Origin of the sequence: Streptomyces sp. NPDC029674 (genome assembly GCF_044903205.1) — a bacterium.
Classification (GTDB): Bacteria; Actinomycetota; Actinomycetes; order Streptomycetales; family Streptomycetaceae; genus Streptomyces.
Window position 1 is genome coordinate 55,471 of sequence record NZ_JBJDPY010000019.1, and the last position, 57,671, is coordinate 113,141.

The 57,671-nt window shown below is 72.4% G+C and carries 46 protein-coding genes (2 of these 46 only partly in view); 19 read left to right on the forward strand and 27 right to left on the reverse strand.

The features are described from left to right. Positions 1-619, reverse strand: the 5' portion of a protein-coding gene (locus tag ACI2L3_RS33635; protein ID WP_404756196.1) for a hypothetical protein. The gene continues 815 nt to the left of window position 1, outside the view; 619 of the gene's 1,434 nt are visible here — the first part of the coding sequence; its start codon is at positions 617-619; its stop codon lies off the left edge, out of view. Positions 620-667: 48 nt separating this feature from the next. On the opposite strand from ACI2L3_RS33635, the gene ACI2L3_RS33640 reads away from it, so the two are divergent. Further along, positions 668-1,480, forward strand: a complete 813-nt coding sequence (locus tag ACI2L3_RS33640) for a dienelactone hydrolase family protein (protein ID WP_404756197.1) — start codon at positions 668-670, stop codon at positions 1,478-1,480. Between the two features lie 32 nt (positions 1,481-1,512). Here the strand turns inward: ACI2L3_RS33640 and ACI2L3_RS33645 are convergent, their stop codons facing one another. Together ACI2L3_RS33645 and ACI2L3_RS33650 are read right to left on the reverse strand one after the other, a co-directional pair. Next, entirely contained in the window at positions 1,513-4,392 is a 2,880-nt protein-coding gene (locus tag ACI2L3_RS33645; protein ID WP_404756198.1) for a glycoside hydrolase family 2 TIM barrel-domain containing protein, read from the reverse strand. 93 nt (positions 4,393-4,485) lie between these two features. Continuing rightward, entirely contained in the window at positions 4,486-5,088 is a 603-nt protein-coding gene (locus tag ACI2L3_RS33650) for a TetR/AcrR family transcriptional regulator (RefSeq protein ID WP_404756199.1), read from the reverse strand. 87 nt (positions 5,089-5,175) lie between these two features. Between ACI2L3_RS33650 and ACI2L3_RS33655 the strand changes: the two genes are divergently transcribed. The 3 genes from ACI2L3_RS33655 (at position 5,176) to ACI2L3_RS33665 (ending at position 7,118) form a co-directional block, all read left to right on the forward strand. Then, positions 5,176-6,069 (forward strand): NADP-dependent oxidoreductase, encoded by an 894-nt coding sequence (locus ACI2L3_RS33655; RefSeq protein ID WP_404756200.1) that lies wholly within the window; start codon positions 5,176-5,178, stop codon positions 6,067-6,069. A gap of 153 nt (positions 6,070-6,222) precedes the next feature. After that, a complete protein-coding gene (locus ACI2L3_RS33660; RefSeq protein ID WP_404756201.1) occupies positions 6,223-6,405 on the forward strand; it encodes a hypothetical protein in 183 nt (60 codons plus the stop codon). Further along, the gene (locus ACI2L3_RS33665; RefSeq protein WP_404756202.1) at positions 6,402-7,118 is read left to right on the forward strand and encodes a pyridoxamine 5'-phosphate oxidase family protein; all 717 of its coding nucleotides are present in this window, start codon (positions 6,402-6,404) and stop codon (positions 7,116-7,118) included. Before ACI2L3_RS33660 ends, ACI2L3_RS33665 begins: the two co-directional genes overlap by 4 nt. Before the next feature lie 27 nt (positions 7,119-7,145). Here the strand turns inward: ACI2L3_RS33665 and ACI2L3_RS33670 are convergent, their stop codons facing one another. Further along, the gene (locus tag ACI2L3_RS33670; protein WP_404756203.1) at positions 7,146-8,465 is read right to left on the reverse strand and encodes a hypothetical protein; all 1,320 of its coding nucleotides are present in this window, start codon (positions 8,463-8,465) and stop codon (positions 7,146-7,148) included. Continuing rightward, a complete protein-coding gene (locus tag ACI2L3_RS33675; RefSeq protein WP_404756204.1) occupies positions 8,447-9,709 on the reverse strand; it encodes a hypothetical protein in 1,263 nt (420 codons plus the stop codon). The genes ACI2L3_RS33670 and ACI2L3_RS33675 overlap by 19 nt, the downstream gene beginning before the upstream one ends. A gap of 184 nt (positions 9,710-9,893) precedes the next feature. Between ACI2L3_RS33675 and ACI2L3_RS33680 the strand changes: the two genes are divergently transcribed. Next, a complete protein-coding gene (locus tag ACI2L3_RS33680) occupies positions 9,894-12,488 on the forward strand; it encodes a polysaccharide lyase family 8 super-sandwich domain-containing protein (RefSeq protein WP_404756205.1) in 2,595 nt (864 codons plus the stop codon). 33 nt (positions 12,489-12,521) lie between these two features. Here ACI2L3_RS33680 and ACI2L3_RS33685 read toward each other — a convergent pair whose 3' ends face one another. Both ACI2L3_RS33685 and ACI2L3_RS33690 read right to left on the reverse strand, forming a co-directional pair. Next, a complete protein-coding gene (locus ACI2L3_RS33685) occupies positions 12,522-12,737 on the reverse strand; it encodes a ferredoxin (RefSeq protein WP_404756206.1) in 216 nt (71 codons plus the stop codon). Positions 12,738-12,746: 9 nt separating this feature from the next. Then, the gene (locus ACI2L3_RS33690; protein WP_404756207.1) at positions 12,747-14,012 is read right to left on the reverse strand and encodes a cytochrome P450; all 1,266 of its coding nucleotides are present in this window, start codon (positions 14,010-14,012) and stop codon (positions 12,747-12,749) included. A 365-nt stretch (positions 14,013-14,377) separates the two neighbouring features. On the opposite strand from ACI2L3_RS33690, the gene ACI2L3_RS33695 reads away from it, so the two are divergent. Further along, complete coding sequence (locus ACI2L3_RS33695; protein WP_404756208.1) at positions 14,378-14,944, forward strand: GNAT family N-acetyltransferase; 567 nt, start codon at positions 14,378-14,380, stop codon at positions 14,942-14,944. A 145-nt stretch (positions 14,945-15,089) separates the two neighbouring features. Here the strand turns inward: ACI2L3_RS33695 and ACI2L3_RS33700 are convergent, their stop codons facing one another. Beyond that, a complete protein-coding gene (locus ACI2L3_RS33700) occupies positions 15,090-15,551 on the reverse strand; it encodes a winged helix-turn-helix transcriptional regulator (RefSeq protein WP_404756209.1) in 462 nt (153 codons plus the stop codon). Positions 15,552-15,688: 137 nt separating this feature from the next. Between ACI2L3_RS33700 and ACI2L3_RS33705 the strand changes: the two genes are divergently transcribed. From ACI2L3_RS33705 to ACI2L3_RS33720, 4 genes are all read left to right on the forward strand, one after another. Continuing rightward, positions 15,689-16,975, forward strand: a complete 1,287-nt coding sequence (locus ACI2L3_RS33705) for an MFS transporter (RefSeq protein ID WP_404756210.1) — start codon at positions 15,689-15,691, stop codon at positions 16,973-16,975. A 210-nt stretch (positions 16,976-17,185) separates the two neighbouring features. Then, on the forward strand, positions 17,186-18,331 hold the full coding sequence (rsgA, locus tag ACI2L3_RS33710; RefSeq protein ID WP_404756211.1) for a ribosome small subunit-dependent GTPase A: 1,146 nt from the start codon (positions 17,186-17,188) through the stop codon (positions 18,329-18,331). Positions 18,332-18,452: 121 nt separating this feature from the next. After that, positions 18,453-19,904, forward strand: coding sequence for a DNA-3-methyladenine glycosylase 2 family protein (locus ACI2L3_RS33715; RefSeq protein ID WP_404756212.1), 1,452 nt, complete (start codon positions 18,453-18,455; stop codon positions 19,902-19,904). Between the two features lie 85 nt (positions 19,905-19,989). Beyond that, positions 19,990-20,208 (forward strand): hypothetical protein, encoded by a 219-nt coding sequence (locus tag ACI2L3_RS33720; protein ID WP_404756213.1) that lies wholly within the window; start codon positions 19,990-19,992, stop codon positions 20,206-20,208. Between the two features lie 22 nt (positions 20,209-20,230). Here the strand turns inward: ACI2L3_RS33720 and ACI2L3_RS33725 are convergent, their stop codons facing one another. Both ACI2L3_RS33725 and ACI2L3_RS33730 read right to left on the reverse strand, forming a co-directional pair. Further along, positions 20,231-20,713, reverse strand: a complete 483-nt coding sequence (locus ACI2L3_RS33725) for a DUF456 domain-containing protein (protein ID WP_404756214.1) — start codon at positions 20,711-20,713, stop codon at positions 20,231-20,233. 36 nt (positions 20,714-20,749) lie between these two features. Next, positions 20,750-21,772 carry a helix-turn-helix domain-containing protein gene (locus ACI2L3_RS33730; protein ID WP_404756215.1) on the reverse strand — a complete coding sequence of 341 codons (1,023 nt, stop codon included), beginning with the start codon at positions 21,770-21,772 and terminating at the stop codon, positions 20,750-20,752. A gap of 277 nt (positions 21,773-22,049) precedes the next feature. Between ACI2L3_RS33730 and ACI2L3_RS33735 the strand changes: the two genes are divergently transcribed. Together ACI2L3_RS33735 and ACI2L3_RS33740 are read left to right on the forward strand one after the other, a co-directional pair. Continuing rightward, a complete protein-coding gene (locus ACI2L3_RS33735; RefSeq protein WP_404756216.1) occupies positions 22,050-23,288 on the forward strand; it encodes a protein phosphatase 2C domain-containing protein in 1,239 nt (412 codons plus the stop codon). A 64-nt stretch (positions 23,289-23,352) separates the two neighbouring features. Further along, positions 23,353-25,095 carry a pyruvate dehydrogenase gene (locus ACI2L3_RS33740; RefSeq protein WP_404756217.1) on the forward strand — a complete coding sequence of 581 codons (1,743 nt, stop codon included), beginning with the start codon at positions 23,353-23,355 and terminating at the stop codon, positions 25,093-25,095. Between the two features lie 30 nt (positions 25,096-25,125). Here ACI2L3_RS33740 and ACI2L3_RS33745 read toward each other — a convergent pair whose 3' ends face one another. After that, positions 25,126-28,170 (reverse strand): alpha-mannosidase, encoded by a 3,045-nt coding sequence (locus ACI2L3_RS33745; RefSeq protein WP_404756218.1) that lies wholly within the window; start codon positions 28,168-28,170, stop codon positions 25,126-25,128. Between the two features lie 179 nt (positions 28,171-28,349). Between ACI2L3_RS33745 and ACI2L3_RS33750 the strand changes: the two genes are divergently transcribed. Continuing rightward, positions 28,350-28,835, forward strand: a complete 486-nt coding sequence (locus tag ACI2L3_RS33750) for an ATP-binding protein (protein ID WP_404756219.1) — start codon at positions 28,350-28,352, stop codon at positions 28,833-28,835. A gap of 17 nt (positions 28,836-28,852) precedes the next feature. Here ACI2L3_RS33750 and ACI2L3_RS33755 read toward each other — a convergent pair whose 3' ends face one another. Continuing rightward, entirely contained in the window at positions 28,853-29,929 is a 1,077-nt protein-coding gene (locus ACI2L3_RS33755; RefSeq protein WP_404756220.1) for a DUF2637 domain-containing protein, read from the reverse strand. Positions 29,930-30,135: 206 nt separating this feature from the next. Further along, positions 30,136-30,999: a (2Fe-2S)-binding protein gene (locus tag ACI2L3_RS33760; protein ID WP_404756221.1), complete on the reverse strand. Its 864-nt coding sequence runs from the start codon at positions 30,997-30,999 to the stop codon at positions 30,136-30,138. Positions 31,000-31,144: 145 nt separating this feature from the next. On the opposite strand from ACI2L3_RS33760, the gene ACI2L3_RS33765 reads away from it, so the two are divergent. Then, positions 31,145-31,834: a GntR family transcriptional regulator gene (locus ACI2L3_RS33765; RefSeq protein ID WP_404756272.1), complete on the forward strand. Its 690-nt coding sequence runs from the start codon at positions 31,145-31,147 to the stop codon at positions 31,832-31,834. A gap of 6 nt (positions 31,835-31,840) precedes the next feature. Here ACI2L3_RS33765 and ACI2L3_RS33770 read toward each other — a convergent pair whose 3' ends face one another. Next, the gene (locus ACI2L3_RS33770; RefSeq protein WP_404756222.1) at positions 31,841-32,602 is read right to left on the reverse strand and encodes a hypothetical protein; all 762 of its coding nucleotides are present in this window, start codon (positions 32,600-32,602) and stop codon (positions 31,841-31,843) included. Positions 32,603-32,788: 186 nt separating this feature from the next. Continuing rightward, positions 32,789-34,465, reverse strand: coding sequence for a PucR family transcriptional regulator (locus ACI2L3_RS33775; RefSeq protein ID WP_404756223.1), 1,677 nt, complete (start codon positions 34,463-34,465; stop codon positions 32,789-32,791). Positions 34,466-34,803: 338 nt separating this feature from the next. On the opposite strand from ACI2L3_RS33775, the gene ACI2L3_RS33780 reads away from it, so the two are divergent. From ACI2L3_RS33780 to ACI2L3_RS33800, 5 genes are all read left to right on the forward strand, one after another. After that, the gene (locus tag ACI2L3_RS33780; RefSeq protein WP_404756224.1) at positions 34,804-35,694 is read left to right on the forward strand and encodes an FAD binding domain-containing protein; all 891 of its coding nucleotides are present in this window, start codon (positions 34,804-34,806) and stop codon (positions 35,692-35,694) included. Further along, a complete protein-coding gene (locus ACI2L3_RS33785) occupies positions 35,694-36,296 on the forward strand; it encodes a (2Fe-2S)-binding protein (protein ID WP_404756225.1) in 603 nt (200 codons plus the stop codon). Before ACI2L3_RS33780 ends, ACI2L3_RS33785 begins: the two co-directional genes overlap by 1 nt. Position 36,297: 1 nt before the next feature. Then, positions 36,298-38,682, forward strand: coding sequence for a xanthine dehydrogenase family protein molybdopterin-binding subunit (locus ACI2L3_RS33790; RefSeq protein WP_404756226.1), 2,385 nt, complete (start codon positions 36,298-36,300; stop codon positions 38,680-38,682). Positions 38,683-38,914: 232 nt separating this feature from the next. Beyond that, a complete protein-coding gene (locus ACI2L3_RS33795; RefSeq protein ID WP_404756227.1) occupies positions 38,915-40,372 on the forward strand; it encodes an NCS2 family permease in 1,458 nt (485 codons plus the stop codon). Between the two features lie 61 nt (positions 40,373-40,433). Beyond that, positions 40,434-41,585, forward strand: a complete 1,152-nt coding sequence (locus ACI2L3_RS33800; RefSeq protein WP_404756228.1) for an XdhC family protein — start codon at positions 40,434-40,436, stop codon at positions 41,583-41,585. A gap of 23 nt (positions 41,586-41,608) precedes the next feature. Here ACI2L3_RS33800 and ACI2L3_RS33805 read toward each other — a convergent pair whose 3' ends face one another. The 12 genes from ACI2L3_RS33805 to ACI2L3_RS33860 form a co-directional block, all read right to left on the reverse strand. Beyond that, a complete protein-coding gene (locus ACI2L3_RS33805) occupies positions 41,609-42,043 on the reverse strand; it encodes an SRPBCC family protein (protein ID WP_404756229.1) in 435 nt (144 codons plus the stop codon). 21 nt (positions 42,044-42,064) lie between these two features. Beyond that, positions 42,065-42,874: a polysaccharide deacetylase family protein gene (locus ACI2L3_RS33810; protein WP_404756230.1), complete on the reverse strand. Its 810-nt coding sequence runs from the start codon at positions 42,872-42,874 to the stop codon at positions 42,065-42,067. Between the two features lie 76 nt (positions 42,875-42,950). Then, a complete protein-coding gene (locus tag ACI2L3_RS33815) occupies positions 42,951-43,502 on the reverse strand; it encodes a hypothetical protein (protein ID WP_404756231.1) in 552 nt (183 codons plus the stop codon). A 36-nt stretch (positions 43,503-43,538) separates the two neighbouring features. Next, on the reverse strand, positions 43,539-43,970 hold the full coding sequence (locus tag ACI2L3_RS33820; protein WP_404756232.1) for a hypothetical protein: 432 nt from the start codon (positions 43,968-43,970) through the stop codon (positions 43,539-43,541). Between the two features lie 26 nt (positions 43,971-43,996). Continuing rightward, on the reverse strand, positions 43,997-44,806 hold the full coding sequence (locus ACI2L3_RS33825) for a hypothetical protein (protein WP_404756233.1): 810 nt from the start codon (positions 44,804-44,806) through the stop codon (positions 43,997-43,999). 49 nt (positions 44,807-44,855) lie between these two features. Next, positions 44,856-45,545, reverse strand: coding sequence for a hypothetical protein (locus ACI2L3_RS33830; RefSeq protein WP_404756234.1), 690 nt, complete (start codon positions 45,543-45,545; stop codon positions 44,856-44,858). Between the two features lie 33 nt (positions 45,546-45,578). Next, on the reverse strand, positions 45,579-47,156 hold the full coding sequence (locus tag ACI2L3_RS33835; RefSeq protein WP_404756235.1) for a hypothetical protein: 1,578 nt from the start codon (positions 47,154-47,156) through the stop codon (positions 45,579-45,581). A gap of 9 nt (positions 47,157-47,165) precedes the next feature. Beyond that, the gene (locus ACI2L3_RS33840) at positions 47,166-48,713 is read right to left on the reverse strand and encodes a pyridoxal phosphate-dependent decarboxylase family protein (protein WP_404756236.1); all 1,548 of its coding nucleotides are present in this window, start codon (positions 48,711-48,713) and stop codon (positions 47,166-47,168) included. A gap of 738 nt (positions 48,714-49,451) precedes the next feature. Then, positions 49,452-51,623 carry an ArnT family glycosyltransferase gene (locus tag ACI2L3_RS33845; protein ID WP_404756237.1) on the reverse strand — a complete coding sequence of 724 codons (2,172 nt, stop codon included), beginning with the start codon at positions 51,621-51,623 and terminating at the stop codon, positions 49,452-49,454. 126 nt (positions 51,624-51,749) lie between these two features. Then, positions 51,750-55,553: a hypothetical protein gene (locus ACI2L3_RS33850; RefSeq protein WP_404756238.1), complete on the reverse strand. Its 3,804-nt coding sequence runs from the start codon at positions 55,551-55,553 to the stop codon at positions 51,750-51,752. Between the two features lie 91 nt (positions 55,554-55,644). After that, positions 55,645-57,243, reverse strand: coding sequence for a glycoside hydrolase (locus tag ACI2L3_RS33855; protein WP_404756239.1), 1,599 nt, complete (start codon positions 57,241-57,243; stop codon positions 55,645-55,647). A gap of 39 nt (positions 57,244-57,282) precedes the next feature. Then, positions 57,283-57,671, reverse strand: partial view of a beta-galactosidase gene (locus ACI2L3_RS33860; RefSeq protein ID WP_404756240.1) — the end only. The gene runs 1,375 nt beyond the window's last position; only the last 389 of its 1,764 coding nucleotides appear in the window; the start codon falls outside the window, past its right edge; its stop codon occupies positions 57,283-57,285.

The following is a 57,671-nucleotide window of genomic DNA, read 5'->3' on the forward strand; positions in this document are numbered from 1 at the left end:
CGGGCAGCCGCAGCCGCCACAGGGTCTCCACGAGCTCGGAGGCGCGCAACCGCCCGTCGGGCATGCCGAGTTCGAGGACGATGTGCAGTCCGTACGCGGTCCCTGTGGGGGTCGGCCGTACCGGTCCCGGCTGCTCGTCGAGGGCGTGCGGCCAGCCCGCGAGGCGGCCGCGCAGCGGATCGTCGAAGACCGTCAGACGGTCGGCGAGCGTGGCGTACGTGGCGGCGGAGAGCCCCGGCAGCGGCCCCGGGGCCACCGGTTCCGCCGCACCCGGGGCGCTGCCCGTCAGAGGCCGGCGCGGCGCAGGCACCCCGTCCAGGCCGCCGCCGTCCGCCCCGTCGTCCGCCGCGCCCCTGGCCCGCAGCAGCGCGGCGGCCAGCCAGGCGGAGACCCCCGTCCCGACGCCGCTGACGACGGCGAGCGAATAGCGGGCCGTGTCCCCGAAGAGCCCGTCGGGCAGCAGGCTCACCAGGGCCTGGAAGACGGCGTACCCCACGGCGACGGGCCCGAGTCTGCCCAGCCGGTCCACGAGCCGCCCGGGCGGTGGTTCGGGCGGCGGCCCGGGCGGCACGGGGGGCCCGGTGGGGTCTGGGTTTCCGCGCATGGGTGCTGTAGGCATGAACTCCACTTACCCATAGGACACTTGAGATGAAAGGGAGTGAGCACCGTGCCCGGTTCGGAACCGACAGCGGACCTCACCGGCTGGAACGCGGCCCCGTTCACGGGAGCCGGTCTGACGCATGATGTCTATGAGAAGGGGACAGGCCCCGGCGTCGTCCTGGTTCCCGAAATCCCCGGCGTGCATCCCGGCGTCCTGGGCCTCGGCGAGCATCTGGTGAAACAGGGGTTCACCGTCGCGATCCCGTCCCCGTTCGGCGAGCCGGGCCGCCCGATCTCCACGCCGTACATGCTGGGTGTCTTCCGCAAAGTCTGCGTCGCCGCGGAGTTCCGCGCCTTCGCCACCAACGCGCGGCGGCCCTTCGCGGACTACCTCCGCGCCCTCGCCCGCGACCTCGCGTCCCGCACCCCGGGCCCCGGCGTCGGCGTCATCGGCATGTGCTTCACGGGTGGCTTCGCGCTGGCCGCCGCCACGGACGACTCCGTCGTGGCGCCCGTGCTCAGCCAGCCCTCGCTGCCGCTCCCGGTGAGCGCCGGGCGGCGGGTCGACCCGGGGCTGTCCCGCGCCGAGTTCGACACGGTGGTGGCCCGCACCAGGAACGACGGCCTGTGCGCGCTCGGTCTTCGCTTCACCGAGGACAAGCTGGTGCCGCACGACCGCTTCGCCACCCTGCGCCGCCACTTCGGCGACGCGTTCGAGGTCATCGAGCTGGACTCGTCGCCGGGCAACGAGACGGGCTTCGCGAAGTCCGCGCACTCCGTCCTCACCGAGGAGGTCCGCGAGGAGCCCGGCCACCCGGCGTACGCCGCGCGCGAGCGGGTGGTCGAGTTCCTGCGGGAACGGCTGACGGCCGGCAAGTGACCGGGCGGCGCCCGGCCAAGTCCGCCCTGGGCTCAGCCGTCCGTCAGTGAGAAGACGCAGCTGAGGGAGGACGGCCGGGGTGTCGCGCGGAGTTCGTACTGCGGCAGGACACCGGGGCCGCACGACTGTGTGCCGATGCCGTGCCGGGCGATGTCGAGGTTGACCCAGACCGTGTCGCCGGGCGTGAGGTCGGTGCGGTGCCGGGCGGCGTCGAGCTGTTCCGTCGTCCAGCGCCGGACGGTGAACGCGGGGGCGCCGTCGCTCTCGACGCGCACCCCGCCGACCTCGGCCCAGCGGACCGCCGCCCGCGCCCCGTTCTCCTGCGGGCGCACGTACGGCGTCTGCATCGCGTCGACGTCCGACTCCCAAACGCCGATGAGCGAGGCGGCCGCGGTGTCCGGATAGGCCTCGCCGGGCCCGCCGCCGAACCACCGCACCCGCCCCGGCGCGCCGGGCAGCCCGAAGCGGATGCCGAGCCGGGGCAGCGGCACGGGCCAGTCGCCCTCGGGCGTCACGGACATCCGCAGCAGCAGCTTGCGGCCGTTCGACGCCCAGTGGTACTCCGTGCGCAGCGCCAGGTCGCTCGCCGCGGGCGCCACCCGGGTGCGGACGGTCAGCGCTTCGCCGGCCGTCTCGACGGAGTCGACGCGGTGCCGCATCCGGTGCAGGCCCAGCTTGCGCCAGAGGGAGGCCACCGACGGCTCCGGCCGCCACGGCATGCCGTTGTCGTTGTCGGTGGGGGCCCGCCACACGTCCAGGCGCAGGTCCCTGACCTCCCGGCCGCGGAAGGTGAGGAGCGTGCCGGTGCGGGCGTCGAACTCCGCGGCGCCGAGGGTGATCCGCCGGCCGGCCGCGTCGCGCACCGGTGCCGCGCCGCCGGGCACGGGCAGGACCATGCCGTACTCGACGGGCAGCTGCGCCCACGCCACCACGTGCCCCTTCGGCGCCCACGCCGTGTCCTCGGCGAGCGACGCCCGCACCGTCCACTGCGTCTCGGCGTCCGGGTTCCTGGGCGGCGGGGGCGGCAGCTTCACCTCCGTGCGCTCGCCGGGGCCGACGGGCGGCACCGCGAGGACACCGTCCGCGACGGTCGTGCCGTCCTTCTCGTACGACCAGGTGAAGGCGAGGTGGGAGAGGCCGGCGAAGTCGTGGAGGTTGGTGATCACGACCGCTCCGGACGGCCCGTCGCCCTCGATCCTGACCGGCTCGACCACCTTCTTGTACTCGACGAGGCCGGGGGACGGCGTCCGGTCGGGGAACACCAGGCCGTCGCAGACGAAGTTGCCGTCGTGCAGTTCCTCGCCGAAGTCACCGCCGTACGCGTACTCGTACGCCGGGTGCGCGATGCCGTGGTCGATCCACTCCCAGACGAAGCCGCCCTGCAGCCGGTCGTACGTCTCGAACAGCCGCTGGTACTCGCTGAGTCCGCCGGGCCCGTTGCCCATGGCGTGCGCGTACTCGCAGAGGATGAACGGCAGCCGGCGCCGCTCCTCGGGCCCTTCGTCCTCGCCCCGGCCGATGCGCTCGACCTCGGCGTGGTCGGCGTACATCCGCGAGTACACGTCGGTGTCCCGGCACGACGCGTCGCCCTCGTAGTGCAGGAGGCGGCTGCCGTCCCGCGCGCGGATCCACTCGGCCATCGCGGTCAGACCGCGGCCCGTACCGCACTCGTTGCCGAGCGACCAGAGGATCACCGAGGGGTGGTTCTTGTCGCGCTCGACCATGCGGGCCGCGCGGTCCAGGAGGGCGGGCGTCCAGCGGTCGTCGTCGACCGGGTTGCCGCGCCAGTCCACCGCCTGGAACCCGTGGGTCTCCAGATCGCACTCGTCGACGACCCACAGGCCCAGCTCGTCGCAGAGGTCGAGGAAGGCGGGGTGCGGCGGATAGTGGCTGGTGCGCACGGCGTTGATGTTGTGACGCTTCATCAACAGCACGTCGGCGCGCATCGTTTCGAGGTCGAGCGCGCGGCCCGTCTCGGGGTGGAACTCGTGGCGGTTCACGCCACGGAAGAGGACCGGGCGGCCGTTGACCTTGATGAGGCCGTCCTCGACGGCGACCGTGCGGAAGCCGACCCGCAGCGGGATCCGCTCGCCGGGCGTGGCGAGCGTCGCGTCGTACAGCCGCGGCGTCTCGGCCGTCCACGGCTCCACGGCGACGGTGACCTGTTCACCGGTCGGTACGTCGATGCCCAACTCGGCGACGGTGACGCGCCCTTGCACCTCCGAGTCGACCCGCAGAGTGCCCGTCCCCGCGCGGTGGTCGTACCCGGCGTGGACGAAGAAGTCACCGGCGCAGCCCGCGGGCCGGTGCAGCAGTGTCACGTCGCGGAAGATGCCCGGCAGCCACCACTGGTCCTGGTCCTCCAGGTACGAACCGGCGGACCACTGGTGGACGCGGACCGCGAGGACGTTGCCCCCGGGCCGCAGCAGCTCACCGACGGCGAACTCGTGGGGGAGGCGCGAGCCCTTGAAGTCGCCGAGCTCGGTGCCGTTCAGCCAGACGCGGGCGCAGGACTCGACGCCGTCGAAGCGGAGGACGGCGGCGCCGTCGCGCGGCCAGTCGGCGGGCAGGTCGAAGAGGCGCAGGTGGTCGCCGGTCGGGTTCTCGGTCGGGACGCGCGGCGGATCCAGGGGGAACGGGTAGAGCTGGTTGGTGTAGTGCGGCGCGCCGTGGCCCCGCAGCACCCAGTGGCCGGGCACGGCGATCTCGCCCCAGGCGTCCGGGGCGCCGGGGTCGTACCCGTCGGCGGCGAACGCGTCGTCCTCGGCGTCGGCCGTGGGGGAGAGGCGGAAGCGCCAGGTTCCGTTGAGGGAGAGGGTTGCGGCGTCCGACGTCGCGTACCAGGCGCGGGGCGGGAGGGCGCCGGTGCCGGGGGACACGTCCTCGTGGTGGGGAAGCTCCATGGGCTCCATGAGACCGTGCGGGGCCCGGGGGCCGCCATCGTCGCGGGGCGGAAGTCGTTGGATTCTTCGCCCTCGACTTGGACCCGCCACGCCACGGGCTTCTCAGGAAGGGCCGGTGGCCTCCCAGGCCGCTTCGATCATGCGGAAGATCTCGTCCACCGCGGCCTCCGGGTCGTCCGTCTCACGGGCCACCGAGAAGGCGTCGATCGCGAACCTCGCGATCGCCCGGCAGGCCGTCGCGGTCCGCGAAAGACCGGGCTCGGCGGCGATGGCCGCCGCCAGCGACTCCGCGTGGCGCAGCCGCATGGACTCCTCGTACTTCCGCAGGGCGGCCGACTCGTCGATCATGCGCCAGATCGGGGCGGCGCCGTCCGCCGTGCAGTGCCGCACCAGTGCGTGGATCTCGCGGCGCAGCGCGGGGACGAGCGGCTCTTCGGCGGCCCGGTCGGTGACCGCCCGGGTGAGGCGCTGCTCGAAGTCCTCGTCCTGCTCGAACACCAGGGCCTCTTTCGAGGCGAAGTGGGAGAACACCGTGGTCACGGCGACATCGGCCTCGGCGGCGACGTCACGGATGCCCACCGCCTCGTATCCGCGTTCCAGGAAGAGCCGCAGGGCGGTGTCGGCGATCTTCTTGCGGGTCGCGGCTTTCTTTCGCTCACGACGTCCGGTCGGTGCGGGGGTGGCTGCGGGCACGGGCGCGGTCATGCGCTGACGCTACCAAGAGTAAAGGTGTAACCGTTATTGTCATAGAGTCGTTGTTAAAGCCTAACGGTTAGTGTTACGTTCCGCGGCATGAAAAAGGTGAGCTTCGCCGAGTTCGGCGGTCCGGACGTCCTGCACCTCATAGACGCCGAGGAGCCCCACGCGGGCCCCGGCCAGATACGCGTCGCCGTCAGGGCGGCAGGCGTGAACCCCGTCGACTGGCGCATCCGCGAAGGCCAGAAACTGGGGGCCCATCCGGTCGAGCTGCCCGCCGGGGTCGGCCTTGACGCCGCCGGGGTGGTGGACGAGGTGGGCGAGGGCGTCGAAGGGGTCGAGGCCGGCGACCGCGTGTTCGGCGAGGGTGCGGACACCTACGCCGAGTTCGCCGTGCTGTCGGCGTGGGCCCTGATGCCCGAGGGGCTGACGTTCGAAGAGGCGGCCGGGTACCCCTCCGTGGTGGAGACCGCGCTGCGCGTCATCCGCGAGTCCGGTGTGCGGCCCGGGCAGACGCTGCTGGTCAGCGGTGCGTCCGGGGGAGTCGGGTCGGCGGTGCTGCAGATCGCCCGCGAGCGCGGCATCACGGTCATCGGCACGGCCGGGGCCGCGAACCAGGACTACCTGCGCGACCTCGGCGCCCTCGCCACGACGTACGGGGAGGGCTGGGTGGAACGGGTGCGGCAGCTGGGCCGGGTCGACGCGGCCCTGGATCTCGCAGGCTCGGGCGTGCTCCGCGAGCTCGTCGAACTGACCGGGGACCCACGGAAGGTGATCTCCATCGCCGACCTCTCGGCGCCGGAGCACGGGGTCAGGTTCTCCGGCGTGGCCGGGAGCGTGCCGGACGCGCTCGCCGAGGCGGCCCGGCTCATCTCGCGAGGGAAGCTGCACATCCCGGTCGAGAAGTCGTACACGCTCGCCGACGCCGCCGTGGCGCACGCGGACAGCCGGGCCGGACACGCGCGCGGACGTCGGGTGATCGTCGTCTGAGCGGAGAAGGCCCGACGGCGTCCCGGCCTCCCCCGTGGGGCGGAGGGGGCCGCTACCTGCGGACGACGCGGAGGCTCCGGCCGGGCGGCGAAGCTCAAGGCGCAAGCACTTGACCTGCTGTGACATGCCGTCACGCGCCGAGATCGGAGCACCATGCTGAAGTGGACCCTGCGCGCCGTCGCCGTCCTCGCCATCGCCGCCGCGATCGCGGCCCCGGTGGCCGTACCCGCACCGGACGCGGTGGCCGCAGCCCCGGTGGCCGCCACGTCCGTGTCAGCCCCGGTGGCCACCGCGTCCGTGTCGGCCCCGGACACTCGGTACGTTGGCGCGTCATGAACGACCACCATGCGCAGCCACAGCCCGCCGCCGAGGGCGCCGCCACGCTCCCCGACGCCCTGCCCGTCACCGACCGCACCCGCCACCGCCGCCTGCGCGAGCAGGGGAGTTTGGCCCGCGCCGACCTGGAGGCGATCCTCGACGCGGGCTTCGTCTGCCACCTCGGGGTCGTCGTCGACGGCCACCCCATGGTCGTGCCCACGGTCTACGGGCGCGACGACACCCACCTCTTCCTGCACGGATCGGTCGCCAGCCGGAGCCTGGCGGCCGACCCGGAGACACCGGTCTGTGTCACCGTCACGCACGTCGACGGGCTGATACTCGCCCGCTCGGTGTTCGAACACGGCGTCAGCTACCGCAGCGCGATGATCCACGGGGTTCCGCGCCGGGTCACCGACCCCGACGAGAAGCTGCGCGGCCTGCGCCTGCTCACCGAGCACGCGGCACCCGGCCAGTGGGACTACGCCCGCCGCCCCAACCGCAAGGAACTCGCCGCGACCACCCTGCTCGCCCTCTCCCTGGCGGAGGCCTCGGTCAAGACGGCGTCCGGCCCACCGGACGACGGCACCGGCCCGGACGCCGAACTCGGCCTCTGGGCGGGAAACCTGCCGCTGACGGCGGTTTGGGGCGAGCCGGTGCCGGACCCGCTGCTGCCCGCGGGACTCGCGCCGCCGCCGCATGTGGCGGAACGGGCGGGGAACCGGCAGGAGTAAGAAGGCCCCGCCCGGCGAGCCGGCAGGTCAGGGCAGTCGCGGGGCCTCGCAGCCGTGGGTGCGGGCCGAGTGGCGGGCGAACTTCGCCAGCGCCGCGCGCTCGTACGCCAGATCGGCCGCGGACGGCTTGCTGCGGCGCCCCCCGGCCCCGCCGGACCGGTCCTCCCGCCACGCCGTCCCGTCCCGGACCGTGAACAGCGCGGGGCCGCTCCCGTCCCGGCACACCGCGCTCGCCCAGTGGCCCCCGCCCGGCAGCCGGCCCGCCGGGGAGCCGCCGAGGCCCGGCCTGTCGTTGTACCTGCCGTGGTGGAGCCGGTCGTACTCCGCGTACGGGCCGTAGGAGGCGACGAGGTGATAGCGGCGTACCGGGTCCGTACGTCCGGTGTCCGGCAGGTCGGGCCGCTCGCCCGCCACGACGCACACCTCGCCGGGAGCGCCGGAGCTCGCGCTCTCCCACGCCCGGGGCAGCCGCCCGCCCCGGTCGGGGACGCCCCGGCAGGTCCCGGACGCGTCGGCGAGCGGCACGCTGTCGTCGGCGTTCACGGGGAGCGCCACCGTACGCGGCGGCTTGCCCAACTCGGCGTCGCAGCCCCACTTCGCCGACGCCTTCGCGGCCGTCGCGGTGGCGATCCGCGCGATGGCGGTGCGGCGTCGCGGGTCGTCCAGCGTGACGTCCTCGTCCTCCGCGGTGACGGTGACGAGGAGCGTGCCGCGGTCCCGGGCGCAGTCGAGGAGCGTCGCCGCGGTCGCCCCGCTGTCGGTGGAGTCGCCCGAGAAGCTCTCCCCGGTCGTGAACAGGCCCCGCCAGCCACCGCCGAGGCCCGCGGGCGGCAGCTCGGTGCTCGGCCGCGGGTACAACGGTCCTGCGGAGTAGCCGCGTGCGGCGTCGCGGTAGGCGGCCCCGTCCGCCGCGGTGTCGTCGCCGCGCCGCTCCGGCACGCGCTGCACGGTGACCTCGACCTCGGCCTCGTTTCCGTTGCCGCCCGCCACCTGCGCACCGTCGCCGCTCACGCTGCACGTGACGCCGCGTACATCGCCTCCGTCACCCCGGTCGGCTCGGTCACTTCCGTCACCCCCGCCGCTGTCCGAGTCCCGGTCCGCCGGCCACACGTCGATCCGGCCGGGTCCCGTCCCGAACGGCCCGTCCCCGAGCACGTCCCGCATCTCGCGCGAGGGCAGCACGCCGTCGCACGCCTCGTCGAGCACCCGCTGTGCCGCACGGCGTTCGTGCGGGCCGCCCCACCAGTAGTAGCCGCCCGCGACGAGGGCCAGGGCGACGAGCGCCCCGCAGGACGACAGGACCACGCGCCCCGTCCTCGTCCGCCAGGTCAGTCCCGCTCGCGCCACTCCGCCACCTCTCCCACGATCTCCGTCCTGCCGCACCGCGAACGGCGGGGCCACCCGTCGGTCGCCGCCAGATAGCGGTCGAGCACCGCTCGCGCCTGACGGGAGAGCCGCCGCTGGTCCTTCGGTTCGAGGACGGCCTCGTCCTCCCCCGGCGCCTGGTCGAAGTCGAACTCGGGCGTCACCGTCACCCGGTGGTACGTCGGCCCGGCCACGCACTCGGAGCGGGCCCACAGGGCGAGCAACGGGTCGTCGCCCGACCTCTCGACCGTCACGGGCTCGTCGTGCGAGACCGGCTTTTCGGGGTCGGGCACCTGCAGATCGCCCGCGTGGTCGTCGTAGGCGCCGCGGGCGAGGACACCCGACCAGCTCTCCGCGCCCGCCGCCACGACCGCGAGGTGGCCGGGGGACGAGCCCGTCGTGTCGTCCCACCGGCCGCCGCACGTGCCGGTGCGCCGGCTGTACGCCGAGTCGTTCCCGTCGAGGATCCACTGACCCGGTGCCAGCCGCAGCGCCTTCGGGGAGAGCCAGGCGCAGAGCTTCGGAGCCTTCCGCGGGGCGCCGCCGGGCGTGGTGCGCAGCGGCTCGCCGCCGCAACCCTGCTTGCGGGACACCCAGTTGGTGATTCTCGCCGCCATCCCGGCGGCGGCGAGCCGCTCCGCCTCCGGGGCGTCGCCCTCGTCCGCCTCGGACGGCAGCTCCACCGACACGAGCAGGTCCCGCGTCGTCCGGCCCCGCCCCCGCAGCCCCTGCGGGCAGTCGACGAGCAGGGAGGCCGTCGTCGTCGAGCCGCCGTCCCAGCGGTCCGCGGAGCCCATGCCGCCCACCGCGCCCGGCGGCAGGGGCAGGCCGAAGCCGCCCGTCAGCGCGGCCGGTGACGTACGGTCCGGGGCCGCCTCGGCCCGCACCCGCGCCCGCACGTCCCCGTCCGAGACGCTGCCGTCACCGCTCCAGGCCAGCGTGCAGTCGAGCAGCGCGCGGCTCTGCTGCCGGGGCCGCAGGATCGTCCCGAACTCGTCGAGCACCGCCCGCGCGTCGTCCGGCACGGACGCGTACGCCTCCTCCCGGAGCAGGCCCGCGCAGCCGCGCGCGACCAGTTCCCGGTTGGCGTCGAGCCGGTCCTCGCGCTCCTCGGCCCGCGACACGGCGACCCAGGTCACCGAGGACGCGGCCAGCACGGTCACCACCAGTGCGGCCGTCAGCCAGGTGCGCCGCCGCGCCGTACGCGACGCGCCTCCTCCGGGCATGGCGCTCCCCTTCCCCCGTGAACGGCACCATGATCGGAGTGGACGCTATCAATCCGCCCGGACCGCCCCGGCCGGGGACCCTTGTCGCCGCCCGGGCCGTCTGCTTGACTCCGCTCGCCGCACGCCCCCACATCGCTCCCCCGATCGCCCCGGAACGCCACGTACGTCGTCGTTGGAGGCCGTCATGGACGCCATGGACCCCTTGGAGACCTCGGACCCCTCGGACCCCTCGGAGATCACCCGCAGACGCCTGCTTTCCGCCCTGTCGGCCGCCGGCCTCCTGGCGGTGATTCCCGTGGCGGGCCCCGGGGGCCCGTCGGCCGCCGCCGCGAGCGAGGCGGGCCGCGCCCGGCTCCTCGCCAACACCGTGGCGGTCTTCGCCGGCACCGCCGCGACCAACGCGCGCCCCGAGACGGCCGCGAAGCTCGCCGCCGTCGAGCGGACCGCGCGGGCCAACCTGAAGGCGATGGACGACGCGGGCGCGGGCGAGCTCTTCGCGGGCCTGGTCCTCGGCACCGACGAGGCCAACCTGAACACCGCCTTCCGCAGGCTGTACGAGATCGCCCTCGCCACCCGTACGCCGGGCCTGCCCGCGGACCTGTACGGCAGCACGGCCGTGCGGCGCCGCGTGATCGACGGCCTGGCCTGGCTGCACGAGCGCTACTACGGGGACCAGTCCAGGGGCTACTACGGCAACTGGTTCCACTGGGAGATCGGCATCTCGCAGCACGTCAGCAGGACCCTCGTCCTGCTCGCCGACGACGTGGCCGCCCACCGCCCCGGCCTGCTGCCCGCCTACGTCGCCTCGATGGACGCCTACCTGCGCAACGGCACCGACGGCGACGTGGACCTCGACTCGCGCTTTCACACCGGCGCCAACCTCGCCGACATCACCACCAACCGGATACTGCAGGGCGCGCTCCTGGGCGAGCCCGGCGAGGCCCGGATCCGCAAGGCACTCACCGACCAGCTGACGGTCTTCCTCACCATCGACCCCTACCGGCTGCGGCACGGCGTGACGGACGGCCACTACGCCGACGGCTCCTTCATCCAGCACGCCTCCGTCGCGTACACGGGCTCGTACGGCAAGGGCCTCCTCACCCGCGTCGTACAGACCCTCAAGATCCTCGACGGCACCGGCTTCGCGCACGGCGAGGAGCTGGTGCCGACCGTGTACGGCTGGGTGAAGAATGGTTTCGCCCCGCTGATCTTCGAGGGCTGGATGATGGAGATCGTCAAGGGCCGGGCGGTGTCGCGCACCGACTCCGGGTACACCGACGTGGCGGTGGTCGTAGAGGCCGTCGTCGACCTCTCCTCACTCGCGACGGGCGCCGCGGCAACTGCCCTCAAGAGCTACGTCAAACACGTCAGGGCCACCTCGCGCACCGCCCTGGACCCGGCCCGCTTCGTCTCACCGGTCAGCGTCGTCCGCTACGCCGACATCCTCGGCGACACCACCGTCCCGCCCGCCGACCTCAACCCCGCCGCGCGCAGCGTCGCCTTCAACGCCATGGACAAGACCGTGCACCGCAGACCGGGCTACGCCTTCGCGCTCGCGCGGAGCTCCGGCCGGATCAGCAAGTACGAGTACATGAGCGGCGAGAACCTCATGCCGTGGTTCCAGGGCGACGGCGCGTACTACCTCTACCTCTCCGGCCAGGACCAGACCCGGGCGTACGGCGTCGACTACTACACCACCGTCTCGCCGTACGGCCTCGCGGGCGTCACGGCGCCGGCCGAACAGCGGCGCACCGTACCGGAGTTGTACGGCAAGCCGTTCTACGACAACCCCGGCCACCCCCTCCACTTCACCTCGTCCTCCGAGTCGCAGAACAAGTACGTCTACTTCCCGCGCGGCACCCACCGTTACTCGGGCGGCGCCGTCCTCGGCGCGTACGGCGCGGCGGGAATGGTGCAGTCCGACGACGCGGCGTACCGCGACCGCGCGCTGCTGCCCGACGACTTCGTGGTGTACCGGAACGCGACGGCGACGAAGTCGTGGTTCCTGCTCGACGAGGAGATCGTGGTGCTCGCCGCGGACGTCGGCGACAGCGCCGGGCGCGCCGTCACCACGACCGTCGACGCCCGCACCGCGGCCCCCGACGACCGGATCACGCTCACCGGCGTCCTCCGCGACGGCCGCCCCTGGACCGGCCCCGGCACCGCAGGACTGCGCTGGCTGCGCTACGCCAACGCCACGGAGGGCACCGCCGTCGGCTACGTCTTCCTCGACACCCCGCCCGTACGCGTCACCCTGGACCGCGTCACCCGCAGCCGCCGGGTCGTACGCACCGCCAACCCCGATACGAACGCGACGCGTTCGGTGTTCGCCGTCACCGTCGACGGGGCGGCGGGCGCCCGGCCCGCCCGCCTCGCCTACGCGCTGGTGCCGAACGCCGACGACGACCGATTGCGCGCCCACCGCCATGGGCCGCTCAAGGTCCTCGCCAACTCCCGGCGCCTGCAAGCCGTTTCCCACACCGGACTCGGCATCACGGCCGCCAACTCCTTCACCGAGGGGCGGCACGAGGCCGCGGGCCTGCGCGTGCACGGCCCCGCCTCGGTGATCGTGCGCCGCCAGGGGCGCCGCGTCTCCGTCGCGGTGTCCGACCCGACCATGGACCGGGACACCGTGACGGTCCTGCTCCCCGGCCGCCCCCTGCGGAAGCTCACCGCGGACCCGCGGGTCAGGGTGAGCGGGGCTCCCGGCGGCACCCGCATCGAGGTGGACACGCACCACGCGTACGGCAGAAGCTTCACGGCGACGCTGACCGAGTGAAGTCTGATACGCGCGGCGCCTTATGAGGTCCCATCAGTTGCTGTCGACGACGACACTGATGGCCTGCACCGGGCACGCCCGCGCGGCCTCCCGCACCAGGGGGTCGCCACCGCCGTCCTGGCGGCCGGGCAGCACCTCGCTGAGGCCGTCGTCGTCCTGCGTGAAGACGCTCGGCGCGGTGAGCGCGCACATGCCCGCGCCCACGCACCGGTCCCTGTCGACGTGAATCGTCACGTGTTCCAGCTCCACGGCCGCTCCCTACCAGGTGACGGGGAGTTCGAGCATCCCCTGGATCGTGTCGCCCGGCTTGAAGGGGATGTCCTCCGGGGGCGCCGCGAGGCGCAGCCCCGGCAGGCGCTCGAAGAGGGTCCCCAGCGCGATCTCCATCTCGGCCCGGGCGAGGTTCTGGCCGAGGCACTGGTGGATGCCGAAGCCGAAGGCGAGGTGATGGCGGTCGGCGCGGTGCCAGTCCAGATCCTCGGGACCGTCGTAGACCGTGCCGTCGCGGTTGATGAGGGAGGTGGCGAAGATGACGCCGTCGTGCGCGCGGATGGTGCCGGCCGAGGTCTCGATGTCCTCCTTCGCCACCCGCAGCAGCCCGTCCGCGATGGACAGGAAGCGCAGCAGCTCCTCGACCGCGGCCGGCATCAGCGGCGGATCGGCGCGCAGCCCGGCCCGCAGCTCGGCGAGCCGCTCGGGGTGCTGGAGCAGGGTGAACGTACCGAGGGAGATCATGTTCGCCGTCGTCTCGTGCCCGGCGATCAGCAGGATGGTGGCGAGCCTGACGAGTTCGTCCCGGTCCACCGTGCCCGCCGCGTGCTGCTGGTGGATCAGCTCGTCGAGCAGTCCGTCGCCCGGGTTCTCGCGCTTGTGGTCGAGGAGTTCGTGGAAGTACTCGTCCAGTTCCCGCCGCGCCGCCTCCGAGTCCTCGGCGGCGGGGCCGCGCAGCAGCCGCCGCGACTGCTCCTCGAAGAACTCGTGGTCGGCGTAGGGCACCCCCAGCAGGGCGCAGATCACCATCGAAGGTACGGGCAGCGCGAACGCGCTCACCAGCTCGGCGGGTGGCCCCTGTCCGACCATGTCGTCGAGGAGCAGGTCGACCGTCGCCTGGATCTGCGGGCGCAGGGCCGCGATGCGTTTGACGGAGAAGCTGGGGATCAGCATCCGGCGCTGTGCGTTGTGCTCCGGGTCGTCGACGCCGAGCAGGGCGACGCGGCGGTCGCGGAGCCGGGCGAAGCGTTCGGTGGGGCTGGGGAAGGCGGCGTTCTGGCGGTCCGCGGAGAGCCGCGGGTCGACGAGCAGTTCGCGCGCCGCGGCCCGGCCGGTGACCAGCCAGACGGAGCGGCCGTCGAAGAGGCTGACGCGGGAGAATGGCGGGTCGTCGCGCAGTGGGGCGTAGGCGGTGGGCGGGTGGTACGGGCAAGTACGGTCCTGAGGAAAGGCGATGGGCTCGACCGTCTCGGCCCCCACTTTCGGTCGCGGCTTCGGCTTCGGCTTCGGATTCGGCGTCGTGGTCTCCGGCATGGAAGCACCTCGCAAGTGCGGTTCGTCCCTGATCCACCTCCCATTGGATGGCTGGGGCAACTAACTCGTCCACGGCAAGACCGGCCAGATCGGCGCGATGCCACATCTGTCCGGAACGGCCCCCTCCGCTCAACCGGACCGCGTCGGCGGCCGTTTCCGCGGTTCTGAGGGCAGGCCGTGGCGTCGGGGTGCTGAGGCGGGTCCTGCGCAGGGGCGCCGAGACGCGTATCGGCGGCTGCGGATGAGCGGATTCCGGACGATTACGAGGAGTGCCGACTCTCGCCGGAGCCGGGACCGGCCCCGAACCCCCGTGCGAGGATTCTGGGACCATTCTGGGACCCGTGCGGCCACTGTGGAGGAAGAGAATGTTCGCGATACCCCTGGGGGACGGAGCCGAACTGCGGCCGCTGGAGCCCTGGCAGGCCGAGGAGTTCCTCGCGCACATGGACCGCGGCCGCGACTTCATCGGCCGCTACGTCGGACTCCCCGACATCACGGCCGACTTGGCCTCCGCGCGCGCCTGGCTCCAGGCGTACGCCGACAAGGCCGCCGCCGACACCGGCCGCCTGTACGGCATCCGGCTCGACGGGAGACTCGTCGGCGGTGTACTCCTCCGTACGTTCGACGCGGCGGCCGGCACCTGCGAGGCGGGCTGCTGGCTGGAACCGGACGCCACCGGACGCGGCCTGATCACCCGCGCGGTCCGCGTCGTCATCGACTGGGCGGTCGATGTGCGCGGCATCCACCGCGTGGAGTGGCTGGTGGCCCCCGAGAACACCCCGAGCGTCAACGTCGCGAAGCGGCTCGGCATGAGCCGTGAGGGACTCCGGCGCGAGGACGACCCCTACCAGGGCGTACGGCAGGACACCGAGATGTGGTCGGTACTGGCACCCGAGTGGCGCGCCGCGCGCGCCGCTCACGCCACGGACTGAGGCGGCCTCACATGGCCGACGGCGTCACGAACACCAGCTTCCGGCCCGGCCGGTCCGGCGCGTCCCGGACCGGCTCCACCGCATAGCCCTCCGAGGCCAGTTCCGCCTCGACCTCCGCGCGGTCGCGGAAACGCGGGCGCCCCGCTCAACTCCCGTCGCCCGGTGGGACCTTGTGGACGGTCGTGTCGTCGGGGTGCAGCCGTCGCCCGTCCGCGGACAGTACTTCGAGCGCGCGCAGAGGCTTTCCCTGCCGACGGTCGACCAGCTCCGAATGCGGTTCGCCGGGGGAGAAGAAGTTCTCCTCGCCCCACTGGCGCAGTGCCACGATGACGGGGAAGAGCGCCTCGCCCTTCGGGGTCAGTACGTACTCGCGGTAGGCGCTGCCGTCGGAGGCGGGCACGGATTCGAGGACGCCGCCGGCGACCAGTGCGCGCAGGCGCGCGGTGAGGATGTTCTTCGCCACGCCGAGGCTGCGCTGGAACTCCCCGAAGCGCCGGCTTCCGTCGAAGGCGTCCCGCACGATCAGCAGGGACCACCAGTCGCCGATCGCGTCGACCGACCGGGCGACGGGGCATTCGCTGTCGTCGAAGCGGGTCCTGGTCACCATGGTGACTGCCTCACTTCCTTCCTTCTGCTTCCCTCTGGTCCGGGCTTGTGGGCTGGTTGCAACATGCTACCAAGGCCGTTACCGTCGACGCAGTCACCACTGGTGGCAAGATGCAACCGATGTGCGGAGGGGTGCCCATGCCCGGCGACTGTGCGGCCGTGCCGCGACGGACCGGAACTCGGAGCGTGACCGAAAGAGAGAGCGGGGAAGGGCTCCCGCGGGTCCTGTCCCGGCGCCTCGTCGCCCTGTTCGCCGTCGCCTGCGGGGCCGCGGTGGCCAACGTCTACTTCTCCCAGCCGCTCCTGGTGACCATGGGGCACGACCTCGCCATGAGCCCGGCACTCGTCGGCAGCGTCGTCACCCTCACGCACGTCGGTTACGGCCTCGGGCTCTTCTTCCTCGTGCCGCTCGGCGACATGGCCGACCGCAGACGGCTCGTCGTGGCCCAACTCCTGCTCCTGGTGGTGGCGTTGGTCATGGTGGCCGCCGCCCGCTCGGCGGCGATGCTGCTCGCGGGCATGGCCGCCACCGGCCTCCTCGCCGTCGTCACGCAGACACTCGTGGCCTTCGCGGCGTCACTCGCACCCGCCGCTGAGCGCGGCCGGGTGGTCGGACTCGTCACCAGCGGCGTGGTCACCGGCATCCTGCTCGCCCGCACCGCGTCCGGCCTCATGGCCGATCTCGCGGGCTGGCGCTCCGTCTACGTCGCCTCGGCGACCCTCACCGCGCTGCTCGCCCTGGTCCTGTACCGCGTACTGCCGCGCCATGGCGACGCCCCACCGACGGCCCTGCGCTACGGCCAACTCCTGCGCTCCACGGTCACCTTGTTCGCGCGGGAACCGCTGCTACGCGTCCGCGCCCTGTTCGGCCTGCTCGTCTTCGCCGCGTTCAGCACCCTGTGGAGCAGCGTCGCGCTGCCGCTCAGCGAAGCGCCGTACTTCATGTCCCACACCGCAATCGGGGCGCTCGGCCTGATCGGCGTCGCCGGCGCCCTGGCCGCGACCGTGGCGGGCCGGCTGAACGACCGCGGGCTCTCCCGGCACACCACCGGCATCGCCCTGGCGCTGCTCGCCGTCTCCTGGCTGCCGCTGGCCTTCACCCGCGGCTCGCTCTGGGCCCTGGCCGCCGGAGTGATCCTCCTCGACCTCGCCGTGCAGGCGGTCCACGTCACCAACCAGACCCTGATCCACGCACTGCACCCGGACGCGGGCAGCCGGCTGATCGGCGGCTACATGGTCTTCTACTCGATCGGCAGCGCCACCGGCGCCCTCGCCGCGACCTCCCTCTACGCGGTGGCCGGCTGGGGCGCGGTGTGCGCACTGGGTGCCACGTTCAGCTGCCTCGGCCTCCTGCTGTGGGTGTGCACGCGGCACGACACGGCGGAGAGAAAAAAGCAGTGGTGCTCCGGGCCGGCGGCTGGCTAGGCTCCGGGGTGTTGCCAGGGGGCCGGTCGGCCGACTGGTCCGTAGAAGCTGTGCTGGAACTGGAGGTGTAGACCGATGGCTGTCGACGCGACGGGCGCTGCCCGCATCCGGAAGTTCGTCAAGTCCACCTCCGTGGCCTCCGGCTGACCTGAATCCTTCCGCGCCGACAGTGTGCGCGGATGCCGGGGCCACCCCTGTGAAGGGTTCCCCTTGTCTTCCTCGTCTTCTCCGTCCTCCCTGTCTTCCTCTTCTCTTGCTTCGTTCTCCTCGCACACCTCCTCCCACCCCCTCGCCCCGTACGGCTGGGACGCGGACTGGGAGAGCGAGTTCGCGCCGTACGCGGCGCGCGGCCTCGTGGCCGGGCGCGTCGTCCGGGTCGACCGCGGGCAGTGCGACGTCGTCACCGCCGACGGAACCGTGCGGGCCGACACCGAGTTCGTCACCCCGCGCGACCCGCTGAAGGTCGTCTGCACCGGTGACTGGGTCGCCGTGGACGCGGACGGCGCCGACCCCCGTTACGTACAGGCGTATCTGCCGCGGCGTACGTCGTTCGTACGGTCCACCTCGTCCAAGCGGTCCGAGGGGCAGGTCCTCGCGGCCAACGTGGACCACTCGATCATCGCGGTGCCGCTCGCCGCGGAGCTCGACCTCGCGCGGATCGAACGGTTCCTCGCCCTCGGCTGGGAGTCGGGCGGTCAGCCCGTGGTCGTACTCACCAAGGCCGACCTCGTGCCGGACGCCGTCACGCTCGCCCACCTCGTCGAGGACGTGGAGACCGCGGCGCCCGGCGTGCAGGTGCTCACCGTCAGCTCCGCGACCGGGGAAGGCGTCGACGTCCTCGCCGCCGTCGTCTCCGGCGGTACGTCGGTGCTGCTCGGCCAGTCCGGCGCCGGCAAGTCGACGCTCGCCAACGCGCTCGCCGGGGCCGACATCATGGAGGTCCAGGCCATCCGTGACGTCGACGGCAAGGGCCGCCACACCACGACGACCCGCAACCTCATCCTGCTGCCCGGCGGCGGGGTCCTCATCGACACGCCGGGGCTGCGCGGGGTGGGCCTGTGGGACGCCGAGGCCGGCGTCGGGCAGGTCTTCTCCGAGATCGAGGAGCTGGCGGGCGGCTGCCGGTTCCACGACTGCGCCCACGCCGCGGAGCCCGGCTGCGCCGTGCTCGCCGCCGTCGAGGACGGCACGCTGACCGAACGCCGCCTCGACAGCTACCGCAAGCTGATCCGCGAGAACCAGCGCATCGTCGCCAAGACGGACGTGCGGGCCCGCGCGGAGATGCGTCGTCAGTGGCGGCTGCGGGGGGCGGAGGGGCGGGCGGCTCTGGACATCAAGCGGGGGCGCTTGCGCTGAGCTTGCGCGGTGCGCGGTGTGTGTGGGGGGGCGTGGGCCGTGGGGAGCTGCGGGTTCGTCGTGGCTGGGCGCGCAGTTCCCCGCGCCCCTGGGGCTGCGCCTCGGGGCGTCGCCCCCCTCCATGTCCGAATTCCGCCAGCCCGCCCCGGCTCCACCGCCCCACAATGGACCCGTGATCGATGAAGAGACCAGGTACGAGGCCGTGCGGAGTCGGGATGCCCGGTTCGACGGGGAGTTCTTCTTCGCTGTCGAGACGACCGGCATCTACTGCCGGCCGAGCTGCCCCGCCGTAACCCCCAAGCGGCAGAACGTCCGGTACTACACCACCGCGGCCGCCGCCCAGACCTCCGGCTTCCGGGCCTGCCGCCGGTGCAGGCCGGACGCCGTGCCCGGCTCCGCCGACTGGAACGTACGCGCCGACGTCGTCGGCCGTGCCATGCGCATGATCGGTGACGGCGTCGTCGACCGCGAGGGCGTCCCGGGGCTCGCCGTGCGCCTCGGGTACAGCGCCCGGCAGGTGCAGCGCCAGCTCACCGCCGAGCTGGGCGCCGGCCCCGTCGCCCTGGCGCGGGCACAGCGCGCGCACACCGCCCGCGTGCTGCTGCAGACCACCGACCTGCCGGTCACGGAGATCGCGTTCGCCGCCGGATTCGCCAGCGTCCGGCAGTTCAACGACACGATCAGGGCGGTGTACGCGCTGACACCGACCGCCCTGCGCGCCGCCGCGCCCAGACGCGGTGCCGCCCGCGCCACCCCTGCCGCCGGCATCCCGCTGCGCCTCGCCCACCGGGGCCCCTACCGCGCCGACGCCGTCTTCGACCTGCTCGCGGGCGAAGCGGTCGCCGGGATCGAGGAGGTCACCGGCGGACGGGACGCCCGCACCTACCGGCGTACGCTCCGGCTGCCGTACGGCACCGGCATCGTGGCCGTCGAGGAGGCGCGCGCCGACGGGCCGGGCAGCGGCGGGGCCCTGCACCGCGGCGGCTGGCTCGACGCCCGGCTGCACCTGACCGACCTGCGCGACCTCACCACCGCCGTCCAGCGCCTGCGCCGCCTCTTCGACCTGGACGCCGACCCGTACGCCGTGGACGACCGGCTCGGCGCCGACCCCCGGCTCGCCCCGCTCGTCGCCGCCCGGCCCGGCCTCCGGTCGCCGGGCGCCGCCGACCCCGACGAGTTCGCGGTGCGCGCGCTGGTGGGGCGGGAGGGGGCCGAGCGGCTCGTGGCGCGGCACGGCAAGGTGCTCGACGCGGCGTGCGGGCGGCTCACCCACGTCTTCCCCGGACCGGCCGCGCTGGCCGCCGAGCCGGGCCCGCTGGGCGCGCTTGCCACGGCGCTCGCCGACGGCTCCCTGCGCCTGGACGCGGGCGCGGACCGCGACGACGCGGAGGCGGCGCTCCGCGCCCTGCCGGGCCTGGATGCGAGGACGGCCGCGGTCATCCGGATGCGGGCCCTCGGCGACCCCGACGTCGCCCTGCCCGGCGCGCCGGAGCCGCCGAGGGACGCCTGGCGTCCGTGGCGCTCCTACGCCCTGCGCCACCTGTCCCTGCCGCCGGCCCCCGCCGATTCTTAAGAGCGCCTCTCATCCAGGAGAGGGAGACTGCGGCATCGCCACCCGAATGCCCGAATGCCCGAATGCCCGAATGGTGGAGGTGCCCATGGCGCACACGCGTATCCGCCGAGCCGTGATCGCCGCGGCCGCCGCGGCCGTGCTGGCCGGTACGACCGGAGCGGCCTTTCCCACGGATCACCGAAAGCCCGCCGCCGTCGTCCAGGAGGCTCCCGCACCGCACGGTCCCGGAGGCGGCGCCCACAAGCTCATCAGGGACCAGATCGACATCGACCTGACCGAGGAGGAGCGGCACCGGCCGGAGTGACGACGGCCTGGGTGACGGCGGCTCAGCCCCAGATGAGCACCCCCAGCCACGCCCCCAGGATCAGCAGGCACGCGAACAGTTCGGCCAGGACGCTGCTGCCGCCCGCCCGCATGGCCGTCCGCGTCGCGGTCACCGCCTCGCCGTGGCCGCCGAGCCGCAGCCGTTCGCCGGCGTAGATGCCGCCGATGAAGCCGGGGATCGCCCCGATCACCGGCAGCACGCAGAAGCCGATGAGCGCGCCGGCGCCGGCGAAGACGCCCATGCGGCGGGTGGCGCCGGACTCGCGGAGCCGTCGGGGCGGCAGCTGCCAGCGCACGGCCTGTGACGCGAGCAGTACGGCCGTGGCGCCGACGAGGACGCCCCAGGCGAGACCGTTCGGGTCGTACAGCGTCCACCAGAGGACGGCGGCCCACACGAGCCACGACCCCGGTACGCCGGGCACCAGCACTCCGCACAGGCCGAGCAGCATCACCACACCGACCAGCAGGAGTTCCCATGCTCCCATCTGTCCAGAGTGCAGGAGGCGCGGTGAAACCGCAGGTCAGGTTTGCCGCGGAGGGCCACTCGCGGGCGGCCTGGGGCGCCGCGCCACCCAGTCGCGCTCGTACGCGTGCCAGCCCAGCTGCAGCCGCGTCGTCACGCCCGTCAGCTCCATCAGGCGCTTCACCCGGCGCTGGACCGTGCGCAGCCCCAGCTCCAGCTGTTTGGCGACGCTCGCGTCCGTCAGTCCGGCGAGGAGCAGCGACAGGATTTCCAGGTCGGTGCCGTCCGGGCCGTCGGGGCCGTCCTCGGTGAGCGTGCCCCCGTCCTCGCCGAGGCGCAGCGGCAGCGCTTCCCGCCACACCGCCTCGAAGAGGCCCGTCAGCGATTCGAGCAGGCCGCTGGCGTGCACGACGAGCGCGGCGGGCTCCGCCGTGCGCGAGGTCAGCGGCACCATCGCGAGGGAGCCGTCGGCGATCACCAGCTTGGTCGGGACGCGGTCCACCACCCGCACCCGCTCGTCGCGGCCGATCGCCGTCGTCAGCTCGACCAGGCCCGTCGGCAGGTCGAGGACGGTGCGCTCGATCACCACGCGGTAGCGCACCCCGCGCCCGGCGGCCTGCTCCTCGGCGCTGTTCTCCATGCCGGTGACGGCGACGGGGCTGCCGGTCACCAGCGCGCACACCTCGTCGCTCGCGCCCAGCTGCAGTTGGAGGAAGCGCTGCGATACGGCGGCCGCGCCGGTGACCACCTCGACCAGGTCGTGGACGGCCGGTTCGGCGGCCTGCGCGCGGTACTCCTCGGCGAGCAGGGTCGCCGCGAGCTCGGCCTTCTCCAGTTCGTGCCGCCGCTGGGTGAGGAGCGCGCCGAGCGCGACGCCGGGCGGCGCCGCCACCCAGCGGCCCGCCCTGCCGGACGCCTGCGCGGCGAGACCGTGCCGCTCCAGGCGGCGCAGCGTCCGCTCGGTCTCCGGTTCGCCGAGGGAGAGCCTGCGCGCGAGGTCCGCCACGTCGGCGGCGCCCACCGAAACCAGCGCCCGGTACGCCGACTCGTGCGTCTCGTCCAGACCGATCGCTGCCAGCATGCGGCGACCTCCCTCCCCGGGACATCATCCCCGCACCACCCGTGACTCCGGAACGCCGAGGTCGTCGACGAGGACGATTGAACCCACCTCGACTGGGAACGCGGGTCACGAGCACGATGATTCGCTCACAGAAGCGAATCAACTCCAGCCCCGCCGGGCGGTCCTCCTGTGGGGGGTGGGTCCGCCCGGCGGTCCTCACCGTCCCCACCGTCCCCGGAATGGCCGGAATTTCCGGATGCACCGTTTTCGTACGGCCTCCGCGGTGGAAAATAAGGGCATGAGCCAGCAGGGGGACACACCCACCGGGCGCGACGACGACTGGTGGGGACAGCTGTACGACGACTCAGCGCCGGACACGGGTCCGGCGCCCGCGCCGGACACTCTGGACGACAGGTTCGCCTCGGCGGCAGACACCCTGAAGACGGACTTCCCCGCCCCACGCGCCCCGGAGCCCGCTCCCCGCATCCCGGAGCCCGCCTCGCCCACTCCGGCGAGCGAGGTCTTTGCGGATGCGGACGGTGATGCGGACGGCATCGAAAGACCCGGCGACACGGGCGTCGGGTACGTGGGCGACGGACCTCCCACCTATGAGGCCGAGCCCACCGTCCTGCCCGCCGCCGACCCGGACGACCTCGCTGATCTCGTCCCCGACACCGTGCTCGAAGGCGCGCGGTACGGGGGCAGCACGCTGCGCGCCGCCTCCGTGCGCGGGGACTCCGCCCGCTACCGGGGAGAGCCGCGCCGCGACGCCCTGCTCACCGCCCGCTTCGGCACCGGCGACGACGCCCTCGTGCTCGTCGCCCTGGCCACCGGCGCCCGCGCGGCCCCGGGAGCGCACCGCGCCGCCGCGGAGGCCTGCGCGTGGATCGGCCGCGCCGTGGGCCGCAGCCACCGGCGGCTCGCCGAGGACATCAGGGCCGCCCGGCGCGGCGACCTCAAGTCGGGTCTGCACCGCCTCACCGACCGCAGCCTCGGCAAGCTCCGCGCACACGCCGCCGACCTGGGCCTGGAGCCGGAGGAGTACGCGGCGTCCCTGCGCTGCCTGCTCCTGCCGGCCGATCCCCGGTGCCGTACGCGCGTCTTCTTCGGCGTCGGCACGGGCGGCCTCTTCCGGTTGCGGAGCGGCGAGTGGCAGGACATCGAGCCGCGCGTCGCCGACACCACCGGCGACCCCGTGGTCGGCTTCGGCTCGCTGCCGCCGCAGCCCCCGGACGCGGACCGGCTGACCATGGACCTCGGCATCACCACACCCCCCAGCCCCTACGAGCCCGCTCCCGAACCGCCGCGCGACCCCTTCCGTTTCCGCGCCTCGGTCGCCCGCCCGGGTGACACGCTCGTCCTGTGCAGCGGCGGCCTCGCCGAGCCGTTGCGCGGCGAGCCCGAGCTGGCCGAACACCTCACCCGCAGATGGGAGAAGACCGGTCCGCCGGGCCTCGCCGCCTTCCTGGCCGACATCCAGGTCAGGGCCAAGGGGTACGCCGACGACCGGACGGCCGCCGCGGTCTGGGAGGCATGACCGCCGCACCTGTGAATTCATGGACCCGGGGGACCGGTTCACCGTGTCGAGAGGTGCGTACAGCATGGCCAAGCAGAACGTCGCCGAGCAGTTCGTCGACATCCTCGTCCGCGCGGGCGTGCGGCGGCTCTACGGAGTCGTCGGCGACAGCCTCAACCCGGTCGTGGACGCCATCCGCCGCACCAAGGAGATCGACTGGGTCCAGGTGCGGCACGAGGAGACCGCCGCCTTCGCGGCCGGCGCCGAGGCCCAGATCACCGGCAGGCTGGCCGCCTGCGCGGGCTCCTGCGGCCCGGGCAACCTGCACCTCATCAACGGCCTGTACGACGCGCACCGCTCCATGGCCCCGGTCCTCGCCCTCGCCTCGCAGATCCCCTCCAGCGAGATCGGCCTGAACTTCTTCCAGGAGACCCACCCCGACCGGCTCTTCCAGGAGTGCAGCCATTACTGCGAGCTGATCTCCAGCCCGAAGCAGATGCCCCGGCTGCTCCAGACCGCCATTCAGCACGCCGTCGGCCAGAGCGGTGTCAGCGTCGTGTCGCTGCCCGGCGACATCGCCTCCGAGCCCGCCCCCGAGAAGGCCGCCGAGACCGCGCTGGTCACCTCCCGTCCCACCGTGCGCCCCGGTGACGAGGAGATCGACAAGCTCGCCAGGATGATCGACAAGGCGGGCAAGGTCACCCTCTTCTGCGGCAGCGGCACGGCGGGCGCGCACGCCGAGGTGATGGAGTTCGCCGAGAAGATCAAGTCGCCGGTGGGCCACGCCCTGCGCGGCAAGGAGTTCATCCAGTACGACAACCCGTACGACGTGGGCATGAGCGGTCTGCTCGGCTACGGCGCCGCGTACGAGGCCACCCACGAGTGCGACCTGCTCATCCTGCTTGGCACGGACTTCCCGTACAACGCCTTCCTGCCGGACGACGTGCAGATCGCCCAGGTCGACGTGCGCCCCGAGCACCTCGGCCGCCGCTCGAAGCTGGACCTCGCCGTCTGGGGCGACGTGCGCGAGACGCTCCGCTGCCTGATCCCGCGCGTCTCCCCGAAAACGAACCGCAAGTTCCTCGACAAGATGCTCAAGAAACATGCGGACGCTCTCGAAGGCGTAGTGAAGGCCTACACCCGCAAGGTCGACAAGCACGTCCCGATCCACCCCGAGTACGTCGCCTCGGTCCTCGACGAGATCGCCGCCGACGACGCCGTGTTCACCGTCGACACCGGCATGTGCAACGTCTGGGCGGCCCGCTACCTCACCCCCAACGGCAGGCGCCGCATCATCGGCTCGTTCAGCCACGGCTCCATGGCGAACGCGCTGCCGCAGGCGATCGGCGCCCAGTTCGTCGACCGGAGGCGTCAGGTCGTCTCGGTGTCGGGCGACGGCGGCTTCTCGATGCTGATGGGCGACTTCCTCAGCCTCGTCCAGCACGACCTGCCGGTGAAGGTCGTGCTGTTCAACAACTCCTCCCTGGGCATGGTGGAGCTGGAGATGATGGTGGCGGGGCTGCCCAACTACGGCACGGCCAACCACAACCCCGACTTCGCCGCCGTCGCCCGCGCCGCCGGGGCCTACGGCGTCCGCGTGGAGAAGCCCAAACAGCTCGCGGGCGCCCTCAAGGACGCCTTCTCGCACAGGGGCCCGGCCCTCGTCGACATCGTCACCGACCCGAACGCCCTCTCCATCCCGCCCAAGATCAGCTCGGACATGGTGACGGGCTTCGCCCTCTCCGCCAGCAAGATCGTCCTGGACGGCGGCGTGGGCCGGATGCTCCAGATGGCCCGCTCCAATCTTCGGAACGTGCCGAGGCCGTGACGCCGGCCCCGGCACCCGCTCCGGCCCGGGTCAGGCGGGCCGCAGCCGCAGCGTGACGATCTGGAACGGCCGCAGCGCCAGCGCGAGCCCGGCCTCGCCCGTCCCCGCCTCGTGCAGCGGCCGCTCAAGCAGGTCCGTCACCTCGGCCCGCGCCACCGGGAACGACGTGCTGAGCGTGGCCGCCGCCCGCCCGCCGCGCGACTCGTAGAGCCGCACGACGACGTCGCCGCTGCGGTCGTCGGCGAGCTTCACCGACTCGACGGTCACCGCCGGGTGGTCGACGCTCACCAGCGAGGGCAGGACCGGCGCGTCGGCGACCCGCAGCGGCAGGTTGAGCGCGAGCCCCTCCGCGACCGCGTCGCCGGTCGTCGCGCCGGGCAGCAGCGCGTACGTGAACCGGTGCGCGCCCTGGTCCGTCTCCGGGTCCGGGCTGTGCGGGGCCCGCAGCAGCGTCAGACGCACGGTGGTGCCGAGCGTGCCCTCGTGCTCGGTGCGCGTCACGTCGTGGCCGTACGTCGAGTCGTTGAGCACCGCGACGCCGTACCCCTCCTCGGCGACCCGCAGCCAGCGGTGCGCGCAGATCTCGTAACGCGCCGCGTCCCAGCCGGTGTTGGCGTGCGTGGGGCGGTGCACATGGCCGAACTGGATCTCCGCGGCGGACCGTTCGGCGTGCACGTCCAGCGGGAAGGCGGCCTTGAGCACCTTCTCCGACTCCCGCCAGTCGACGTCCGTGACGATGTCGACGCGGCGGCTGCCCGCCGCGAGCCGGATCTCCTGCGTGATCCGCGAGTCCCCGAAGGCCCGCACCACCCGCACGGCGACCCGCAGCGGCCCGTCCTCCACCAGCTCCACGGACTCCGCGTCCGTCAGGTCCGTGTGCCGGCGCCGGTAGTGCTTGTCGAGGTCCCAGGCGTCGTAGTGCGTGGGGTGGTCGGGGTGCAGCTGGAGGAGGTTGCCGGGGGCCGCGAGGACCTCGCGGCCCGCGTCCAGGTCCGTCACGGAGACCAGCAGACCGGCGGCGTCGACGGTGACGCTCAGGTGCTCGTTGGTGAGCAGGATCGTGTCGCCGGTGGTGTGCGCGACCGCGCCCGGTTCGGCGCCCCGTGCCGCGTCGAGGCTCCGCGTGCCGAGCGCGGGAACGTCCACGTGCACCAGCGTGCCGTCCCCGGGGTCGACGACCTCGCCGCGGGCGTACGGCGACGCGTTCAGCACCGCGGGCCCGCCCGCGCCCAGCGCGCGCACGGCCGACGCCGTGATCTCGTCGAGCTCCGCAAGGACCCGCTCGTAGGTGTCGCGCGCCTCCCGGTGCACCCAGGCGATCGACGAGCCCGGCAGGATGTCGTGGAACTGGTGCAGCAGGACCGTCTTCCACAGCCGGTCGAGCGTGTCGTACGGATAGACGTACGCCGGATCGCGCACCGCGGCCGCCGTGCACCACAACTCCGCCTCGCGCAGCGCGTGTTCGCTGCGGCGGTTGCCGCGCTTGGTGGCCGCCTGGGTGGTGTACGTGGCGCGGTGCAGCTCCAGATACAGCTCACCGGACCAGACCGGGGCCTGCGCGCCGTACTCCTCCTCGGCCGCCGCGAAGAACGCCGACGGCTTCTCGATCTCGACGCGCGGCGACCCCTCCAGGGAGCGGAGGCGCCGCGCCCGCTCCATCATCTCGCGGGTGGGCCCGCCCCCGCCGTCGCCCCAGCCGAACGGCACCAGGGAACGGGACGCCCGCCCCTTGTCGGCGAAGTTCCGCTCCGCGTGCGCGAGTTCGGCGCCGTGGAACTGCGAGTTGTAGGTGTCCACGGGCGGGAAGTGGGTGAAGACGCGGGTGCCGTCGATGCCCTCCCACCAGAAGGTGTGGTGCGGCATCTTGTTGGACTGGTTCCAGCTCAGCTTCTGGGTGAGGAACCAGCGGACGCCCGCCAGCTTCGCCAGCTGCGGGAAGGCGGCGGTGTAGCCGAAGGAGTCCGGCAGCCAGATCTCCTCCGTCTCGACGCCGAGCTCCTCGCGGAAGAACCGCATGCCGTGCGTGATCTGCCGCGCCAGCGCCTCGCCGCCCGGCATGTTGGCGTCCGACTCCACCCACATCGAGCCCACCGGCGCCCAGTTGCCATCGGCCACCGCTTTCTTGATCCGCTCCCAGATGTGCGGCTGGTGCTCCTTCACCCAGGCGTACTGCTGGGCCTGCGAGCACGCGAAGACCAGCTCCGGATACTCCCCGGCCAGGGCCGTCACATTGGCAAAGGTGCGCGAAGCCTTGCGCACCGTCTCGCGCAGCGGCCACAGCCACGCCGAGTCGATATGCGCGTGTCCGGCTGCCGATACGCGGTGTGCGCTCGCGTGTGCGGGCCGGGCGAGGACCTCGGCGAGCTCGGCGCGGGCCGCCGCGGCCGTGCCGGACACGTCGTGCAGATCGAGGGCGTCGAGCATGTCCTCAAGAGCCCGCAGAATCTCGTGGCGACGCGGACGTTCGGCGTCCAGTTCGCGCATCAGCTCGGAAAGGACCTCGATGTCCAGCGTCAACTGCCATACGTCCTCGTCCAGTACGGCGAGATCGGCAGACGCGAATCGGTAGATCGGGCTATTGCCTGCGGTCAGTACGTCGCCGAGCGGCGTCGGCACGAAGTCGTGCAGAACGGCCGGATTGGCCGCCGCTTCGAGAAGTAGGTGCACCGGTTCGCCGCCCCGGGCGGGGGAGGCCACCGGAATATGCCGATTGCGCGGGTGAACACCCTTGAGGGGAACGCCCGCCGCGTCGTACACCAGACCCTCCGCCTGGAAACCGGGCCCCTCCCCGGTGAAGCCGGGATCGATCACCACTTCGACCCGGCTGCCCCGCCACTCCTCGGGCACCTGCCCCTGAAGCCGGAACCAACTGGTCGACCAGGGGTTTCCCCACTCCGTGCCGGTCTCGAAGGGCGCGTACTCCGCTTCGAGCGCGGCCGCGACGGGCACCGGCTCGCCCGGCGCGTGCCAGACGGAGAGGGTCAGCGGGGTGCGTCGCGCGTACTGGGCGGGGCGGATGAACTGGCGCAGCGCCCGCTCCAGGCGGCCTTCCACCAGCAGTCTGTCGTCGTGCACTCGGGGGCTCCTCGGAAGGCTCGGCGGTGGGGTCCACCGCTTCACTTCCCCCCAACCCTGCGACGCACCCCCCGTCATTGGTTGACGATTCGACAGGCGTGCCGCCACGGGCCCGGGGCATGCATCCCGTGAAGCTGTTCGAGCAGGGAGGCTGACACATCGCTTTGTGGGCGGGGGTCATGAGGAGGCAATCACGAGGGGGCGGCTCCGGGGCGATCGGGGCCTCTTCATCGAACGTACGCGACGAGAGGACCGGTGAAGCGCCGGGCGGGTCCCACAGGGGTCAGTTCACGCGCAGGCTGGGGAGAGCGGACCTGCGCGCGGTGTCCGAGGTGAGGAAGGCGCTGAGGGAGTTCCTGCGGCACTGGGGAAAACCGGGCAGGTCCGACGTGGCCGAACTCCTCACCAGTGAACTGGTCACGAACGCACTGGTGCACACCGATCACGACGCCGTCGTCACGGCGACCGTGGGCCCGCGCGGCCTGCGCGTCGAGGTGCGGGACTTCGTGGGGCGCCGCCCCGAGCCGCGGGTACCGAACGCCGACGACGGTACGAGCGGCCGGGGCCTGATTCTCGTGCAGTCCCTCGCGGACGCGTGGGGCGTGCGGACGCACGGGGTCGGAAAGGCGGTGTGGTTCGAGCTGGACGGCGGCGGCACGGCCTGAGCCCGCCGCCGCCGCGGTCAGCCGAATTGCTGCTCGAGGTCCTTCAGCTTCTGCTCCAGCGAGTCGAGCCGGGGCAGGGTCTGCGTGTCGTCCTCCGCCGTCAGGTCGACGGTGACGGGGGCGACGGGGTCGGAGCCGTCATGGCCGTCGTTCCTGACGGCCTGGAGGGAGGGACGGGAACGTACCGGCAGCTCTTCCTGCGCCGCTATGGCAGGGTCCGCGCCGACCTGCGCGGACCCCGCGGCCGGTGCGACGGCCTGCACGTCGACCTGCCGGCCGCCGCCGCGGGCGTACCCGCGGTGGCCCCGGCTGATCGCCTTGAGCCGGGCGCGCTCCAGCTTCTCCCGGTCCCGCCGGTGCAGCCGGGTGCGCTCCTTCTCGCGGCGGTCCTCGCGGACCTCCTCGACGGCCTCGTCCAGGGTGCGGACGCCTTCCAGGAGCATCAGCGACCAGGCGCCGAACGTCTCGCGGGGCGCGCGCAGCCAGCGCACGATGCGGATCTGCGGCAGGGGCCGCGGCACCAGGCCCTGCTCGCGCAGTGCCGCCCGGCGGGTCTGCTTCAGCGCGCGGTCGAAGAGCACCGCCGCGGACAGCGACATCCCGGCGAAGAACTGGGGAGCGCCCGCGTGCCCGAGGCCCCTGGGCGCGTGCACCCAGTTGAACCAGGCGGCCGCGCCGGCGAACGTCCATACGAGGAGGCGCGAGCCGAGCGCCGCGTCGCCGTGGCTGGCCTCGCGTACGGCGAGGACGGAACAGAACATGGCCGCGCCGTCCAGGCCGAACGGGACCAGGTACTCCCAGCCGCCGGTCAGGCTGAGGTTCTGCCGGCCGAAGCCGACCAGGCCGTGGAAGGAGAGCGCGGCGGCGACGGCGGCGCAGCAGAACAGCAGCACGTAGGAGGCGGTGCCATAGATGGCTTCCTTGCGTCTGCGGCGTTCCTCGCTGCGCTCCCACGAGTCGTCGCTCGCGGTTCCCTTCGCGGCTTTGTCGTGGCCTCGCTTGCCGCGCGCCAGCACCGCCACCGCCACCAGCATGCCCAGGAGCAGGACGCCGCCGGGGAGCAGCCAGTCCAGCGATATGTCGGTCAGTCTCATCTGGGGGTCCCTTGCATCGCGGTAGGGCGTATCGGGCGCCATATTGACCCAACCCGGATGGCCCTCAAGGGGTTTCGCGGCAAGAGGACGCCTTGGGGGTGCGAGGGAGCGCGGACAGCGCACTTTTGCTCGAACTCCCGGCTGGCAGCCTGGTGTTGGGTTCGATTAACCGTGCACGAAAGGGTGGTTCGGGCGGCCGCGGGGGGTCAGCTCGCCGCGGCGGCCTCGCTCAGCCGCACGATGCGCTCGGCGTCGCAGGTGCGCGGGCAGGTGACGCAGGCGTCGTCGGGGCGCAGCGTGTAGAACATGCAGCAGCTCGCCCGGTCGCGGGTCGGCAGCTTCTCGCCGTTGGGCCCCGTCAGCTCCCGGAAGCCGGCCGTGCCGACGTACGGCTTGGTGGCGCCGGGCAGCAGCCGCTCCAGCTCCGTCATCGCGCGCTCCTCCTCGCCGAGGAGGTGGGCGACGTACCAGAGGCCCTCGACGATCTCGTCCGTGGCGAGGCTCCACAGGGCGCGGGAGCGGCGCCGCATCCGGGGGCCGAAGCCGTCCAGGAGCGGCCCGAGGTGCTCGGCGACCGAGGCCCGCACCTCCGCGCGGAGCGCCTCCTCGTCCGGTACGACGCGGGCGCCGGGGAGCGTCGCGGCGGGGTCGTCGGGGAGGCAGGCGAAACCTTCCGCGCGTACGGCCAGGTGGCCCAGCGTGCGCTGGAAGGAGACGTTGGCGACCGGGAAGCGGGGGACGCGGCGGTGCAGGAACCACGGGACCGTGATGAGCAGGGTGGCCGGCCAGGCGTAGCGGTGCAGGCCGAAGCTGGCGATCACGTCGGGGCGGGCCTGCGTGCCGTAGTCCTTCAGGATCTGCGCGTCGTCCCAGGCGAGGAACGCGTCGAGGTCGGCCCCGCCCTCCGCGAGCCGGGCGGCGGTGACCCAGCCGTCGCCCTGCGGGGCCTGTTCCCCGGGGGCGAGCTCGGTGACGCGCAGTCCGGAGTACACCTCGTTGAGGCGGGCGTACGAGCCCGCTACGGCACTGGGGGCGCCCTGGAGGGGTGCGGCCAAGGTGGGTACGGACATGCGGGGGACCACCGAATCGCGATCGATAGCAGGTAAGCCTTACCTTACCCGACGTGATCGAGGTTTCAACTCCGGTCCTGTCCGCCTATGGTGCCTCTCGTACCTTTCAGAGCAGTCGCAAGCGGAGCGGACGGACGTCGTGGAGCTGGAGCAGACCGGAACGCGCGCGGTCCGGGTGCCGGAGCAGGCGGGCGCAGGGGCGCGCCGCGCCGTGCGCCGCAGTTCCGTGCGCGGACAGGTCCTGGCCGCGCTGCGGGCCGCCCTCGTCGGCGGTGAGCTCGCGCCCGGCGAGGTGTACTCGGCGCCGGTGCTCGGCGAGCGCTTCGGCGTCTCCGCGACCCCGGTCCGCGAGGCGATGCAGCAGCTGGCCACCGAGGGCGCCGTGGAGGTCGTGCCCAACCGCGGCTTCCGGGTCACCGAGCGCAGCACCCGCGAGCTGGCGGAGCTGGCCGAGGTGCGGGCGCTGATCGAGGTGCCGGTGATGCTGCGACTCGCCCGCACGGTGCCCGCGGCGCGCTGGGCCGAGCTGCGGCCGCTGGCCGAGGCCACCGTGACGGCCGCGGCCGTCGGCGACCTCGCGCGCTACGCCGAGTCCGACCGCTCCTTCCACGGCGCCGTGCTCGCCCTCTCCGGCAATCAGCAGCTCGTGCAGGTCGCGGACGACCTGCACCGCCGCTCCCAGTGGCCGCTGGCGACCGGCCCCGTGGCGGGCCGCCGCGCCGACCTGATCGCCGACGCGGCCGAACACATGGCCCTCCTCGACGCACTGGCCGCCCAGGACTTCTGCGTGGTCTCGTCCCTGGTGCAGGAGCACTTCACGGGCTCTGGCGGGTAGGGCCCGCTATACGGCGGCCGCCGGCGGCTGCAGGTGCTGGGCCAGCCAGGACGGTACGCCGCCCAGGAGGCGGAAGAGGCGGGCGGCCTCGGCGCGCAGGCGGGTGGCTTCCGGCTCCGGTTCCGCCTCCGCCAGCGCGGCGAGCGCGGGAGCCGTGCCGACCAGATAGCCGAGCTCCTCACGGATGCGCAGGGACTCCGTGAAGCCGTGCCGCGCCTCCGCCAACTCCCCGTCGCGCAGGGCGAGTCCGGCCAGGTGGCGCCAGGTGAAGGAGAGCAGCAGCGGGTCGGAGTGCGCGGTGGCGCCCGCGTGGGCCCTGCGGTAGGCGGCCTTCGCGGACTGCGGCGAGTCCGCGATGTGTTCGGCGATCAGGCCGCGGCGGAAGTCGAGCAAGGGCCGGCCGGGAGCGTTCGGGGCGAGCAGTGCGGCCGCCCTGCCGAGCGCCGTACGGGCCTCGTCGGCCCGGTCGCGTACTCCCAACACCGTCGAGGCGTAAGCCAGTTGGCCCCGCTCGCAGGCCGCGGCGCCCCGGTCGTCGTCGTTCTCGGCGAGGGCCTCCGCGGTCCGCAGGACGTCCTCCGCCTCACCCCAGCCGTCCCCCGTGAACAGGCACCGCTCGACGAGGAGGGCCGCCCTCTGAAGTGCCGCCGCGGCCCCTGCCCGAGAGGCGAGCAGCGCCGCAGCGTCGGTCCAGCAGCCGCGCGAGCGCAGCCGCCATACCGCGGTCTGGAGTGGATCGTGCTCTGCATTCGTTCCGGTACCAGACATGGCGGTATGCGCCACGTTGCCCTCCCCGAGCACACCATTGAGCTGTTGAGTCGTGGGCGAATCTCAGCATGGATCGCGGCGCCCGGCCAAGGGGTCGGGTGAAAGAATTCACAAAGGGCGGGCAAGGAAACGTACCCGGCCCGGCCGGCGGCTCCTCCCCGCAGGCCGGGCCTTCGCCGGATTCCCTCAGCTCATCCGCAGGGCGAGGAAGAAATCGAGCTTGTCCTCCAGGCGCGAGAGGTCACGACCCGTCAACTGCTCGATGCGGCCCACCCGGTAGCGCAACGTGTTGACGTGGAGGTGCAGCCGCGCGGCGCAGCGCGTCCACGAACCGTCGCAGTCGAGGAACGCCTCCAGGGTCGGGATGAGCTCGGCGCGGTGGCGCTGGTCGTACTCCCGCAGCGGGTCCAGGAGCCGCGCGGTGAACGCCCGGCGCACGTCGTCCGGCACGAAGGGCAGCAGCAGCACGTGCGAGGCCAGCTCCTGGTGCCCCGCCGCGCAGACCCGGCCCGGACGGGCGGCGGCGACCCGGCGGGCGTGCCGCGCCTCCTCCAGGGCGCCGCGCAGCCCCTCCGCCGAGTGCACGGAGGCGCTGACGCCCAGCGTGAGGCGGCCGTCGCCGTCGAGACCCGCCGACAGCGGGTCGTGGACGGAGGCGAGGAGCGCGTCCGCGAGCAGACCCGTCTCCGAGCCGTCGTGCTCGCCGGCGATCGCGGGCAGCGGCACGAGGGCGATCGCCTCGTCACCGGTGTGCGCGACCGCGATCCGGTCGGACGGCTCGGGGCCCGCAGCGCGGGGGTCGACGAGGATCTCCTCCAGGAGCGACTGGGCGACCGGGCCGCCGTCGATCTCCCCGCCCTCCCACTCCACCCGGGCCACCACGACCTGCCAGTGCGGGGCCGCGCCGAGCCCCGGCAGCAGCACCGGCGCGGCGACGCGGAGCCGGGCCGCGATCTCCGCGGGCGCCGCGCCCGTCTGCACCAGCTCGAGGACCTCCTGGGCGAGGCGGCGGCGCACCGTGCGGGCCGCGTCGCGCCGGTCGCGCTCCACGGCGATCAGCTGCGTCACGCCCTGGAGCAGGTCGAGCCGCTCCTCGGGCCAGTCGCCCGCGTCGGCCTCGACCGCGAGGACCCAGTCGGAGAGCACCGACTCGCGCACGTCCCGCGACGCGCCGGCCGTGCCGCGCCCACTGGTCCGAATGGGGAACAGCGAGTACGTCACGGAGTCCACCGTGACGCGGTGCGGGCCGCGCCGGCCCGTCCGGACGGCCGCCAGGTGCTCCCCGGCGAGGCGCGCGCAGAGCGGCGCCGGCAGGGCGGTCCCCGCCGCGCTCGACCCGGCGATCACGCGCCCGGCGGGGGAGAGCACCCAGGCCCGCAGGTCCAGGTCGGTGCCGAGCAGGTCGAGGACGACGTCGGGGCCGCCGCCCGCCGGACCCGACGTCATCAGGCGCCGGTGCCGGTCGACGACGGCCGCCAGGTCCCCGGCGCGCTCGCCGGAGACCTGCCGTACGACGTGTTCGGTGATCGTCGCGAAGGCCACCGACTCGTTGACCGCGAAGAGCGGGAGCCGGTGCCGGGCGCAGGCCTGCACGATGTCGTCGGGGATGTCGCCGAGCTCGGCCTCGCCGGCGGCCAGCGCCGCGACCCCGGCGCTCGCGAGGATCCGCACGAAGGGTTCCGTGTCCGAGGCGTCGCGGCGCCAGGCGAGGCCGGTGAGGACCAGCTCGCCGCCCGCCAGATAGCGGCTGGGGTCCCGCAGGTCCGTGGTCATCACACCGCGCACGGTGCGGTCCAGCTCGTCCTCGCCGCCGAGCAGCCGCAGGCCCAGCGCGTCGGTGTCAAGGAGTGCGCGCAGCCGCATGGTGTCGTCGCCGCCGATCTGTCTCGAATGGTGTGTACAAACATGTGCGCTCTGTAGCGCCGGGTCCCCGTGCCGCCGTGCGTCTCCCGTTTCCCGGGGGAATCCGCGAGGTTACTGGGGCCCGTTCTTCATACGAATCTACAAGACGCGCGGCTTGGCCAGCCAACTCCTTCATGGTTTCGGTGACTGACCCCATCGGACGACCGGGCGGTGTACTTGCCCCACTCCGCGTTAACAGCACATGAACGAGCAGTCGAGGGACGAACGGCCCGAGTGGCCGGAACGGAATCCTCCCGTCCCCCGAAGCGAACGACCCTCGATACGAAGAAGAGAGCCTCATGGACTTCCTTCGCCCCGCCAGCTGGGAGGAGGCGCTCGCCGCCAAGGCCGAGCACCCCACGGCTGTGCCGATTGCGGGTGGCACCGACGTGATGGTCGAGATCAACTTCGACCACCGTCGTCCCGAGTACCTGCTTGACCTCAACCGCATCGTCGAGCTGCGCGAGTGGGAGGTGGGCGAGGAGACGGTCCGGCTGGGCGCCTCCGTCCCGTACACCCAGATCATGGAGGAGCTCCGTGCCGAGCTCCCGGGCCTCGCGCTCGCCGCGCACACCGTGGCCTCCCCGCAGATCCGCAACCGCGGCGGCGTCGGCGGCAACCTGGGCACGGCCTCCCCGGCCGGCGACGCCCACCCGGCCCTGCTGGCCGCCGACTGCGAGGTCGAGGTGGAGTCCGTGCGGGGTTCCCGCCTGATCCCGATCGACGACTTCTACACCGGCGTGAAGCGCAACGCCCTCGCCGCGGACGAGCTGATCAAGTCCGTCCACATCAAGAAGGCGGACGGGCCGCAGCAGTACTCGAAGGTCGGCACCCGCAACGCCATGGTCATCGCGGTGTGCGCCTTCGGCATCGCGCTGCACCCCGAGACCCGGACGGTACGGACCGGCATCGGCTCCGCCGCCCCCACCCCCATCCGGGCGAAGGCGGCCGAGGAATTCCTGAACGCGGCGCTCGAAGAGGGCGGCTTCTGGGAGAGCAAGAAGATCATCACCCCCTCGATCGCCAAGCAGTTCGCGGAGCTCGCCTCCGGAGCCGCCAACCCGATCGACGACGTGCGCGGCACGGCGAACTACCGCCGCCACGCCGTCGGCATCATGGCCCGCCGCACGCTCGGCTGGACCTGGGAGTCGTACCGCGGCGAGGGCCGCAGCACTGAGGGAGTCGCATAATGCGCGTGAACTTCACGGTCAACGGCCGTCAGCAGGAAGCGGACGACGTGTGGGAGGGCGAGTCCCTTCTCTACGTGCTGCGTGAGCGCATGGGCCTGCCGGGCTCCAAGAACGCCTGCGAGCAGGGCGAGTGCGGTTCCTGCACCGTCCGGCTCGACGGCGTGCCGGTCTGTTCGTGTCTGGTCGCGGCCGGTCAGGTGGAGGGCCGCGAGGTCACCACCGTCGAGGGCCTCGCCGACTACGCGAAGCACCGCGCCGACGTCCACCCCGGCGGCGGCTGCGTCTCCGGCGCCTCCGGCGCCTGCGGCACCTCCCTCCAGGACGCCCAGAACTGGAGCGCCAAGGGCCAGGACTCGCAGACCGGCGAGGGTGCCGAACTCTCCCCGATCCAGCAGGCGTTCATCGACGCCGGCGCCGTCCAGTGCGGCTTCTGCACCCCCGGCCTGCTCGTCGCGGCCGACGAGCTCCTGGAGCGCAACGACACGCCGTCCGACGCGGACATCCGCGAGGCGCTCTCCGGCAACCTCTGCCGCTGCACCGGTTACGAGAAGATCCTGGACGCGGTCCGCCTGGCCGCGGCCCGTCAGGGAGAGGCGGTCTGACATGGCTGGCACCACCACCGGCATCCCCGCCAACGTCACCCAGGGTTCGCAGACCAAGGGCGGCGTCGGCGAGTCGATGCTGCGCCCCGACGGCACCCTGAAGGTCACCGGCGAGTTCGCCTACTCCTCGGACATGTGGCACGAGGAGATGATCTGGGGCCAGGCCCTGCGCTCCACGGTCGCGCACGCCGAGATCGTGTCGATCGACACCTCCGAGGCGCTGGCCCTGTCCGGCGTCTACGCCGTCCTGACCGCCGACGACCTGCCGGCCGCCAAGAACTACGGCATGGAGTACCAGGACACCCCCGTCCTCGCCTACGGCAAGGTCCGCCACCACGGCGAGCCGGTGGCCCTCGTGGCCGCCGACCATCCGGAGACCGCGCGCCGCGCCGCCGCGAAGATCAAGGTCGAGTACCGGGAGCTGCCGGTCATCACGGACGAGGCGTCCGCGACCGCCCCCGACGCGGTCCTGGTCCACGAGAACCGCGGCGACCACCACGCCGCCCACTCCCCGCACCCGAACATCGTGCACCGCCAGCCGATCATCCGCGGCAACGCCGCCGAGGCCGCCAAGAAGGCCGATGTGATCGTCAAGGGGGAGTACACCTTCGGCATGCAGGACCAGGCCTTCCTCGGCCCGGAGTCCGGCCTCGCCGTGCCCGCCGAGGACGGCGGCGTCGACCTCTACGTGGCCACCCAGTGGCTGCACTCCGACCTCAAGCAGATCGCCCCGTGCCTCGGCCTCCCCGAGGACAAGGTGCGCATGACGATGGCCGGGATCGGCGGCGCGTTCGGCGGCCGCGAGGACATCTCGATGCAGATCCTCGCCTCCGTGCTCGCGCTGCGCACGGGCAAGCCCGTGAAGATGGTCTACAACCGGTACGAGTCGTTCTTCGGCCACGTCCACCGGCACCCGGCGAAGCTCTACTACGAGCACGGCGCCACCAAGGACGGCAAGCTCACGCACATGAAGTGCAAGATCGTCCTGGACGGCGGCGCCTACATGTCGTCGACCCCGTCGGTCGTCGGCAACGCCTCGTCCCTCTCGGTCGGCCCGTACGTCGTCGACGACGTGGAGATCGAGGCGATCGGCCTCTACACCAACAACCCGCCCTGCGGCGCGATGCGCGGCTTCGGCGCGGTCCAGGCGTGCTTCGCGTACGAGGCGCAGATGGACAAGGTCGCCGCGAAGCTGGGCATGGACCCGGTGGCGTTCCGGCAGAAGAATGCGATGGAGCAGGGCACGATCATGCCGACCGGGCAGCCGGTCGACTCGCCCGCCCCGGTCGCCGAGCTCCTGCGCCGCGTCAAGGCCCGCCCAATGCCGCCCGAGCGCCAGTGGGAGTCCAGTGAGGGCGCCGACGTCCGCGCGCTGCCCGGCGGTCTCTCCAACACCACGCACGGCGAGGGCGTCGTCCGCGGTGTCGGCTACGCGGTCGGCATCAAGAACGTCGGCTTCTCCGAGGGCTTCGACGACTACTCGACCGCCAAGGTGCGCATCGAGGTCATCAACGGCGAGCCCGTCGCCACGGTCCACACCGCCGCGGCGGAGGTCGGCCAGGGCGGCGTCACCATCCACGCGCAGATCGCCCGCACCGAGCTCGGCGTCCAGCAGGTCACCATCGCCCCCGCCGACACCCAGGTGGGCTCGGCCGGTTCGACCTCCGCGGGCCGCCAGACGTATATGACCGGCGGCGCCATCAAGAACTCCTGCGAGATCGTCCGCGAGAAGGTCCTGGAGATCGGCCGGCGCAAGTTCGGCTCGTACCACCCGGCGTGGGCCAACGCCGAACTCCTCCTGGAGGGCGGCAAGGTCGTCACCGACGGCGGCGAGGTCCTCACCACCCTCGTGGAGGTCCTGGAGGACGAGGCCGTCGAGGTCGAGGAGGAGTTCAGGCACCGCCCCACCGAGGCCTTCGACCTGCGCACCGGACAGGGCAACGGCCACGTCCAGTACGCCTTCGCCGCGCACCGCGCGGTCGTCGAGGTCGACACCGAGCTCGGCCTCGTCAAGGTCATCGAACTGGCCTGCGCCCAGGACGTCGGCAAGGCGGTCAACCCGCTCTCCGTCATCGGCCAGATCCAGGGCGGCACCACCCAGGGCCTCGGCGTCGCGGTGATGGAGGAGATCATCGTCGACCCGAAGACCGCGAAGGTGAAGAACCCCTCCTTCACGGACTACCTGCTCCCGACGATCCTCGACACCCCGACCATCCCGGTCGACTACCTCGAGCTGGCCGACCCGCACGCCCCCTACGGCGTACGCGGCATCGGCGAGGCCCCCACCCTCTCCTCGACCCCGGCGGTCCTCGCGGCCATCCGCGCGGCCACGGGCCTGGAGCTCAACAAGACGCCGGTGCGCCCCGAGCACCTCACCGGCACGTGATCCCGCCGCGGAGCTGATCCCCCCGCTCGGGGATCAGCACAAGTTCTCCGAGCGGTGTGTGCCCGCCAGGAACGTCACACTTCCCGCCGCCCACACCGCTCGGAGCCCCAACTCCCCTCTCCCCGAGGGAGATGTCGTTCGTCTCGGGCCGTCCCCCGGGTCGTGCAGCCAACGCACCATCCCAAATCCCGCAACTCTGCGGGTGCCCCTGTGAACCTTGGGAGTAGGCACCATGACCCAGTCGTCAGTGGAGCCGAAGACCACCGCAGAGGACGCGGGCTCCGGCTCACGCGTCCCGGCCGGCAGGTCTTGGCTCGACCGGTACTTTCACATATCCCGGAGAGGATCCACGGTCGCGCGCGAGGTGCGCGGCGGAATCACCACCTTCATGGCGATGGCGTACATCGTCCTGCTCAACCCCCTGATCCTGTCCGGCAAGGACGCCGCGGGCGACACCCTCGGCCAGAAGGCCGTGATCACCGCGACGGCGCTCGCCGCCGCGGTCACCACGCTCCTCATGGGCTTCGTCGGCAAGGTGCCGCTGGCCCTGGCCGCCGGACTCTCCGTGTCCGGTGTGATCTCCTCGCAGGTCGCGCCCGAGATGACCTGGCCGCAGGCCATGGGCATGTGCGTGATGTACGGCGTGGTGATCATGCTTCTCGTGGTCACCGGGCTGCGCGAGATGATCATGAACGCGATCCCGCTCGCCCTCAAGCACGGCATCACCATGGGCATCGGCCTGTTCATCGCCATCATCGGCCTCGTCAAGGGCGGCTTCGTGCACCCCGGCAAGGCCACCCCGCTCTCCCTCGGCCCCGCCGGTGAACTCTCCGGCTGGCCCGTCCTGCTCTTCGCGGGCACCCTGCTCCTCATCTTCATGCTGCAGGCGCGCAACACCCCCGGCGCGATCCTGATCGGCATCGTCACCGGCACCCTGATCGCCGTCGTACTCAACGCACTCGACGTGATCGACCCCAAGCAGTGGGCGAACGGCGCCCCCGAACTGCACGGCAGCGCGGTCTCGTCGCCCGACTTCTCGCTCATCGGCGAGGTCGAGTTCGGCGGCTGGGGCGAGGTCGGCGCGATGACCGTCGGCATGATCGTCTTCACGCTCGTGCTCGCCGGGTTCTTCGACGCGATGGCCACCATCATCGGCGTCGGCACCGAGGCCAACCTCGCCGACGAGAAGGGCCGCATGCCGGGCCTCTCCAAGGCGCTGTTCATCGACGGCGCCGGCGGTGCCATCGGCGGCGTGGCGGGCGGCTCCGGCCAGACCGTCTTCGTCGAGTCCGCGACCGGCGTCGGCGAAGGCGCCCGCACCGGCCTCGCCTCCGTCGTCACCGGTCTCTTCTTCGCGGCCTGCCTCTTCTTCACGCCGCTCACCGCGATCGTGCCCCAGGAGGTCGCCTCCGCCGCGCTCGTCGTCATCGGAGCGATGATGATGATGAACGCCCGGCACGTCGACTGGGCCGACCGCGCCACCGCCATCCCGGTCTTCCTGACCGTCGTGCTCATGCCCTTCACGTACACCATCACCACCGGTGTCGCGGCGGGCGTCATCTCCTGGGTCGCCATCAAGGTCGCCCAGGGGAAGGCCCGCGAGATCGGCGCCTTCATGTGGGGCCTGACGGTGATCTTCATCGTCTACTTCGCCCTCAACCCCATCGAGAGCTGGCTGGGCGTCCACTGAGGCGCTGAGCCCTCCGCACACCCGTAGAGCCCCGAGCTCTGTGAGCCCTGAGGAGGCCGACATGCTGGACATCGCCGACGAGCTGAACCGGTGGGTCGGGCAAGGACGTGACTTCGCCGTCGCCACCGTGGTGGCGGTCGGCGGCAGCGCGCCCCGGCAGCCGGGCGCCGCGCTCGCCGTCGACAGCGAGGGCACGGCGATCGGCTCGGTCTCCGGCGGATGTGTGGAGGGCGCCGTCTACGAACTGTGCCGGCAGTCCCTGGAGGACGGCGAGACCGTCGTCGAACGCTTCGGCTACAGCGACGACGACGCCTTCGCCGTGGGCCTGACCTGCGGCGGCGTCATCGACATCCTCGTCACCCCGGTCCGCGCGGACGCCCCGGCCAGGACGGTGTTCGCCGCCGCCCTCGCCGCCGCATCCGCGGGGGAGGCGGCAGCCGTCGCCCGCGTCACGTCCGGGCCCGCCGGACTTCTCGGCCGCGCCCTCCTCGTACGCCCATCGGGGGAGTACGAGGGCGGGCTCGGCGGCCACCCCGAGCTGGACCGCACGGTGGCGGGGGAGGCCCGCGCCCTGCTCGACGCGGGCCGCACCGCGACCGTGGAGATCGGCGAGGACGGCTCCCGGTGCGGGAGTCCGCTGGTCGTCCTCGTCGAGTCGAGCGTCCCGCCGCCCCGCATGATCGTGTTCGGCGCGATCGACTTCGCGTCGGCGCTGGTACGGATGGGCAAGTTCCTCGGCTACCACGTCACCGTGTGCGACGCCCGCCCCGTCTTCGCCACCCCCACCCGCTTCCCCGACGCCGACGACATCGTCGTCGACTGGCCGCACCGCTACCTGGAGCGCACCGAGGTCGACGGCCGCACCGTCCTGTGCGTCCTGACCCACGACGCCAAGTTCGACGTCCCGCTGCTGCGGCTCGCCCTGCGCCTCCCCGTCGCCTACGTCGGCGCGATGGGCTCGCGCCGCACCCACGAGGACCGCAACGCCCGCCTGCGCGAGGTCGGCGTCACCGAACTCGAACTGGCCCGCCTGCGCTCGCCCATCGGCCTCGACCTGGGCGCCCGTACGCCCGAGGAGACGGCCCTTTCGATCGCCTCGGAGATCGTCGCGAACCGCCGCGGCGGCAGCGGAACCTCCCTCACCGGCGCCCACACGCCCATCCATCACGACGGGTCACGCCGGCCTTCGGGCCGCATCGGCTCCGTCGCCTGAAAGGCTTTTTCGCCGGTCGGCGATCAGGATGCGAGGAGCCCGTCCACCGCGCGGCCGAACACCCGCCGGGACACCGCCGACAGCGTCCCGTCGCACAGCGCGGGCAGCCACCGCACGCGGAGGTCCTCCCGCCACACCACCGCGGAGCCCCCGGCGCCGGGGTAGACCTCGATCTCGGCCCAGCCCGTCATGAACGACCCCCGCTTCTCCAGCCGGCACCGCCCGGCCGATGTGCCCTTTGGCGGGCTCCAGTCGACGACCTCCATGACGTCGTCGAAGCCGGCGGGGCCGAGCGCGCTGCGTGCGACGAAGACCGTGCCCGCGTGGGTGGGCGGGGGAGTCCGGACCGTGATGCGGGTGAGCGGGACGACGTCGGCGTGCCGCTCCCACGTGGTCAGCCGGCGCCACGTCTCGGCGGCGGACAGGGGCGTGTCTCGGGTGATCTGGAAGATGGCCACACCCCGAGCGTGCCACGTGGTCTAGCGGTAGATCTTGCCCGGCTCGGCCTTGCCCGGCGCGAGGAGCTGGGACACCGTCACGAAGACGTATCCGCGCTTCTTGAGCTCGGTGATGACGCCGGGGACGGCCGGCACCGTGCCCTTGTAGATGTCGTGCAGCAGGATGATGCCGTCCCGCTTCGTCTGGTCGACGACGCGCTTCTGGATCAGCTTCGAGTCGTTGGTCGTGTAGTCCTTCGCCGTGACGGTCCACAGGACCTCCGAGAGGCCGAGCTCCTTGGAGATCTTGTTGACGTCGTCGTTGGTGCGGCCCTGCGGCGGGCGCATCAGCGTCGGCTTCTTGCCGATGAGCTTCTCGATCGCGTCGTTGGGGCGCTCCAGCTCGCGGCGCGCCTCCTTCGGGCCGATCTTCGTGAGGATCTTGTGCGACCAGGTGTGGCTGGCCACCTCGTGCCCCTCGGCGTCCATCTGCTTCACGAGCTCGGGGTACTTCTCTATGTGGTTCTTGCCGAGCGTGAAGAAGGTGGCGGGGACCTGCTCCTCCTTGAGGATTCTGAGCAGTCTGGGCGTGTTCTCGCTGGGCCCCGCGTCGAAGGTCAGCGCCACGCACTTGGCCTTGCGGCAGTCGACGGTGCCGAACTTCCCCTGCTCCGCGGCCTTCGCGTCCGCCGCGCCGTTGCGCACGGAGCTGGGCGACGTGGTGTCGAGCTTGGTGCACCCGGTCAGCGCGAGGGCGAGAGCCGCCCCCGCCGCGAGGACGGGGGCGGTGCGACGCAACCTCTTGGCCGAGCGCGTCGTCTTGATGGCGGAAGGCATGTTCACGGCGGACATGTCAGCACTATACACCGGGCGTATACACCCCGTTTATAGTGGCCTGCCTGGTGCGTGGGCCTGCCTGGTGCTCCTGCTAGACGGGGATCACCCGGATCGACGGATGGATGGCCGTGTTCAGGTACAGCCGTTCCTTCTTGTTCTCCTGCTCCAGCTCCATCACGAGCCGGTACCGGTACAGGCCGGGCTTCGCGGTGCTCATGACCGTGCCGGCCCAGTAGTAGTAGACCGGCGTGTACTTGTCCCGCATCCGGTCCGGCATCCCGTAGATCTTCAGCTCGTTGAAGATCCGCCGCTCCGCCACGTCCTCCTCGTCACCCAGCTCGGTGTCGAGGAACACGATGTTGTTGATCTTCGGCATGGGCGGCCAGGTGCCGTCCAGACGCTTCTCCATGTCGATCGGGCGGACGATCCAGTTGATCACCTGCCCCTGCTTGCACACCGTCTCCAGCGACGACGTGCCCTGCCCCTTGCCGCCGATGCTGTTGTCCATCATGTACATCGCGTCGCTCAGCGAACCCGTCGCCGTCGCCCGCTCCATGTTGATGAGCGTCACGATGTTGAGCTGGACCGAGTTCAGCTGGCCGGGGTTCTGCTTCTCCACGCCACCGCGCGTAGTGGTGCTCACCCGTTCCTCCTTCGCGTACGCCGTCATGACTGGTCCCTAGCCGACGAGGGACGACGACAGGGTGGTGGTGATCGGCTCGTCCCTCGTGCCCAGCTTGAACCTGATCTGGTACGTGAACGTCCCCGGATCCGTCTTCTTGACCGTGCCGATCCAGTACGAGACGTCGGTGCCGGGGTACACCTTCCGCTCCGGCTCGCAGATCTCGTGGTCGATCACGATGTCCTCGATGGACACGTACGCCTCGCACTCCAGCGCCAGACAGTTCCACAGCAGCCGGTCGCCGCGCTTGACCTTGGTCAGCAGCTCCTCCGTGCCGAACCCGGTCGATCCGCCGACGCGGTTCGTGTCGTACATGTACAGATGGCCGTCCATGTTGCCGGCCGCCAGGGCGCCCACGCAGTCCACGACGGCGGTGATCGAGATCGGCCGCTTCACCGCGGGCTCCCGCGGCTTCGATTTGGTCGTCATCAGGTCCTCCTCCTCGTCCGGTGGGTTCAGGCGCCGTGGGTCGGGCGCGCGGGCGGGATGGGCAGCTGGCCCAGGCCCGCCTTGGTGAAGGCGTTGCGCCGCGGCTCGGAAGTGATCTTCAGGGCCGACGCGCAGGTCAGGTTCACCGGCTCCCAGCGGAGTTCGCCGTTGGTCTGCGACAGCTTGTGCAGCTGGATGCGCATCGTGTACGAGTACGTCCCCGGGCGGGACGTGTCGACCGACGCCGACCAGTACCAGCCGTCGGTCACCATGTCGGGGGAGCCGTACTCCGCCGGATACATGATCTTCGCGTCCACGGCCTCGCCGTAGATGTCGGTGATCACCGGCGCCGGGGGACTGGCCGCCGCCGTGGCGTCCTCGGTGACGACCTGGCCCATGACGTCCACGATCTTCTGCCCGGACATCCGGCCCCGGGTGCGCCGGGTCGTCTTGACCCGGGTGCCCACGCTCCGCCGGATGCGGTTGAGCTCCGCGGCGGCGTCGGCGCCCGGCACCGTCGACTTGGCGGCCAGCTCCTGCAGTTCGGCCAGGGCCTGCTCGTCGGTCTGCCGCGCCCGCTCGACCTCGTAACCGCGCGGAACGGTCGGCGGGATGGAACCCAGGCTGTACGGCAGCCAGTTGAGGACCTGCTCACTGGCCTGCGAGCCGTCCCGCCAGTACGAGCCGTTGATCGCGGTCACCAGCTCGCCGGTCCCCTGGTTCTCGGAGCCGTGCAGCTTCATGTTGTCGAACAGATAGGTGTTGCCTTCGAGCGTGCTGGTGGCCAGCGCGTTGCCGACGTCCACGAGCACGATGATCGCCAACTGTTGGGGCATGATTCCGCCTTCGTCGTCGTTCCCGGCTTTGCCGTCGTCGTGCCGACCGCTACTGACACATCAACGCGGGTGAATCGATGGTCATGACGCTGTTGGCGCCCTCGTACATCTGGAGCTCGAGGCGGTACTGGTAGGGCACGCCCGGGGTCATCCAGTGCGGCACGACGCCGGTCCACACGTCGAGGTCGAGCTTGTCGCCGTCCTGCTCCTGGGAGCCGTGGGCCTGGTGGGGCTGGGGGGTTTGGTGTGCCTGTGCCTGGGGTGTCTGGTGGGGCTGTTGCGCTTGCGGGGCGGCCTGGGTGCCTGTCGCGCCGGGCCCGGGGGCCGGTACGGCCGTGCCCATGCCGGGGGCGCTGGGCGTGGCGGTACCGACACCGACCCGGGTGTCGTGCCCCTGCTGCCCGGCGGCGTAGCCCTGCTGGCCGGACTGGCCCTGATAGCCGGGCAGCCCCTGCTGTCCCTGCTGACCCGGCTGTCCCTGCCGGCCCTCGACGGGCGCGAACGAGATGCTCTTGATCTCCACCGGGGTCTGCAGGTCGACGGCGAGCGCGGTCCAGGACACGACCTGGCCGGGCTTGACGACGGTGACGAGGTTCGGCGTGCCCTGGTGGGTGCTGTCGAACGCGCTGTCGTCCACCATGCAGAGGTTGCCGTCGTACAGCGACTTGATCGACAGCGCTCCGATGACGTCGACGACGGCGATGATGTTCACCTGCGACTTCATTCCGCTCCTGTTCATTCCACTCCCTGTTTTTGCCGGTCCCGCCGGCAGCTAGCCGCGGTCCCGGACCAGCGGGACCTTTCCGACGGCGGTCCGCTCGATCTCGGCGGACAGCCTGGGCACGAACTTGAGCTGGAGGGCGTATCCGGTCTTCTCGACCGACGCGGCGTTCGCCTCGCCGTGGTTGAACAGCGACAGGGCGCGCGGCAGCGCGTTCACGAAGACCTGCTGGAGCCCGTAGGGGCCGAGCATCGTGTCGGCGCGATAGGTCAGCCCGAGCACGTCGTCGACCGCCGCGTACAGCGTGATCGTCCGGCCCTCCCGGTGGTTGACGAACTGGACGTCGTGCGCCACCGCGTCCAGGTCCACCACGTCGGCCGCCTTCAGCTCGTCGCGCAGCGCCGCATAGGCCCGCGCACCCGAGTACTGGCTGTCGTTGATGTGCAGCACGTCCCCGGTGCGGCCCGCGAACTCGAACTGCCGGGTCTTCAGGCCGGGGCCGTCCGTGCGCGGCCGCTGGATCATCCGGTCGCCCAGCTTCAGGCGCAGCAGCGGCGTCTCGTGCGCGTGCAGGCGGGTGACGACGAGCTCGCCCTCCTCGCCCTCGGGGACCTGGCGGCCCTCCTCGTCGACGATCTCGATGAAGTGCAGCCCCGGCACCGCGGACAGCCAGGGCGACGCGGCGTCGAGCTGCAGGCCGATGGTCTCCGCCTGGGTGGCCGCGAAGTAGCTCAGGATCGCGAGGTTCGGGTACAGCGCCTGCAGCTCCACCCGCTTGCGCTGCGGCAGCACACCGCTGCCATACAGGGCGACGCGGAAGCTGTCGCGGTACTCCTGGCGCATGCCCGCGCCCAGCTCGGCGAGGATCGCGATGCCCGCGGAGATGCCCATCAGGGCCTTGGGGCCCCGGTAGGAGAACATGTGCTCAAGGACGGGCGCGGTGACGGGCCCGGCGCCCACGTAGTTGACGCCCGGCACGTGCTGCAGCACGCCGCCGACCATGGTGCCGCTGCTCCACATCTGGTAGTCCGCCAGCGTGGTGAACAGCCACTTGGGATCGGTGCCCGCGAGGTGCCCGGCGAGTTGGTAGGCCCCCATGAAGCGGCCCGCGATCTCGTATGTGTCCTTCAACTCCCGCAATGCGTACACGACTTCCAGCGGCCTGCCGCCGCTGGTGCCGCCGCTGGCGACGATCTCGAACTCGCCGCGGGTGAGCGGCACCACCATGCCGGGACGCGTGTCCATGAAGAAGTCGCGCTGGACGTCCTTGTCCGACAGCGGTATGCGCTGCCACTCCTCGTACGTCTCGGGGGCGTGCGTGATGCCGGCGCCGCGCAGCCGCTCCCGCCACAGCGGGTTGAGCAGCACGGTGTTCACCATCTGCTGGAGGCGGCGCAGTACGACCGCGTCCTGGACGTCGTGCGGGATCTCGCTGTACAGCGTCTGGCAGACCCGCTCGCACTCGCGCATCTTGCTCGCGAAGGAGGGGAGCACGGTGACGGCTTCGACGGATTCCGGTTGCAGCTCCCAGTCGGGGATGAGCCAGTTGGCCAGCTCGCGGGCGCCGCTGGGATCGGGTGCGGGCGGTGGAACATGCGTTGCCTGTGGAGCGTGAGATGTACTCAACATCCGTCCCCTCTACGCTTTTTCTGTTCCCTCTTCGCCGACGAGCAGGTCCCGGGCTGTCCTTTTGATTTCGGAAAGCAGCATCCGGAAGTGCTCACCGGTTATCTGGTGGTTCATCATGACCACGCGCAGCGCCGCCACACCGTCGACGTTCACCTTCGAGATGAAGAAGTTCCCCTCGAATTTGATGCGGTTCCTGATGGCGATCTGCAGGCGGTGCACATCCTTTTTGTCGAGGCCGGCCGGATGGTAGCGGAAGCAGAGAATGTTCGCTTCCGGGCGGTGCAGGGTCTCGAAGTCGGGGTCGGCCCGCACGACGTCGTGGGCCTCCCGCGTCAACTGGCACAGATACTCGATCTTCTCCGCGAACAGGGCCCGCCCGTAAATGGCCCACAGCGCCCAGAGAGTCATGATCATCGGGCGCTTCGTGCACTCGAAGTTCTTTCCACCGCTGTCGAACGCGGTGTAGACGTCCTGCTCCTCCTCGAAGACGTAACTGGCCTTCTGCCGGAATGCCGAGAGCGCGGTCTCCTTGTTCCGGTAGAACAGCATCGTGCAGGGCGCGGGCACGAACATCATCTTGTGCGCGTCCCAGGTCAGGGAATCGGCCTTCTCGATTCCGCGGAGCCGGTCGCGGAGGGTGTCCGAGACGAGCAGGCTCGCGCCGTGCGCGCCGTCGATGTGCAGCCAGAGGTCCTTCTCGCGGGCCACTTCGGCGAGTTCGTCGATCGGGTCGAAGGCGCCCACCGACGTACTGCCCGCCGAGGCGACCAGGCAGAACACCTTGAGGTTCTGCCGCTCGGCGGCCTCCAGGGTGGCGCGCACCTCGCCCGGGCAGATCTGCTGCTGCCGGTTGAGCGGCAGCCGTACGAGCTGGGCGTCGCCGATGCCGAGGACGCCGGCCGCCCGCGCCACGCTGTAGTGGACGTCCGCGCCCACGGCGATGGCCGGCCTGGGCTGCCCGCGCACCGCGGAACCCCCCTGTGACCAGTAGCCGGGCAGCTTCTCGTTCCTGGCCGCCAGCAGGGCCGTCAGGTTGGCCAGCGAGCCGCCCGACGTCGTGATCATGGTGAAGCGGTCCGGGTCCCACCCGATGAAGCGGTTCAGCTCGTCGGCCATGATCCGCTCCACGGCGTTGGGCAACTGGCCCGCCTCGTAGAACGACGCCGGCTGGTTGACCACGGAGCTGACGAAGTCGATGACACCGGCGAGCGGTACGACGCCGGAGAACTGCCGCCCCATGTAGCCGGGGGAGTGCACCTGGATGCCCGTCCGGACGTACAGGTCGATGATCCCCGCGAGACGCTCCTCGTCGAAGGCGGTGATCCTGTCGTGCTCGGTCGTCATGAGAGCCCGCGCGGCCCGGGACAGCGTCGCGGGCTCGATCAGTTCAAGGCCCCTGATCGAAAGGTCCGACAGATGTTTCTCCAGTTTCGCGAGAGCGGTCTCCGAGTGCTCACGGAACTGCTGCGGATCAAAGGCTTCGAGCAGTAGTCCACTCCGGTCCGACAGTGAGCCCCTCCGCTCCGATTCGGGATCGCTCGATCGAGATTCCGTCACTAGGGTCCCCCCTTGGAAAGCCCCCGTGTAACCCGACATGGATGTTCCGGCGCGCGGCGGCCGGACGGGGGCAGGTTTCATCGAGCGGGAGAGCATCGGCTTCCGGCCGGCTGGTCAAACCGGACGGTAACTGTTTCCGGCGGCGCGCGTTCGCGCCGGCCGCACGGATTCCCCCTCGAATGCGTCTGCGCGCACAGCTGTTATCTCTCCGGCATGGTCAGTGCCTGCCCCCACGACAACAACCGTAAGCGGTGCCGATTCAACGAGAAATCGAAAATCCGGGGTCTGTCCGAAAGAGGGCGCGGACCACCTGATGGTTTGTCAATCAACCGCTGCCCCACGCGTATCCGCAGGCATCGGGGGCTCCGGCCCCGCTCCCCCGTTTTCGGACACCATGCCGACGGCATGTGCGGGGCAGATAGGCAGAAAGGCAGGACGGAAGGCGGGTCGGGGGTGGCGCAACCCCTTTCCTGCCATTTTCCGCCCCGCTCGCGGGGGAGATCCCCTCGCCTCCGTGCGGCGTCCCGTTCGGGGCGGGTATCACCCGCTCCGTCACGGGGATCCGGCCACGGGAGGCCTGCGGCGGACGTGAATATCGAACGGGGCACCGGTGGCGCGCGGGGTGGGGGGGGGGGGGCGGGCGGGGGGGGGGGCGGGGGCCCGCCCCCCCCCCGCTCCTCCCCCGGACGGTGGGGCGCGCCGTGGGCGGCACGCCGGGTGGTGACGGTCCCGACGGGGTCAGGAACTCGTCGCGTCGGAGGGCGCGCAGCGGTAGAGGGTCTGCGCGGGGGCGGTCGGGGCGGCACCGTCTCGCGTGCCGGCGTCGCCGGTCCCTCCGTACGCGCGCGGGTCGACCTCGGCGCAGGCCGACGTCACCCAGGAGCTGATCGTCGACGCCTTCGTGCGCTCGCCGCTCACCAGCGCGAAGCGGATGTCGCCGGTGGCGACGAGCTCCCGGTACTCGGTGAGCGTGACGGCCTCCGAGTGCATCCCTGTGAGCGGCAGGACGGGCGTGCCCTCGGCGTAGATGTACGGGGCCGCGGTACTCCAAGTCTCCGTGGACATGGGGTATTTCGCGGTGCCGTCGTGCTCCTGGACGTAATCGAGGAGCCTGCCCTGGGCGGGTGTCAGGGTGGTGCGCACGTCCCGGCCCACGAGGCCCATGCCGTCGGCGTCCCCGCTCACGCCGGGCCGGTGGCTGATGGACGGCTTCCCCGACGGCACCCCGGCCGGCAGCGGCCCCGCCGAGGCGTCGAACGCCGAACCCGCACGCCGCTCGTCCAGCACCGACAGAGACCACGTGGTCGGTGCGGCGAACATGGCCACACACCCGGCCAGCAGTCCGACGACGCCGACACGGCGGGCGGCCCCGCCACCCGAGCCGTGGCGCGGTCCGAGAGTGAGGACGGCGGTGAGCGCGGCCACGATGATCACCGGGATGAGCCAGGGCGCGAAGTCCGTGTAGTCGGAGGCGAGATGGACGGCCCAGGCCGTCTGGGCGGCGATGACCGCGGGCAGCACCCAGACCCGTCCGCCGCCCCCCGCCGTGCGGTGCGCACGCCACAGCGCGACGGTTCCGGCGGCGGACAGCGCAGCGAGCGGAGGCGCGAGGGGAGCCAGATAGGCGGTGTGGGGGAAGTCGAAGGAGCTGAGCAGCGCGCCGACACCGACCAGCCAGACGCCCCACATCACGTAGCCGACGCGTGCCCGGTCGGTGCGCGGGCCCGTGCGGTGCCGTATCAGGCCGAGGACCAGGGCGCACAGCGCGAGGGGGTACAGCCAGCCGATCTGCGGGGTGAACCGCGAGCTGTCGAAGAGCTTGAGCGCGCTGGTCGACCCGTCGTCGGGCGGCACGTTGCTCTCGTGGCCGCTGCCGGCGCCCGGTCCGGCTGCGCCGGTGTCCGGACCCCGCCCGGCGTCGTCCGCGCCGTCACGCCCCTGGGGCGGAGCCTGGTCCCGCCCCGGCTCCCGCTCCTGGGGCCCGGGTGCCGTGCGCCCGCCCCCACCGTCCGCGTCCGCCAGGGCCGCCCCGTCGATCAGCCCCGCGTGCAGCCGGTTGAAGCCGTTGTAGCCGAAGACCATGGCGGCCGCGCTGTTGTCCGTGGAGCCGTCCACGTACGGGCGGTCGCTCTCCGGCGTGAACGTCATCAGGGCCACCCACGACAGCGACACGGAGAACATCACGACGCCCGCCACCACCAACTGGCCGATCCTGCGCCGCAGCCGGACCGGCGCCGCCACCAGATAGCCCACGAAGAGCGCGGGCACGATGATCCAGGCCTCCATCATCTTCGCCTGGAAGCCGAGCCCGACCCAGAGCGCGCTCAGCAGCAGCGACCGCAGCCGGGCGGTGCCCACCGCCTTCTGGTACTGGTCGGCGGCGAGCACGAGGCACATGGTGAGCGAGCCGTCGAGCATCGCGTGGCCGAACATGGACGCCACCACGGGCGTCACCGTCAGCAGCCCCGCGGCGAGCAGCCCGGCGGCGGGCCCCTGCCAGCGGCGTACCATCCGGTACATCACCAGGACGGAGATGACGCCCATGACGCACTGGGGCAGCGTCAGCGCCCAGTCGTGGAAGCCGAAGATCCGCGCCGAGAGTGCCTGCGGCCACAGGAAGCCGCCGATCTTGTCCAGGGTGAGCGTGGCGGACGGATCGACGCTGGTGAACAGGAACGCCTCCCAGCTCACCGACATGCTGCGCGCGGCCACCGAGTAGTAGGGGGCGAAGCCGCTGCTGGTGATGTTCCACGTGTAGAGCAGCGCGGCGAGCGTGGCGATGCCGAGGAGCGCGGGCCTGGCCCACGCCGGCTGGCCGGCGGGGGAGCGCCAGAACACCAGCCGGCGCCGTGACGACGGGCCAGGGGAGGGGCAGGTCGTGCCGGTCGCGGTCGTCGTGAGAGACGTCATGGCCATGCTTCTACCGGTACGGGGTTGTCCGGGGTCGGCCACCACGCACCGGACAACAACCCCCGGACAACAACCCCCGGGCAACGGCTGCCGGTTGGCGCGGTCGGCCCGATGGCGGTGGTTGCGTCAGCGCACGCACGCTCTGCGGGGCCACTCGCTGCCCGGGTCGCCGAGGTACCGGGCGCGTTCCTGGCGGCTGAGGTCCCTTCGCAGGGAGCGGCAGATCCGGTCGACCGCTTCGTCGGCGTTGCGGAGGACGCCCCACAGGCGCAGGGTGCCGTCGTCGCCGCCGCTGGCGACGGTGTGGCCGTCGGGGCTGAACGCGACGGACCAGACCGTGCCCTCGTGCCCGGAGAGCACCGAGTTCCGCAGCCCGGTGGCCGCGTCCCACAGTCGTACCGTGCCGTCCCGGTCCCCGCCGGCGACCGTCCGCCCGTCCGGGCTGAACGTCAGCGACTGCGCGCCGCGCCGCTGCCCGGTGCCGGTCAGCGTGGCGCGGGCCACCCCCGTGGCCGTGTCCCACAGCCGCACCGTGCCGTTCCCGCTGCCGGCGGCGACGGTGCGCCCGTCCGGGCTGAACGCCACCGTCCGCACCGCGGACCCGGTGCCGGTGCGGATGGTGCGGGTCTTCCCCGTGGCGGCGTCCCACAGGCGCAGGGCCCCTGTGTCGCCGCCGACGGCGACGGTGTGCCCGTCGGCGCCGAACGCCACGGACCACACCGTGCCCGGGTGCCCGTCCGACACACCCCGGGTCTCGCCGGTCGCCGCGTTCCACAGGCGTACGGTCCCGTCGTCGCCGCCGCCCGCGACGGTGCGCCCGTCGGGGCTGAACGCCACCGAGCGCACACGCTTGTGATGGCCCGTCAGCGTGGCCCGGGCCTCGCCGGTCGCCGCGTTCCAGAGGCGCACGGTCCCGTCGTCGCCGCCGGCGGCGACAGTGCGTCCGTCGGGGGCGAACGCCACGGACCGCACCGGCCCCCGGTGCCCCGTCAGCACTTCCCGCACCCTGCCGTTGGCGGCGTCCCACAGACGTACGGTTCCGTCGCGGGCGGCACCGGCCACCGTGCGCCCGCCCGGGCTGAACGCCACCGACTCCACCGGACCCTGCCGCCCCGGCACCGCGATGCGCTCCTTGCCGGTGGCCACCGCCCACAGCCGCACCGTCCCGTCGCGGCCGCCGCTGACCACCGTGGCACCGTCCGGGCTGAACGCCGCCGCCGACACCGTGCCCCGGTGCCCGGCCAGCACGGCACGAAGTGACCCGGTCGCCGCGTCCCACAGCCGTACCGTGCCGTCGTGCCCGCCGCTGAGCACCGTGCGGCGGTCGGGGCTGAACGCCACCGATTCGGCGTCCCTGCGGCGTTCGGCGAGCGCGGCGCGCTCCTTGCCGGTGGCCACCGCCCACACCCGCACCGTCCCGTCGCGGGCCCCGCCGGTCACCGTACGGCCGTCGGGGCTGAATGCCACCGACTCCACGGCGCTGCGCCGCCCGGTCTCCGTGACGCGCGTCCCGCCGGTCCTCGTGTTCCGCAGCCGTACGGTCCCGTCACGTCCGCCGCTGGCCACTGTCCGCCCGTCCGGGCTGAACGCCAGTGCGGAGACCGCTCCCTGATGGCTCGTCACCGAGCGGAGTTTCTTGCCTGTCGCTCGTGACCACAGCCGTACGCCGCCGTCCTGTCCGCCGCCCGCCACCGTACGGCCGTCCGGACTGAACGCCACCGCCCCCACGCCCCCTCGCCCCCCGGCCGTCATGACGCGCGACGCCCCGGTGGCGGTGTTCCACAGGCGTACGGTTCCGTCGTCGCCACCGCCCACGACGGCGTGCCCGTCCGGGCCGAACGCCACGGACGACACCGGGCCCCGATGCCCCTTCAACACCTTCAGCGGCTTGCCCGTCACCGCGTTCCACAGGCGTACGGTGCCGTCCCTGCCCCCGCTCGCCACCGTCCGCCCGTCGGCGGAGAACGCCACCGCCCGCACATCGCCCCGGTGCCCGGTCATGCGCTGCTGGAGCGGGAGCGAGGCCGCGGTGAACAGGCCTGCGGTCGCCTCGGCGGTCGGGCGGACGCGGTAGGCGTGCACCGCGAGGAGCGAGGCGAGGTCGGGGTCCTCGGAGAGGAGCGCCGCCGACTGCGCCGCGAGCTGCCGCGACAGGGCGCTGCGCTGCTCGGCGACGGCCTCGCGCCGGTGACCTTCGCTGGTCCGGTACTGGTCCCAGGCGAGCAGGCCGGAGAGGAGCGCGAGCAGGAGCAGGACGGACAGGGCGAAGGTGAGCCGGCGCAGCCGCCGCGTGGTGCGGGCCGCGGCCAGCCGCTCGCGGTCGCGCGCCAGGCCGCTCGCCGTGAGGAACTCCCGCTCCAGGGACGTCAGTTCGCTGCCCGCGTCCCCGAAGGACTCCTCGGCCGCGTCGAGCCGCGTACCCCGGTACAGCGCCCCCGCGTCGCGGCGCTCCCGGTCCCACGCGGTCGCCGCGTCGCTCAGCCGCTGGCGCAGCAGCAGCCCCGCGCGGTCCTCGTCGATCCAGTGCCGCAGCCGCGGCCAGGCCTCCAGCAGCGCCTCGTGCGTGAGCTCGACCGTCTCCGTGTCCAGGGTGATCAGCCGGGCCCCGGCCAGCGCGTCGAGGACCGCCCGCACGTCGGCGGGGCCCGTGCCGAGGAGGTCCAGGTGGTCCAGGCCGGCGCGGGCGAGGCGGCGCCGGGTGGCGTCGGTGCCCTCGCCGATCGCGACGAGGCGCAGCAGGAGGGCCCGGGCCAGCCGCCGCTGCCCGTCGTCGAGCCCGGCGAACACCGCCTCCGCGGTCTGCGCCAGGGCGTGCCGGATGCCGCCCGCGGCCTCGTACCCGGAGAGGGACAGCGTGCTGCCCCGTCGGCGGCGCCAGGTCTCGCGCAGGGCGTGGGAGACCAGCGGCAGCGCGGTGGTGCGGCCGGTGGCGTCGGCGATCACGCGGGCGAGCAGCGCCCCTTCGACGCTGCAGCCCGCGCGTGCGGCGGGCCGGCTGATCGCGCGGCGCAGCTCGTCGGTGGTCATCGGCCCCACCAGCAACTGGGCGTCGCGCAACGCCTCGACGAGGTCCGGATGGCGCGCGCAGCGTGCGTAGAAGTCGGCGCGCACGCCAATTACGACGCGGGTGCGGCTGTTGGGCGCCCGGGCCGCCGTGAGCAGCGCGGTGATGAACCGCGTACGTTCCCGTGCGTCGGCGCAGAGCGTGAAGATCTCCTCGAACTGGTCGGCCACCAGCAGGAGTTCAACCTCTGCCGGTCGGCCTGCCAGCGCCTTCAGGACGGTCAGATGCAGCGCTCGCGGATCCGTCGCCAGATCCCTGCGCAGCGCGGTCGCCGAGCCGTCGGTAACGGCGGCGAGCCGGGCGGCGCACTCCTCCAGGGGATGGGCCCCGGGCGCGAACAGAACGGTGACCCATCCGGGCCCGGCCCCGGCACCTTCCCGTATGCGAGGCAGCAGCCCGGCCCGCAGCAGCGACGACTTGCCCGACCCGGAGGCGCCGAACACGGCGAGGAAGCGGCGGGAACCTACCCGGTCGACCAGGTCGTCGGTCAGCTGCTCACGGCCGAAGAACCAGTCCGCGTCCTCCGGCTGGAAGGCGGCGAGCCCCACATAGGGGGCGCGCCGCTCACCCTCCCCGGCGTCGGGCGCCCCGGCCGCGAGCCGCGCGCCGAGTGCGCGCCACCGGTCTTCCCAGGCGGCCACGTCCCCGCCGCAGGCCCGCACGTAGGCGAGGGTCACCGGCAGGCTCGGCAGCCGGCGGCCGCTCGCCGCGTCGGCCAGCGTCGTCGAGGAGTAGTGGGCGTCGCGGGCAAGGCGGCGGTACGGCGGACTGCCCGCCTTCTCCCGTAACCGCCGCAGGTCGGCCGCGAACTCGGTCAGCACGCCACCGTCGTCCTCCAGCGGACGCTCACCCCGCGGCACCGCCACCACCCCCGCCCCTCATTGTCCGGCCGGGCCGCCCACCACCGAGCCACCGGAACCGGACAATCCGACAGGCAACCGCCGGCTGGTCACGGCATCAGGAGGCGCCGTCGATGACGAAGCTGGTGACCGACTCGGCCGGGACGGTGAACGTCGCCCGCCCGTCCGCGACCGGCACGGGCTCCCGCTCGTCGAGTGCTCCGCTCGCGCTGGTGACGATCGGGGTCATGGTGGCGTCCGGTGAGACGTTCGCGAACTCGGAGAGGTCCACCGTCACCGTCCGCTCCTCTCCGGTGGAGTTGACGTGGACGACGGTGGCTCCGTCCCCGTCGGCGCGGAGAGCCGCCGCGCTGGAGGTGTCGTCCACCGTGACGAGGCGGTCGCCGGGCCGGATGGTGTGGGTGAAGTTGCGGGCGGTGTCGAACTTGGTGTTGGTCCTGATCGGGCAGGTCTTCAGGGTGTCCTTGGCGGTGCAGTCGAAGGGGAGCTGGATGCTGCCCCAGTTGCCGCCCCTCGCGCTCTCGCCGCCGGGCTTCATGTTGTTGTAGTCCTCGACGGGCTGCCAGAACACCCAGGCCGACGGCTCCAGTTCGCGCAGGTCGTCGACCATGTGCTGGGCGAGACCGAGGCCGGACTTCATGTCGGTGAAGTCCTGGCCGTCCGGGTCCCACTCCCCTTCGACCTCGCTCATCCACAGCGGCTTCTCCGCCGCCTTCGCCAAGTCCCGTACGGCGGTGCGCCCTTGGGTGCCGTACGTGTGGACGTTGAGCTGGTGGACGAGGTCGCGGACCTCGGCGGGGTAGGAGTTCCAGTTCTTGGCGAACAGGGTGGGGTTGGTCTCGTCCATCGCGGAGATCTTCGCGTCCGTACGGGACTTCGCCAGCGCCGGGGCGAGCGCGCGGATCACCTTCTGCTGGAGTCCGGGGCCGATGTGCGCGCCCTCCTGGCGTCCGCCGACGGGCCGGCCGTCGGGACCGAGGCGGGTGCTCCAGTAGCTGGTGTTGGGCTCGTTGAAGGGGTCGATCGTGTCGACCTCGATCCCGTGCGCCTTCTCCAGGCGTTCGGTGGCGCCCGTGAGATACGCGGCGAAGTCGTCGACGGACTCCGTCTTGAGCTGGTCCTCCGTGGCGTCGAAGCCACCGGAGACGTAGCCGCTCTTCGTCATGAACCACGGCGGAGAGTTGCTGAACGTCTCCCAGTGGTCGATCTCGCCCTTGATCCGGTCGACCCACCACCGCTGCGTCCGGTCGGCGCGGCGGTTCCAGTCGGCCGGGTCGTCCGGGTCCCACCAGCCGGTGTCCTCGCGGGTGGTGCCCGCCGGCGCCTTCCACCAGCCCTGGACGGCCCCGCCGGGGCGCAGGTAGTCCTTGACGTCGGGGGCGTTGCCGCCACCGATGTTGTAGCGGGCGATGTTGAGCCCGAGCCCGCTGTCGCCGAAGACGAGGTCGGCGAGCTTCTCGCGGACCTCGGCCGGGTAGCCCCCGGTGGCGTTGGCGAACCAGACGAGACTGGTGCCCCAGCCCTCGAACTCCTCCTGCGCCAGGGCCGGATCGGGCCGGACGGTGACGGATGCGGCGGTGCCGTCCTCCGTCGCGGCGGACGACAGGGGCGGTGTCGCGCCGAGGGTGGTCGTGGTGACCAGGGCCGTGGTGCCGAGGGCCGTGAGCAGCCGCGTACGACGTGTGCGGTGTGCCATTGCGTTCCCTTCCGAGGCGGCGTCAGCGTTACGTGACGTTCAGGGGTTGACCGGGCCCAGGTCGGGGGTGTCCACGAGGTGGGCGCGGGTACCGGTGGTGGCCTGCAGCTCCAGGAGGACGAGCTCGTTCGGGCCCGGGCGCAGGACGGGCGCGGGGACGTACAGCGTGCGCTGCGGTCCGCGGTTCCAGTAGCGGCCGAGGTGGAAGCCGTTGACCCAGGCCTGGCCCTTCGTCCAGCCCGGCAGGGAGAGGAACGTGTCGGCGGGCGAGGCCACGTCGAAGGTGCCGCGGTGGAAGGCGGGCACGGAGTCGGTGGTGGCGTCGGACGGTGTGAAGGGCACGGCCGACAAGTCGTCCAGTGCCAGCGGGTGGCAGTCCCAGCCGCGCAGGACGGTGCCGTTGAACGCGACGGGCCCCAGCAGGCCCT

Excerpts from the sequence above, each read along its gene's own strand:
- ACI2L3_RS33645 (WP_404756198.1), bottom strand. The coding sequence starts at position 4,392 with ATGGAGCCCATGGAGCTTCCCCACCACGAGGACGTGTCCCCCGGCACC.
- ACI2L3_RS33650 (WP_404756199.1), bottom strand. The coding sequence starts at position 5,088 with ATGACCGCGCCCGTGCCCGCAGCCACCCCCGCACCGACCGGACGTCGT.
- ACI2L3_RS33655 (WP_404756200.1), top strand. The coding sequence starts at position 5,176 with ATGAAAAAGGTGAGCTTCGCCGAGTTCGGCGGTCCGGACGTCCTGCAC.
- ACI2L3_RS33660 (WP_404756201.1), top strand. The coding sequence starts at position 6,223 with ATGCTGAAGTGGACCCTGCGCGCCGTCGCCGTCCTCGCCATCGCCGCC.
- ACI2L3_RS33665 (WP_404756202.1), top strand. The coding sequence starts at position 6,402 with ATGAACGACCACCATGCGCAGCCACAGCCCGCCGCCGAGGGCGCCGCC.
- ACI2L3_RS33675 (WP_404756204.1), bottom strand. The coding sequence starts at position 9,709 with ATGCCCGGAGGAGGCGCGTCGCGTACGGCGCGGCGGCGCACCTGGCTG.
- ACI2L3_RS33680 (WP_404756205.1), top strand. The coding sequence starts at position 9,894 with ATGGACGCCATGGACCCCTTGGAGACCTCGGACCCCTCGGACCCCTCG.
- ACI2L3_RS33690 (WP_404756207.1), bottom strand. The coding sequence starts at position 14,012 with ATGCCGGAGACCACGACGCCGAATCCGAAGCCGAAGCCGAAGCCGCGA.
- ACI2L3_RS33695 (WP_404756208.1), top strand. The coding sequence starts at position 14,378 with ATGTTCGCGATACCCCTGGGGGACGGAGCCGAACTGCGGCCGCTGGAG.
- ACI2L3_RS33700 (WP_404756209.1), bottom strand. The coding sequence starts at position 15,551 with ATGGTGACCAGGACCCGCTTCGACGACAGCGAATGCCCCGTCGCCCGG.
- ACI2L3_RS33705 (WP_404756210.1), top strand. The coding sequence starts at position 15,689 with ATGCCCGGCGACTGTGCGGCCGTGCCGCGACGGACCGGAACTCGGAGC.
- ACI2L3_RS33715 (WP_404756212.1), top strand. The coding sequence starts at position 18,453 with ATGTCCGAATTCCGCCAGCCCGCCCCGGCTCCACCGCCCCACAATGGA.
- ACI2L3_RS33720 (WP_404756213.1), top strand. The coding sequence starts at position 19,990 with ATGGCGCACACGCGTATCCGCCGAGCCGTGATCGCCGCGGCCGCCGCG.
- ACI2L3_RS33725 (WP_404756214.1), bottom strand. The coding sequence starts at position 20,713 with ATGGGAGCATGGGAACTCCTGCTGGTCGGTGTGGTGATGCTGCTCGGC.
- ACI2L3_RS33730 (WP_404756215.1), bottom strand. The coding sequence starts at position 21,772 with ATGCTGGCAGCGATCGGTCTGGACGAGACGCACGAGTCGGCGTACCGG.
- ACI2L3_RS33735 (WP_404756216.1), top strand. The coding sequence starts at position 22,050 with ATGAGCCAGCAGGGGGACACACCCACCGGGCGCGACGACGACTGGTGG.
- ACI2L3_RS33740 (WP_404756217.1), top strand. The coding sequence starts at position 23,353 with ATGGCCAAGCAGAACGTCGCCGAGCAGTTCGTCGACATCCTCGTCCGC.
- ACI2L3_RS33750 (WP_404756219.1), top strand. The coding sequence starts at position 28,350 with ATGAGGAGGCAATCACGAGGGGGCGGCTCCGGGGCGATCGGGGCCTCT.
- ACI2L3_RS33755 (WP_404756220.1), bottom strand. The coding sequence starts at position 29,929 with ATGAGACTGACCGACATATCGCTGGACTGGCTGCTCCCCGGCGGCGTC.
- ACI2L3_RS33760 (WP_404756221.1), bottom strand. The coding sequence starts at position 30,999 with ATGTCCGTACCCACCTTGGCCGCACCCCTCCAGGGCGCCCCCAGTGCC.
- ACI2L3_RS33770 (WP_404756222.1), bottom strand. The coding sequence starts at position 32,602 with ATGTCTGGTACCGGAACGAATGCAGAGCACGATCCACTCCAGACCGCG.
- ACI2L3_RS33775 (WP_404756223.1), bottom strand. The coding sequence starts at position 34,465 with ATGCGGCTGCGCGCACTCCTTGACACCGACGCGCTGGGCCTGCGGCTG.
- ACI2L3_RS33780 (WP_404756224.1), top strand. The coding sequence starts at position 34,804 with ATGGACTTCCTTCGCCCCGCCAGCTGGGAGGAGGCGCTCGCCGCCAAG.
- ACI2L3_RS33785 (WP_404756225.1), top strand. The coding sequence starts at position 35,694 with ATGCGCGTGAACTTCACGGTCAACGGCCGTCAGCAGGAAGCGGACGAC.
- ACI2L3_RS33790 (WP_404756226.1), top strand. The coding sequence starts at position 36,298 with ATGGCTGGCACCACCACCGGCATCCCCGCCAACGTCACCCAGGGTTCG.
- ACI2L3_RS33795 (WP_404756227.1), top strand. The coding sequence starts at position 38,915 with ATGACCCAGTCGTCAGTGGAGCCGAAGACCACCGCAGAGGACGCGGGC.
- ACI2L3_RS33800 (WP_404756228.1), top strand. The coding sequence starts at position 40,434 with ATGCTGGACATCGCCGACGAGCTGAACCGGTGGGTCGGGCAAGGACGT.
- ACI2L3_RS33810 (WP_404756230.1), bottom strand. The coding sequence starts at position 42,874 with ATGTCCGCCGTGAACATGCCTTCCGCCATCAAGACGACGCGCTCGGCC.
- ACI2L3_RS33820 (WP_404756232.1), bottom strand. The coding sequence starts at position 43,970 with ATGACGACCAAATCGAAGCCGCGGGAGCCCGCGGTGAAGCGGCCGATC.
- ACI2L3_RS33825 (WP_404756233.1), bottom strand. The coding sequence starts at position 44,806 with ATGCCCCAACAGTTGGCGATCATCGTGCTCGTGGACGTCGGCAACGCG.
- ACI2L3_RS33830 (WP_404756234.1), bottom strand. The coding sequence starts at position 45,545 with ATGAACAGGAGCGGAATGAAGTCGCAGGTGAACATCATCGCCGTCGTC.
- ACI2L3_RS33835 (WP_404756235.1), bottom strand. The coding sequence starts at position 47,156 with ATGTTGAGTACATCTCACGCTCCACAGGCAACGCATGTTCCACCGCCC.
- ACI2L3_RS33845 (WP_404756237.1), bottom strand. The coding sequence starts at position 51,623 with ATGACGTCTCTCACGACGACCGCGACCGGCACGACCTGCCCCTCCCCT.
- ACI2L3_RS33855 (WP_404756239.1), bottom strand. The coding sequence starts at position 57,243 with ATGGCACACCGCACACGTCGTACGCGGCTGCTCACGGCCCTCGGCACC.